This is a genomic window from Methylocaldum sp. 14B (genome assembly GCF_002005105.1).
In the GTDB taxonomy this organism is placed as follows: Bacteria; Pseudomonadota; Gammaproteobacteria; order Methylococcales; family Methylococcaceae; genus Methylocaldum.
In genome coordinates this window covers 226639-283450 of sequence record NZ_MSCV01000001.1, presented here as the reverse complement: position 1 = coordinate 283450, position 56812 = coordinate 226639, and the positions used below count along the sequence as shown (strand labels likewise).

Sequence of the window (56812 nt, the reverse complement as noted above, 5' to 3'; positions counted from 1 at the left end):
AAGTGCTCGATACCGCTGACTCGAGCGATCGCCATGACATGCTGTGGAAGATGCACATAACGCAGTTCTGTCCGGGCTTGCGCCGCCTGCCGCATCCACTCCACCATAAGAGCGACGCCGGCGCTGTCGACGCGGGAGACCCCCCCCAAATCGAACGAAAGCCTGGACGCATCCCGGAAGACGGCCAAAGTCTTCTTCAGCACATCCGCTACGGTCGAAAAGCTCAGCTCGCCCTCGAGCCTGTAGCGGCCTTGACCTTCATCGATAAATTCGAATGGGACGGGGGATTCAGCCATAACGAGCATCGCGTAATTCCGGTATTACTCGGAGGACGTGGCAGCCCCGCCACTCGCTCCGCCGCCTTCCGCTTTGTTGAACAGGAAACGGCTGATGACCTGCTCGAGCACGATCGCCGATTGAGTCAGTTCGATTTCGTCGCCGTCGGCCAGGTGCTCTTCCGCGCCGCCGGGCGACAGACCGATATATTGCTCGCCCAACAGACCGGCCGTAAGTATGCTGGCACTGGTGTCGATCGGAAGCGTGTCGTATTTCGGATCGATCCGCATCTCCACCACGGCTTCGTAGGTTTGATTGTCGAACGATATGGCGCTGACCCGTCCCACCGTGACACCGGCCACCGATACCGGAGCCCGAACTCGCAGACTGCCGATATTTTCGAAGCGCGCGACGATCCTGTAGCTGTCATCGTTGCTCCGCAGTTCGGCGAGATTGCTGACCTGCATAGCTAAGAAAAACAAAGCGATCAAACCAACGGCAACGAACAAACCAACCCAGATCTCGATTGCTTTCGATGACTGCATCAATCCCCCCCGAACATTAAAGCTGTCAGCACGAAATCCCACCCGAGCACGGCGAAGGCCGAATAAACGACCGAGCGCGTGGTCGCCCGGCTGACCCCTTCGGAAGTGGGCACGGCATCGTAACCTTCGAACACCGCAATCCAGGTGACGATGACCCCGAATACCGCGCTTTTGATGAGACCATTAACGATATCATCGTAAAAATCGATTCTGCTTCTCATCTGAGACCAGAACGCACCCTCGTCCACCCCGAGCAACCCGACGCCGACGAAATATCCCCCCATGACGCCGATCATGCTGAACAGCGAGGCCAACAGAGGCATCGACAAACAGCCGGCGAAAAAGCGTGGTGCGATAATGCGTTTTAACGGATCGACCGCCATCATTTCCATTCCGGAAAGTTGTTCGGTCGCCTTCATCAAGCCTATTTCCGCGGTCAAAGCGGAACCCGCTCGCCCCGCAAACAACAAGGCCGTGACCACCGGCCCCAGTTCCCGCACCAAAGAGGCCGCCACCATCACGCCCAAGGTCTGCTCCGCCCCGAAATCGGAAAGTACATTGTAGCCCTGAAGCCCCAATACCATGCCGACAAACAAGCCGGAAACGCTTACCAACAGAATGGTGAGCACCCCCACCGAATAAACCTGCGCCAGCAGCAGGCGAATGCGCCTCAGTATTTCAGGCAGCCCCGTTAGGACATGGCAGATGAACAAATTGGCCCGACCCAACTTTTGCATCGTGCCCAGGGTCGCGTGTCCAAGTTGCTGGAATGGGGCTAACATGGGATTTTCCGAATAAATGACGGTCTATTTCAGGCAGGCGGATTGAGTAAATCGGCCGCATAATCGGGCGCTGGATAATGAAACGGCACCGGACCATCCGCCAAACCTTCCATAAACTGTAGGACCCAAGGCGACTCCGAATGACGGATCGCGTCGGGCGTGCCTTGGCCGACTACCTTGCCCTCGGAAATAAGATAGATGTAATCGGCAATGGATGCGGTTTCTTCGACATCGTGGGATACGACGATGCTGGTGAGTCCCAGTTCCCGGTTCAGGTCGCGTATCAGCTTCACCAGCACGCCCATGGAAATCGGGTCCTGTCCGGTAAACGGCTCGTCATACATGATCATCATGGGATCGAGCGTAATAGCCCGCGCCAATGCCACCCGCCTGGCCATGCCTCCGGAAAGCTGCGCCGGCATCAGGTCGCGAGCGCCCCTTAAGCCTACCGCTTGGAGTTTCATCAAGACCAGAGTCCTGATCATGGACTCGGGCAGTTTGGTATGCTCCCGGAGCGGAAAAGCGACGTTTTCGAATACGTTGAGATCGGTCAGAAGAGCGCCGGTCTGAAAGAGCATCCCTATTTTTTTGCGAAGCTCGTACAAACGACCGAGCGATAGCTCGTGCACTATGCGCCCGTCCACGGTGATCGTGCCGCTGTCCGGCCGCAGTTGACCGCCGATCAGTTTCAGGAGAGTGGTCTTGCCGGTGCCGCTGGGCCCCATGATGGCGGTAATCTTGCCTCTGGGGATGTCCAGATTGACGCCATCGAAGATCTTGCGGCTGCCGCGGCTGAACGTGAGGTTTCTGATAGAAACTAGAACTTCGCCACCCGCATTCCCGCCAGCCATGTTTTGATGAAGCGCCACTTAAATCGGTCGGAAAAATGGCGTATTCTGGCCAGCTATGACGCGTGAGTCAACTTTGAAGCGGCTGCAATGGATCTGACAACCCATTCGAGCCCCTGCCGATTAGTCCGTCCGGGGCGCCGCATCAAAGGAATCTTAATAAAAATCCGCAAACGCGAAATGGCGCTGAGAAACATTCTTCGCAAGTTCATCCTGACGTTCGTCGCCCTCACCGTTATCCCCGTCGCCCTGCTTCGCTGGCTTCCTCCGCCGACCAGCGCGTTCATGCTGCGCGCGCAATTTCTGGCGCTTATCGAAGGAAAACTGGGATTCCGGCCGCGCTATAACTGGGTTTCCTGGGACCACATTTCGCCTTATGCGAAAGTCGCCGTGATCGCCGCCGAAGACCAGTTGTTCGACCGGCACTATGGTTTCGATCTGAACGCTATCGGCCAAGCCTGGAAGCATAACCAGCAGGGTAAGCACGTCCGGGGCGCCAGCACGATTTCCCAGCAAGTCGCCAAGAATCTGTTTCTTTATCCGGGGCAAAACTACTTCCGCAAGGCCTTGGAGGCTTATTTCACTGCGTTGATTGAATTGATGTGGCCGAAGCGGCGGATACTGGAGGTTTACCTGAATATCGCCCAATTCGGCGAAGGAATTTACGGCGTTTCGGCCGCCGGGAAAGCCTTTTTCGCCAAATCGGCATCGAAACTCAACCCGAACGAAGCCGCCCTGCTCGCCGCCGTTCTGCCCAACCCCGTGCGTTTACGTGCGGACAAACCTTCGGCTTATGTGATGCATCGCCGGTTATGGATACTAAGACAGATGAAGCAGTTGGGAGGGTCGGATTATTTGCGGAATGTCTGACGCTCGCCCTTGACCTGCATTTCTCACACCCCTTCAATCGCAGACGGTCGTCCTGGTGCTCCTAGGACGACCGTCTGCGATGGGGAAGAAGTAGGTCGGCAATCCTTTGCCGACAACTGCGTCGGGAAAGGATTCCCGACCTACTTACCGGACCGACGGTCTTGGACCTTCGCCGGACGGCCGTACGATAAACAAAGAGGATCAGATCCCCAGGTTGCTCAAGGCAACCATCAAGTCGTTGAGAATGCCGGTAATGCGGGGATGTTCGACTTCGAACTGCGAAATCGCTTCTTTCATGTCATCCACCAAATGCAGGTGATGCTCGTCTTCCGATGCCTCGAGCCGCCGCTCGAGATCGGCAAGCAGCGTTTCCAGCCGAGCCCTCACTTCCGGGTCGCTGGTATTCAGATGTTCAATCTCGGTGCGCAGGTTGAAAAGCGCTTCGCTTATTTCTTTCTCAGTCATGGGATCTTTTCCTCAAACCCGTCGTTTTCCGCAAATCGTAACACAGGCCGCCGTCCGCTCAAGCCATCGCCGCCCTGAAGAACTCCGGCGCGACGAAAGCTGCCTTATGGATCTCGGCGTTGTAATAGCTCGTTGCAAACGGTTTGTTTCGGGCATCGGCCTCGCGGAAATGGGTCAGACCCGATTTTCCCGCCAGGGTCCCGCTCCACCAGCCAGATGGATAGATGAACTGAGGAAAGAACAAGGTGCGCGTTTCGGGAAATCCCGCCTGGCGCATGGTCTTGTGCATGGCCTCGATCAGCGGCATGTGGAACAGCGGCGATTCGCTCTGCTGAGCCAGAATCCCGTCCTTGCGCAGACAGCGGAAACACTCGCGGTAGAACGCCTCGTTGAATAAGCCCTCGGCCGGCCCCACCGGATCGGTGCTGTCCACGATGATGAGATCGACGCTGTCGGCCGCCGCATCCTTTACCCACTGAATGCCGTCGATGAAGAGCAGCTCGGCGCGCAGGTCGTCGTTCGATTCGCACAACTCCGGAAAATACCGCTCGGCAAGCCGGGTCACCCGCTCGTCGATCTCGATTTGAACCGCCCGCTTGACCTCCGGGTGTTTGAGCACTTCCTTGAGGCTCCCGCAGTCGCCGCCGCCGATGATCCAGACGGTTTCCGGATTCGGATGGGTGTATAGCGCCGGATGGGTCATCATCTCGTGATAAAGAAAATTATCCCGATCGGACACCATCGTGCAGCCGTCGATGACCATGAGCGTGCCCAGCCATTCAGTCTCGTAGATCTCGATGCGCTGAAACGGCGTCTGCTCCTCGTGGAGCTTATCAGTCACCTTCAAAGAGAGCGCGCTCCCGTGTTTCGGATAAACCTCGGTAAACCAGTTTTCGTCGCTCAGCATGGTGTTCCTCGCAATGGAAAAATCGGAGGATTTTCCACATAATTCAACCTTTTTTAAAGAGCTTGGCCACCGAAATGAGTTGGAGTCTAGAGCAGGCGGTCGATACCTACGCCATCGAGCACTGGGGAGAAGGCTACTTCGGCATCAACGACGAAGGCCACGTGGTCGTCCGTCCGACCAAGAATCCGGTGCAAGGCACGGTGGATCTCTTCGAAATCGCCCAGGCGGTACGCCAGGAAGGCTTGTCGCTGCCGGTCCTGGTGCGCTTCACCGATATCCTCCGCGACCGCGTGGGCCTACTGCACAAGGCCTTCGAAAAGGCTCGCCACGAGCACGATTATCGAGGCAGCTATACACCGGTCTATCCGATCAAGGTCAATCAGCAGCGGAGCGTGGTCGAGGGCATTTTAAAAAATGGTCATACGTCAGTCGGCTTGGAAGCCGGCAGCAAATCGGAACTTCTGGCCATACTGGCCTTATCCGATGCCGGCACGGTAATCTGCAACGGCTACAAGGACCGATCCTACATCCGCCTGGCCTTGATCGGACTCAGCCTGGGACTGAACGTCTTCATCGTCATCGAAAAGCTGTCCGAACTGGAGCTGGTGCTTTCCGAATCGCGAGATCTGGGGATTGCGCCGCAATTGGGCGTCCGGATCAGACTGTCCAGCATCGGCGCCGGCAAATGGCAGAACAGCGGCGGCGAAAAATCGAAGTTCGGCCTGCATGCGAACGAACTCCTCAAGCTGATCGTCAAATTGCGAGAAGCCGGCGGACTCGAATGGCTCAAACTGATGCATTTCCACATGGGCTCGCAGGTCGCGAACATCAACGACGTCAAGACGGCGCTGCGGGAAGCCAGCCGCTATTACGCGGAATTGCGGGAACTCGGCGCCCATCTCGCCTGGGCCGACGTGGGCGGCGGACTCGGCGTCGATTACGAAGGCACCCATTCGGTCAGCGACTGCTCCATCAATTACAGCATCGACGAATACGCCCACAGCATCGTGCGCGCCTTTTCGGAGGCCTGCGCCGAATACGGTTTGCCGCATCCTAACCTGATCACCGAATCCGGACGTGCGATGAGCGCGCATCATGCGGTGCTGATCACGAATATCATCGATATCGAATCGGTGGCCGAAGACGGAAGCCCTCCGGCCGAAATCAAGGCAAAACCCTTGCAGGACCTGGCCGACCTGCTCCGCGCCCTGCCCCAGGAGTCGCCGCTGGGCGTGTATCACGACGCGCAATTCGATCTCGCCGAAGCCCGAGCGATGTACGTGCAGGGCAAATTGAGCCTGGCCGAACTCGCCGATGCGGAACGGCTCAACGCAGCCATTTGCCATGCCGTTCATAGGCGCCTCGACATCCGTCTCCGCGCCCATCGCGAGCTGATCGACGAACTCAACGAGCGGCTTGCCGACAAGGTGTTCTGCAATTTCTCGCTGTTCCAGTCCATGCCGGACGCCTGGGCGATCGCACAGGTGTTTCCGGTCATGCCGCTGCAGCGCCTGCACGAGGAACCCACGCGCCGCGCGGTGATCCAAGACCTGACCTGCGATTCCGACGGCCGGATCAATACCTACATCGATCGGCAGAGCCTCGAAGCCACCCTGCCGCTGCATACCCACAAGCCGGGCGAACCCTATCTCATCGGCATCTTCCTGGTCGGCGCCTACCAGGAAATTCTGGGGGACATGCACAATCTGTTCGGCGATACTCATTCGGTCAACGTCGAACTCGATGGAGCCGGCGGCTACCGTTTCATCCAGCCCATGCGGGGCGACGGCGCCCACGACCTACTGCGCTATGTGCATATCGACCCGGAAGAATTGGAACGCGCCTATCGCAAGAAGCTGGTCGAGGCGCGGATCCCCCCCGAACAGCGCAAGCGCTTCGAGAGCGAATTGATCGCCGGCTTGCGAAGCTACACCTATCTCGAGGAGTAAACGGCATTGAACACCGAAGGCAAAAAGGACATTAAGGCGGGCTTCATCGGTCTCGGCGCGATGGGCACTCACATGGCGCGAAACGTGGCCAAGGGCCGTTATTTGGCTTCCGTCTGGAACCGCACCGAAGCCAGCGCGATAACGCTTTCTCAAGAACTGGGCGTACAGTGCGCCGTCTCGCCCGCCCTGCTCGCCTCGCACGTCGACGTGACTCTAATTTGCGTCTCGGCCGATGCCGACGTGCTGGAGGTGATACACGGCATGTTACCGGCGCTGCGCCCGCACACAGTGGTGATCGACATGTCCACTGTGAGCAGCGATACCGCGCGAGAAGCCGCCAGGCTGGTTGAAAGCAAGGGCGCGGATTTTCTCGACGCTCCGGTGACCGGCGGCGTCGAAGGCGCGAAGAACGGGACCCTGGCAATCATGGCCGGCGGCAAGCTCGAGACCTTGGAGCGAGTTCTGCCGGTACTGGAAACCATGGGCAGCCGGATCGTTCACATGGGCGACGTGGGTGCCGGCCAGGCGGCCAAGGCGGTGAACCAGACCATGGCGGCCGGCATCAACGAGGCCGTGACCGAAGCCATGGCATTCGGAGCGGCGCTGGGACTCGACATGCGCAAGGTCATCGACGTCGTTTCCGGCGGCGCGGCCGGAAACTGGTTTCTGGAAAAGCGCGGACCGACCATGACTCAGGGCATCTTCAAACCCGGCTTCAAGCTCGCTCTGCACCAAAAGGATCTGAAAATCTGCAAGGGCATGGCGGACAAGCTGGGGCTCAAGCTCCCGGTCACCGAAATGGCCATGACCGATTACGCCAAGCTCATCGCGGACGGCCACGGCGACGAGGATATCTCGGCCCTCTATCGTCTCAAGCGGCCATCGCCGTGAATTTCGCACGAACTGCCTGGCTCAAGATCCATCTTTATCTCGCGCTGGGCGGCGGTTTTCTATTCGTCCTGCTGGGGCTCAGCGGAAGTCTCAGCGTCTATCGCGAGGAACTGGACGAACTTCTCAATCCTCGGCTGACGGTCGATGAGCCGAAAGGGGAATACCTCCCCTTGGACCGCATCATGGCGGCGGTGCGGGAGGCGCATCCTGATCGATATGGCGCGTGGGTACTGGAAATGCCGCGCTCCCGCAACGGCATGATCACCGTCTGGCACGAGAGACCCTTCGAGACTTTGGGCGAGTTCTATGCGCCGCTCATGGTCTCGGTGAACCCGTACACGGCCGAAGTCGTAGCCAGCCGATTCTGGGGCCGTACGGCGGCAACCTGGATTTATGATCTCCATACCCAACTGCACTTCGGACGGTTCGGGTGGAACGCCGTCGGCATCCTGGGGCTGTTGCTGATCGTTTCGGCGAGCACCGGTCTCTATCTCTGGTGGCCGGGATTCAGCCGGCTCCTTCAAAGCTTCGCAATCCGGCACGACGCCGGCCTGGCACGACTCGCTTTCGACCTGCACCGCACGCTCGGCCTCTCCAGTGCCGTTGTCCTGCTGTTGCTGGCTTTCACCGGATTTCATCTGGCTTATCCGAGCCTGCTGGAAACGATGCTGGGAGCCTCGGATATGGGCCACGGCGACGAGGGTCCGGAAATCGTGAGTACGGCCGCTCCCAATGGCCGTCCCGTCGGCCTGGCCGAAGCGGTTTTGGTCGCGCGGGGGCTGTTTCCGCACGCCGAGGTGAAGCGCGTCGCGACGCCGGCCGGGGAAAACGGCACCTACCGCATCAATTTGCGCCGCCCTGGAGACGCGAACATCAAGCACCCGGCCACCCTGGTCTGGGTCGACCGCTGGAGCGGGCAGATTCGCGAGGCGCGCAACCCCAGCACTTTCACCGGCGGGCAGACTTTCATCAGCCGAATATGGCCCTGGCACACCGGCGAGGCTTTCGGCGCGACGGGCCGCTTCGTCTGGTTCTGTGTCGGCCTGATGCCGCTCGTGCTTTATGTAACCGGCCTATTGCACTGGCTGCACCGGCGCGGTTCGATCGCGGATAGGGAGATCGATCTTTCGACACTTCGGCCTAAGCTGGAACGCGCCTGGAGCGCTTTTTTGCGCCAGTCGGCGGACCTTCTCCGCTTTGTCCGCATCTTGGCAGGGTGGGCTCTGGTGCGATTGATGCGCCTCGCCCAATGGGGCAAGCGGCGCTATCTGGATTGAGGTTCGACGAGGACTCCCTTGGCACGTCGCTTTGATGGGTTACGGCGCACTCGCAGCGCATTAATCGACGGCCAACTTATATCGGCGTGCGCCTAACCCATCCTACGAAATCCCGGTTGCCATGACGCATCAAAAGATTCGTAGATGATGGGTAGAGCATTTGTAGGTCGGCAATCCTTTGCCGACGACCCCATTGGCCCAACCGCACTCGCGAGTACCCGTACAGCAGGTATGAAAATGTTTTAGCGGCCGGCCCCATCGAGCGCAATCACCTTGAGCCCGTCCTTTTCCGTAGCCCAGGAAACATAAACCCGGTCGCCGTTGGCGTGCAGGAAGGGGTTGTCAGCCCCGCTTTCGGTTTCGGCCAGAACGCGCGGTTCGGTCCAATTCGCTCCGCCGTCGGTCGAGCGCATGGTCTTGAGCTGATTGTTCTTGCCGTCGAACTCCAGCCAAACCAAATCCACCCGCCGCCCCACGCTCAAGACGTGCGGATGGGCCGGCATGGCCGCCGGATTCCCGAACTTGATCGGTTGGGTAAAGTGCGAGCCGACATCGTCGGAATAGGCATAAAACAAACCCGTCGCGTCGGGCGCGGCGCTATACCAGGTCAAGTGATAGCGTCCATCCCTGGCGATCGACAGCCCTGGCCCGTGGTGGGGACAACCTTCTATGTGCCAGTTTTCATGCGTCACCCGAACCGGCCGGCCCGGCTTGTCCCAATCGGCGAATTTGAGCAGCGCATGGTCGCGGATATTCTCGGGATAGACGTTGCGCCAGACGATGAGCGGCAAGCCGTCGATGTCGATGGCGGCCTGCAGCCGGCAGCACTGACAGGTGTAATCGGCCGCCTTGACATTCGGCTTAAAGCTCTTGCCGCCGTCGTCGGACCAGGTGTAATAGAGAGAAGAACCGTTATACGGCTGGTTCTTGGCCTTCGCGGCTTCGACATCCCTCGCGTCCAGCCAGGCAATGAAGATCTTGCCGTCGCGGCTGATCGCCAGACTGTCGAAAGAATGGCCGATGATGTCCAGGTTGTCGTTAACCGTGACCGGCTTGGAGAACGTCTTGCCGCCATCCACGGAGCGGGCGAAGCGGATATAGCTGCTGAAACGTTTTTCCAAACCTTGCGTCCAGGTGAGATAAATCTCGCCTTTTGGGCCGATCGCGATCTTAGGTCGGCTCTCGCCGTGAGCCAAAACGTTTTCCGGCTCGCGATTGACCGCCACCGGCTTGCTCAAGGTCTTGCCGCCATCCTTCGAGGACTGAACATAGATTCGCCCTTGCTGGACCCATGAAAGCCATAACCGACCGTCGGCATCGAATACCACGCTGGGCGTCCGCGCGCATTTTGGTGTCGGAGCGGCCGCCGAATCCTTGCAATAAGCGGGTTGAGAGGAGGACGGGGCGCTCCCGTGCCCGGCCCAGACGAATTGGCTGACCAGGGCCAACGCCGGCAAGCCGACCAATCTGCAAAACACATTCATCAATCTTCACCTTTTCCGGGTTAACACAACCTCAAACGGAAAATAACCGAGAAATCCATGTCGGGCTAGGCGCCCTGGAGGGACCTCGGGTGGAAAAACGGCGGGCGAGAAGCAGGGCCTCCTCCGCCGCTGGTTGCCAAGCAATCAGTAATCTATCGAGATGCCCCCGAAGATCGTGCGGTCGAAACCGGGATTCAGGATAGCGGTCCCGCTCCGAGTTGCCCTATCAGCCACGCTCGTGCTGGCGACCCATTTTTCGTCCGTGAGGTTACGTCCTTCGACAAACACGTGATAGCCGAGTTTATTGAACGTATTCTTATAGCCGGCACGGGCGCCAAACAAGGTATAAGCAGGCGCCTTGAGGGTGTTGGCGTAGTCCACGTAATAATTGCTGGTCATGCGGATATTCGGGCCGATGTAGAAACCGGAGGGATGTTCGTACACGGCTTCCGCGCCGCCGAAATGATTGGGCGCCCCCGGAATGTAATTGTCGCCGTAGGCGGAATCGTTGTCGTACAGGAATCGCTGGTAGGTATAGGTCAATCGCACGCGCAGCAGATCATCCCCCATCAAATCCAAAGGAATGAGAGCGCCCGTACCGACTTCGACGCCCGTATGTGTGGTCTTGTCGGCATTATTGGTGCTCGTCTGAGTCTGACCGGGCAGCAGCGTGGAGAGAATCTCGTTGTTGATCCAAGAGTGGTAGACGGCGAGGTCCCAATTGAAGACGCCTGCCTCGCCGCGGGTCCCCACTTCGATCGTCGTCCCCTCCTGCGCATCAAGAGCAGATTCGCTGCTTGTCTGATTCAACCGCGGATCCCGGAACGCCAATTGGGTATTGGTCGGCGGCTCGTAACTGCGGCTGAAATTGGCGAAGAACTGTTGCTTCTCGGTCGCCTGCCAAAGCAGCCCGACCTTGGGACTGAAGGCGGTGTACCAGCGAGACGCATCCGTCTCGAAGGCGTTGCCGATCTGTGACGTGGGCACGAAGAAATCGGTCAGGCTGCGCCGCTTGGCATGAATGAATTGACCGCCCACCACGAGATCCAGGCTGGAGGTCAATGCGAAACGATCTTCCCCGAAGATTTCGATGTTGAAGGCCTCGCTCTTGGCGTTATTCAGCTTGGTGCCGATCTCCGCGCCCGGCAGGGTGTTGTCCACCGTGCCGTAGGACTTGCCCCAGCCGAAGAAGCCGCCCAGCACGAAGCTGTTACGCGAACCGAACAGCGATCCGTCGTGAGTGAAACGCCAACTGAGGCCGGCGTCCTGCTGCCGGTTGCGGTTGAACGAGCCCGCCAAATTGCCGTAGTCGATCAGAAGACCGCCGCACGCGGGATTATTGATCGTCACGATGCCCTCCGAATCCGGCGTTCCCCGGCAAGGCGAGTTTCGGTTGAAAGAATTAAAAGGCGATAAGGGGTGCCACAGCCGACGATTTTCGTACCAAGCCCCCACCGTCAGCACGTCATCTGGCGTGAACTTGATGGTATGCCGGACATCGCCGCGCAGCGTCTCGAGGTTACGTTGAACGTCGAGGGTTTCGAATTTATTGAAGAACGATCCCGGCGATAGACCATTCTGGGCTTGGTAAGGGTCATCATAATACTGCTCGAACGAAAGAGACCCCGGCAGCTGCAGCTGGTTCTTGCTGGCGAACAGATGCACGCGGGTTTCCTGATCCTCGTTCCAGCGGTAACCGAAATTGGCGTAGCCCCTGGAAATATCCTCTTCGCTATGGTCCCGGAAACTATTGTTGTAGGTCCCGGTATAAGAAACGAAATAATCCAGATCCTCGTTCAGCACGCCGCCGACCATCAGTTGGGGACGGTAGTAATCGTGCGAACCGGTGACGAAGGTCGTATGAATGCCCGGCGTATTGCGGCCGTTGCGCGAGACGAAGTTCACCGCACCGCCCAAGAAGGCCGAACCGTATTGCAGGGCGTTGGAGCCGCGATAAACCTCGGTGTAAAGCGCGTTCATCGGCTCCAGAAGCTCCGGATTGGTAAAGCCGTCGGTTCCGGTGAGCGGCAGGCCGTCGCGCAGATAGCGCAGCCCCGCCGAACCGAAAGTCAGCGAAGTTCCGGCGCCGCGCACCAGAATACGGGTTTCGGAATTGCCGTATCGGCTTTGAGAAAAAACACCCGGCGAATAACTCAGGACATCGGCCACGCCACCCGGCGTCGGGCGGCTGCGGTACTCTTCGGAATGGATGAAGGTGGTTGCGCCCGGAACCTGGGAAAGCTTGTACTTGGCCGTTTCCGCGCTGGGCGTTGTCAGCGATTCCCCGGTTTCTTCGGGGGCCGTCACTTCGATCGTCTGCAAACGATGTTCTTCGGTATGATCGGCGACAGCGAATCCGGAAAACAATAAATTCAGACTGAAAACCGCCATCCCAACACGAAATGGCGATATCAATACATCCTCCTGCATCTTCATATTTATTTTTTCTTTTATTAAGACCGAGCCTTTTAATAGGAAAATTCGTGCCACTCCTTTTCGTCAGCAACCATCCGGTCCACAGCGGCCATGCACGCTGCCAACAGGCAAGAACTGCGTGATATGCCACACCTCGATGTGTCAAATACCGATATCGCTTTCCGCCAAATCGCTCTTCCCCACCGGAAACGAACATGAGCAATTTTCATTTAGCATTTATTTTCAACGATCTATAAAATACGCCGCCACAACACGATGCTGTCCAGGAACGGAGTCTCCGTGAAACCCAAGATGGGATATCCGGATTGCGTCATATCACACAATCGGACATGCGCGATGAGCTCATTTGTACCGACAGCCTAGATTTGGCGAGCAGCGCTCCACTCAACTTGATATGGACCGATATTTGCTAAGAATAGATGGTCATAGCACCGGTATTTAGACGTTTGGGATTAAAATCCGTATGTAAAATGCTTACACAGTAAAAATTCTCGTTATTATTCTCAATTTGAGTTGTACCCTCCAATTTCTACCGAACCATCACTCGCACATCTGTATATGACTTCGATGTCCGCCGACACCAAGCAAGGATGTCGCTCGTGGCTGGAGACCGCTTTCTCGATCGCTGCCGCAGCGGCACTGCATGCCGCGGTTTGGGCCGCCTGGCTCGCCGCCCCGGTAGACCGGGAACCGGCGGAAACTCCACCGCAACTGCTGGAAGTCTCGCTTGTCGCGGCACAGCCCGAAGCCAGTCCCGAGCCGCCCCAACCGCAGGTACAACAGCCGCCGCCCAAACCCGAGCCCAAACCGGAAAAACCCGCACCGAAAAAACCGGACAAACCTAAACCCAAGCCCAAGCCTAAACCGGTGGCTCGGCCGACACCGGCACCCGAGCCCTCTGAAACTCCGACGCCCAGCGCGCCGGCCACTGTCCCGACCGCGTCGACCCAGGGCAAGCCGGCCGCACCAGCCCCTGCGCCATTCGTCGAAGCCTCTTACAAGGCGCCGGGCCTGAACAATCCGCCGACGCGTTACCCACGTGTCGCGTTGGAAAGACGCTGGGAAGGCAAGGTCACCTTGCGCGTTCAAGTCATGCCGAACGGCTCGGCGGGCGAGATCAAAATCGAAGGCAGCAGCGGCCACGAGATTCTGGACGACGCGACCGTGGATCAGGTCAAGAACTGGCGCTTTATCCCCGCGCGCAGGGGCGACCGGGCCGTGGTCAGTTGGGTTATCGTCCCGATTGAATACAAACTAAAACGATGAAAAAGGCTATCGCATGATTCAGATCTCTTCTACCGATATCGTTCAGATCACCTTAGGGGTGCTGATCGGATTTTCCGTCATTACTTGGAGCATCATCTTTTTCAAGAGCTGGACGCTCTGGAATATCGGCCAGCGAAATCGCGGCTACAGCAAAGACTTCTGGGCGGCGCCGGATCTCGCCACTGCCTCGGGTCTGGAACATTCGGCGAGTGCCTTGGGCCGCATCGCAGGAGCAGGATTCGGCGTTCTCAAGGACATGCGCAGCAAAACCTCGCGCATGCTCGAGTGGAGCGGCGACATCGAGTCGATTCTGGAACGGTCCCTGCGCCAACAGATCAGCCGAGAACGCAAGGATCTGGAACAAGGGCTGTCCATGTTGGCCAGCATCGGCAGCACGTCGCCCTTCGTCGGGCTGTTCGGCACGGTATGGGGCATCATGCACGCTTTGCAGGACATCGGCGAGGCCAAATCGGCCAGCCTGGATGTGGTCGCCGGCCCGATCGGCGAAGCACTGGTCGCCACGGCGATCGGCATCGCAGCGGCCATTCCGGCGGTATTGGCTTACAATTTCTTTTTGAGACGCATCAAGCTATGCGAAGCGGACCTCGAATATTTTGCCACCGATTTCCTTAATCTCGCCGTGAAGACAGGCCTTAAAGCCGACGGGAGCGAGTAACCATGGGATTCAAAACCGATTCGTCTTCCGATCGGGAGGCCATGAGCGAAATCAACGTGACGCCGCTGGTCGACGTCATGCTGGTATTGCTGGTCGTGTTCATCGTCACCGCACCGCTGCTGACCCAGGCGGTGAAAGTCGATTTGCCGAAGACCGAAAAAACCGACCCCGCCCCCGACAAGCACCTCGCCACCATCGCCATCGACGCCCAGGGTCAGATCACCTTGAACGATCAGCCGCAACCGCTGGAAGCCATGGAGCAGCTTCTGCGCGATCTGCAACAGGCCGATCCGGAACTGATCGTGCAGTTCCAGGCCGACACCGCCGTTCCCTACGGTCGGGTCGCGGAAGCCATGGCCGTCGCTCACAAGGCAGGCATTACCAAGCTCGCGTTTGTCACCCGGGAGTGACCGCTTTTGCGGCACCAAATGCCTCCATTCCCATCGCGAATATCCAGGCTCTTGGAAAACCCGAAATCGGTATGCAATATTCATGGCATAATTGCTTCATTTTGAGCAGTTCACACGCATGACGTCGAGCTTACAGCGCACCACACTCGCCACGACCTACGATGAAGACAGCCTGTGCCGGGCCGGACTCAAGGTCGTACGGACCGAGGCCGAGGCGGTAGCCGCCTTGATGGGGCGCATCGACGGTCATTTCGCGGCGGCCTGCAAACTCATACTGGCCTGCAAGGGCCGGATCGCGGTGACCGGAATGGGAAAATCCGGCCACATCGGCGGCAAGATCGCCGCCACTTTGGCGAGTACCGGTACGCCTGCCTTCTTCGTGCACCCCGGAGAAGCCAGCCATGGCGATTTCGGCATGATCACGGCGCACGATGTCGTTCTGGCCTTGTCGAATTCGGGGGAAACCCCCGAGATTTTGGCCATCTTGCACCTGATCAAACGACTCGACGTTCCTTTGATCGGCATGACGGGCAACCCCAAATCCACGCTGGCCAGGCAATCGCTGGTGCATATCGACACATCCGTAAAGGAAGAAGCCTGCCCGCTCGGTCTGGCCCCCACATCGAGCACGACCGCGACGCTGGCGATGGGAGATGCTTTGGCCGTCGCATTGTTGGAAGCGCGAGGATTCACCCGGGAGGATTTTGCATTCGCGCATCCGGGAGGGAGTCTCGGACGGCGACTGTTAACCCGGGTGCAGGACGTCATGCACACCGGCCCGGAAATTCCGGCGGTGCCGGAAACGGCCCTGGTACGCGACGCGGTTCTGGAAATGACGGCGAAAAAGCTCGGAATGACCGCTATCGTCGATAGCGACTATCGAGTGCTCGGAATTTTTACCGACGGCGACCTCCGGCGATTGTTCGAAAAGGCCGGCGATATTCACACCACGCCGATCAATGAAGCCATGACACAATATTGCACCAAAGTTTCGGCCGAACTGTTAGCCGCGGAATCGGTACGCATCATGGAGGAAAAGCGGATCAGCGCTCTCTTGGTCGTCGACGAGGAGAACAGGCTGATCGGCGCACTCAATATGCACGATTTGCTGAGAGCCGGGGTGGTTTGATGCCCGAGCATGCGCCTCAAGACGTGCTGGCTCGCGCGGCCGGCATCCGCCTGGTCATTTTCGATGTGGACGGCGTTCTGACCGACGGCCGGCTTTTTTTCGACCAGCAAGGCCAGGAATACAAAAGCTTTCATGCCCGCGACGGTCATGGCATCAAGTTGCTTCAGGGGACGGGCGTAGCGACGGCAGTGATTTCCGGTCGGCGTTCGCAGTCGGTGGCGCTGCGCATGGAGAGCCTCGGCATTCGTCATGTCTATCAGGGGTACCAAGACAAACTGGACGCGTTCGAGCATCTTCGCAATGAGCTGGCGCTGGCTCCCGATGAAATCGCCCATGTCGGCGACGATCTCCTGGATCTGCCGATCATGCGCCGAGTCGGACTGGCGGTGGCGGTAGCGGACGCCCACTTCAGCATTCGACAGCATGCCCACTGGGTTACGCCCAGTCCCGGCGGAGCGGGCGCCGCACGGGAAGTCTGCGATCTCGTTATGAAAGCCCAAGGCACCTTGCAAGGCGTTATCGAGAGTCATTTCTGATGAGCATTTTTGCTCTGAGATCGCTGGTAACCTATCTGGGATTGGCCACCCTGGCATTGTTTACCTGGTGGCTTGCCGGCGTTTTTATGCCGGCCGAAGAATCTGCCGGACCGAGAACCCACGGAACGATCGATTATTATTCAAAAAACCTGAGTCGTACGCTGATGGACGAAAACGGCAAACCGAAGCAACTGCTGTTTGCCGTAAACCTTACCCATTATGTGGATCAAGACCGTACCGAATTGGTACAGCCGGTTCTGACGCTCTACGGAAAAGACGGACCGCCGTGGGTCATTCATTCCGATAACGCCCTCATGCCGGGCGAAAGCGATACCATATTTTTGAACGGAAACGTCCTTATTCTGCGCGAGCGGGACGAAAACGGCCGTACGCTGAAAATCGTCACCCAGAACGCCAGAGTCCAACCGGACAACAACTACGCCGAAACCGACGAGTTCATACAGGTACTGAGTCCGCCGGACGAACTGACCGGCAATGGCGCACGAGTTCACTTCGGCGATGATTTAAAAGTCACGATTCTTTCCAATGTACGAAGAAAGCATGAATTCCCCTAAGAGCCGCGGCTGCAACTCGGTAGATCCGAGCGACAGCCCCGGATGCGAGACCTACCGTTTTTATCCAATCGCAAACGGCGTCTTCGGGAAGGGGCTGGCCGGCGCTCCCGGCCAGGCCGTTTGCGATTGGAGCACCGGAATGACCCTTCCAATACGTATTCAGCAAGCGTTCCCTGAAAGGATCGTCGGTTTTATTTCAACCCTGCTGATCGCCTTATGGTTTTTATTCGCCGCTGAGAACACGTTCGCATTGGACAGCGACTCGAAGCAGCCGATTTATATCGAAGCCAACACGGCGACTTACGATGAAAAGACCGGCCAAACCGTATACACCGGTGATGTGAAAGCCACTCAAGGCAGCCTCGATGTTCAAGGCGACCAAATGACCGTTTATCAGAAAGGCGGCCAGACCGAGAAAATTATCGTTACCGGAAATCCCACCCGGCTGAAACAAACCCCGGAAGGCGGCAAGGAAGACATTCACGGGACCTCGCAACGTGCCGATTATTTTCCGGATACCGGAATACTGATCCTCTACGACAAGGCATTGGTCTGGCAGGGACAGAATTCGACCGCCAGCGACATCATCGAGTACGACACCAAAAACGGTTTATTCAAGGCCGGCAGCCCCACCACCGGCAGCAAACGCGTACATGTAAAAATGCAGCCGAAAGAGAAATCCGAATAAGCGATGGCGATTCTAGTTGCTACCGATCTACTCAAACGCTACAACAAGCGCAATGTCGTCAACGGTGTCTCGCTGCAAATCCACAGCGGAGAAGTCGTAGGCTTGCTGGGGCCCAACGGGGCCGGAAAAACCACCAGTTTTTACATGATCGTGGGGGTAATACGTCCGGATAGCGGTACAATCTACCTCGACGAACACAACATCACGAATCTCCCCATGCATGCCAGGGCGCAACTCGGCGTAGGCTATCTGCCGCAGGAGCCTTCGATCTTCCGGAAGTTGACCGTAGCCGACAATTTGCGGGCGGTATTGGAATTGCGCAAAGGATTGACCAACGGACAGCGAGAACTGGTGATCGAGGAGCTTCTCGAGGAATTCAGTATCGGCCATCTGCGCAACCAGCCCGCCCTGGGACTCTCGGGCGGAGAGCGCCGAAGAGTGGAAATCGCGCGGGCCCTGGCCTGCGAGCCGCAGTTCATGCTGTTGGACGAACCGTTCGCGGGGGTCGATCCGATCTCGATCATCGACATCCAAAAGATCATCGAGCACCTGAGAGACCGCGGCATCGGTATTCTCATTACCGAACATAACGTGCGCGAGACGCTCGGAATATGCAACCGCGCCTATATCCTCAGCGGAGGCGTCGTGATCGCAGAAGGCACGGCGCAAGACATAGTACAAAACAAGGAAGTACGCCAAGTTTATCTGGGCGAACATTTTTCCCTTTAGACAGTCCCTTTCATGGTTAGTACCTGTGCACTAGAATGGTTCTGATTTTTCACTCTCACACTGCCAACGCGCATTTCTGGACGTAAAGCTTCATGAAGCAAACTCTGCAACTCCGGTTGGGTCAGCAGCTGACCATGACCCCCCAATTGCAACAGGCTATCAAGCTGCTGCAGTTGTCAAGCCTGGATTTACAGCAGGAAATACAACAGGCGCTGGACTCAAACATGATGCTCGAAGTGGCGGAAGACGAAGGCAGCCACGGGGAGTTTCATGACTCGGTAGAAACCCCTGCCCCGTCCAGCGAGCCGGAATTCAAGGAGTTGTCGAATCTCGACGCCCAAACCGATATCCCCCAGGAATTACCGGTCGATACCTCATGGGACGAGGTGTACGACAGTTTTCAGAGCTACTCCGTCGCGGCCTCAGATTCGGACAGCGACGATTTCATTTTTCAGCGGGCGCCGGCCCAGTCCTTGCAGGATTACCTGCACTGGCAGATGGAGCTGACGACGTTCAGCGAACAGGATTACGCCATCGCCACGGCGATTATCGACGCTATCGATGACGACGGCTATCTGACGGTCAGCGTGGAAGACATCCATCAGGGCCTCGTCAATCAAATCAACGGCTTGGAGATCGAGGAAGTGACGGCCGTTCTGCATCGGGTTCAGAATTTCGATCCGCCCGGAGTGGCCGCGCCGGACCTCGCGAATTGCCTGGCGATCCAATTGAATCAGCTGCCCGATGACACTCCGTGGAAAAAGGAGGCGTTCACGCTGGTGACCCGGCATCTGGAGCTCCTGGCCAAGAAAGATCTGGCCAAGCTCAGACGCACGCTGGAGCTGTCCGAAGAGGATCTGAACCACGTGGTGGCTTTGATCCGTACTTTGGAACCCAAACCCGGCCGCAAGATCTCTGCCTCGGAATCTCAGTACGTGATTCCCGATGTGTTCGTGGTCAAGCAGGGAAACGATTGGATCGTCGCTCTCAACCCCGAAATTTCGCCCAAGCTGCGCGTCAATCCGTTTTATTCGGGCATGATCAAGCGCGCCGACAACAGCGCGGACAACGTCACCATGAAGAACCATCTGCAGGAAGCGCGCTGGTTCATCAAAAGTCTGCAAAGCCGGAACGACACCCTGCTGAAAGTGGCTCGCTGCATCGTCGAACGCCAGAAAGACTTTTTGGAATACGGCGAGACGGCCATGAAACCGCTCGTTTTGCGAGACATCGCCGAAGAAGTGGGAATGCACGAATCCACCATTTCCAGGGTTACAACGCAGAAATATATCCACACGCCGAATGGCGTCTTCGAATTCAAGTACTTCTTCTCCAGTCATGTCTCGACGAATGCCGGCGGAGAATGTTCGGCAACCGCCATCAAAGCATATTTGAAAGAAATCATCGAAGGCGAAGATCCGCTGAAGCCTCTGAGCGACCACACGATCGCAGCCATGCTGAAGGGACGGGGCATCAACGTGGCGCGCCGCACCATCGCCAAATATAGGGAAGCCATGGCTATTCCGCCGTCCAACGAAAGAAAACGTGTTTTTTGATAACAATCATCCAAAACTAGGGAGATCATCATGCAAATCAGCATCACCGGCCATCACATCGACGTAACCGAAGCCCTGAGAAATTACGTCATGGAAAAAATGCAGCGGATCGAACGTCATTTCGACAAGATCGTAAATGTGCACGTGGTGCTCGAAGTGCAAAAACTGGCTCAAAAAGCGGAAGCGACGGTGCAAGTCAACGGCGCCAGCTTGTTCGCTCAGGAGGAAAGCGAGGATCTGTATGCCGCCATCGACGGCATGGTCGACAAGCTCGATCGACAAGTCGTCAAACATAAAGAAAAAGTTCAAGAGCACTGATCACTCGCCCCACAGCACATTCGTTTTTTCGGCTGATATAGGCGTGAGCAAAACGTCGCCATGAAACTCGTCATCGTCAGCGGTTTATCCGGGTCGGGCAAGAGTATCGCGCTGGAAACTCTAGAGGATTCCGGTTACTACTGCATCGATAACCTGCCGGTCTCGCTGTTCGAATCTTTTATACGGCAAGCCGTGATCAGCAACCCGGGAGCGTTCCGGAAAACCGCGATCAGCATCGATGCCCGAAATCAGAGCGCGAGTCTGGACCAGTTTCCCCTGACTTTGGAACTGGCCGACAGGTTCGGGATAGAGTGTCAGATTCTCTTTCTACAGGCGGAGACCGACACTCTACTCAAGCGTTTCAGCGAGACCCGCCGCAAGCATCCGTTAACCGATTCGGCTCGTCCGCTCAGCGAAGCGATCGAACTGGAGCGTAAGCTGCTGGAACCGGTCGCGAGTCGCGCCCATCTCCTTGTAGACACCACTTACACCAACATACATCAGTTGCGTGAACTGATAAGAGGCCGTCTCGGAGCGAAGCAGGAGCATTCGATGTCCTTGTATTTCCTGTCTTTCGGCTACAAGAACGGCATTCCGCTCGACGCGGACTTCGTGTTCGATGCGCGCTGTCTACCCAACCCGCATTGGGAACCCAGCCTGCGCAGCAAGACCGGTAAAGACGCGGAAGTGATCGAGTTTCTCGCAAACATTACCGAGGTTCAAAGCTACCTGGACGACGTCGTCGCCCTATTGCAACGCTGGATACCCCGGTTCGCGGACGAAGACCGCAGCTATCTGACCGCTGCCATCGGATGCACCGGCGGACAGCATCGTTCGGTCTATCTGGTGGAAGCGCTGGCAGAGCGCTTCCGTTCGGATACGTACGATATTCTTGTTCGGCATAGGGACTTGAATTAGCCCCGACGCCGGACCGCACGGACATCGGGTCTGGCGTTTTTCCGGGCCACAGCCGGTTTCGTTATAATTCCCACGGTCGAACGGTGCGGAATCATGCTTTCAATTTCAAAAACACTACCGCTTATTTTTCTCAGCTTCCTTCTGGCGGCCTTCACGCCGGCCTACGGAGCCAAGAAAACGGCGCCGGCGCCGAAATCCCAACCCAAGGCAAGCGCCGAAGCGAAGCTCGATCAACTGCCCATCGCTTATCTCGCGCAGGACCCTCAAAGCCCGCCGGTCCTGCCTTTTTTCGAGCAGGCGGTCACCGACCGAGGGGTACAGGGCGCACGTCTCGGCATTCAGGACAACAATACCACCGGCCGCTTCACCCGCCAGAATTTCAGCTTGCGTGAAAGCATCGTGCCGCCGGACGGCGATGTTGCCGCGGCATTCAAAGCCCTGCTGGCAGACGGCCATAGACACATCCTCCTCAACCTGGAGTCCACAAAGATCCGCGAACTGGCGGCTTTGCCCGAATCGAAAAATGTTTTGCTATACGATATCGCCACCCGGGACGATGAATTCCGCGGCGAAGCCTGCCGCCCCAACGTACTCCACCTTTTGCCCAGCCGAGCGATGCGCGCCGATGCCTTGGGGCAATACCTGACGAAGAAGCGCTGGAACAAGTGGTTCCTGGCTGCCGGACCCAACGACGGCGACAAGCTTTACGCCGAAGCGGTTAAACGCGCTGCCAAGCGTTTCGGAGCGAAAATCGTTGCGGAAAGGACCTGGCAACACAGCTTCGACGAACGCCGCACGCCGGAATCCGAGGTACCGGTTTTCACCCAGGGCGTCGAATATGACATTCTCATCGTCGCCGACGAATCGGGTTTATTCGGTGATTTTCTTCCTTATCGCACCTGGCAGCCTCGCCCCGTCGCCGGCACTCAAGGGCTGGTGGCGACCGCTTGGCACCGGACGCACGAGGCATGGGGCGCGCTGCAATTGCAGAACCGTTTCCGCGATCAAGCCGGCCGCTGGATGACCGAGGAAGATTACGGTGCCTGGCTGGCGGTTCGGGCCATCGGTGAATCGGCCACGCGCACCAAATCGGTCGATTTCGACAAGGTGAAAACCTTTATGCTCGGAGAAGAATTCGCCCTGGCCGGATTCAAGGGCGTGCCCTTGTCGTTCCGACGCTGGAACGGCCAATTGCGGCAACCGGTGCTGATCGCTTCCGAACGGTCGATGGTAGCCGTCGCTCCGGTGGAAGGCTTTCTCCATCCCAAGAACGAATTGGATACCCTGGGTTACGATGAACCCGAGTCGAAGTGCCGCTTCTAAGCCGCGCAATAAATCCCAGTCTTACCAGAGGAAACAATCGATGAAAAAACTGATGATGTCGGCCCTTTTGCTGGGAGGAATGGCCTCGAGCTCCGCTTTCGGCGAAACGGTCTTCGTCACCTTGGAAAAAGACAATGCTCTGGCCGTGGTCGATGCCGCGCAAGGGAAACTCATAAAAACCGTCAAGATCGGGAAACGCCCCCGGGGCATCGTGCTGAGCAAGGATCAACGCCAGCTCTACGTCGCGGCCAGCGACGATAACACCATTCAGGTCATCGATACGGAAAGCTTGAAAGTGGTCGGCAAACTGCCTTCGGGGGAAGATCCGGAAACTTTCGCGAGGGACCCCGAAGGCCGGTTCCTGTACGTCTCCAACGAAGACGACAATCAGGTGACCGTGATCGAGATCGCCTCCAAGAAGGCCGTCAAAACCGTTCCGGTCGGGGTTGAACCGGAAGGCATCGCGGTCAGCCCGGACGGGAAATGGGTGGTCAGCACCAGCGAAACCACCAATATGGCCCACTGGATCGACCGCAGTAGTCTCGACATCGTGGACAACACGCTGGTCGATCCGCGTCCACGCGCCTGCGCATTCACCGACGACAGCCGGCAGCTCTGGGTCACTTCGGAAATTGCCGGCACCTTGACCGTATTCGATGTCGACACCAAACAGCCGGTCAAAAAGATCGGCTTCAAGATTCCCGGCGTCACTCAGGAGAAAATCCAGCCGGTCGGCATTCGTATCGATAAGGATCGACGTTACGGGTACGTGGCCTTGGGGCCGGCGAACCGGGTCGCCGTCATCGACGCGCAAAAGCTGGAAGTCGTCGACTATCTCCTGGTCGGTCAGCGGGTTTGGAACCTCGAATTTTCGCCGGATCAATCCCGGCTCTATACCACCAACGGCGTGAGCAACGACATTTCGATCATTGATCTCAAACAGCACAAGGTTCTGAAGTCCGTCGCCGTGGGCCATTACCCATGGGGGCTCGTCGTTAAACCTTGAACCATGACTCTTAATGCCACACCTGCCCTGACCGTGGCGGGACTTTCCTATGCCTACGGCAAAAAGAAGGCGCTTGACCGCGTGAGCTTTGCCGTTGCGCCCGGTGAATGCACCATTTTGCTGGGCCCCAACGGCGCCGGCAAGACCACGCTGTTTTCCCTGATCACAAGGCTGTACGACAGTCGCGAAGGACGAATCCTTATTGCGGGACACGATGTCAGGAAAGAATTCAGCCGAGCCCTGGCGCAACTGGGCGTCGTTTTTCAGCAAACGACCCTGGATCTCGATCTGACCGTGCTGCAAAACCTTCACTATCACGCTTCGCTGCACGGTCTGAGCCGCCGCCGCGCCGACGCGCGCATCCGGGAAGAACTGGAGCGTCAAGGTATGTTCGAGCGGCGGAAAGAGAAGGTTAGGCAGCTCAACGGCGGCCACCGGCGCAGGGTCGAAATCGCGCGGGCCTTGTTGCATGAGCCCCGGCTACTGCTTTTGGACGAACCCACGGTCGGCCTGGATGTTCCGAGCCGTAAGGCCATCGTCGACTACGTGCATCGGCTGTGTTCCGATAGCGGCATCGCCGTGCTCTGGGCCACTCATCTGATCGACGAGATCTACGAAAACGATCGTCTGGTCGTATTGCACAAGGGAGCCGTTAGGGCCGACGGTTCTATCCCGGAGGTATTGAAAACCACCGGCGCTGAAACCGTGGGCGACGCGTTCCACAGGCTGACGCGGGAGGCCGCATGAGGCTCATGCACTACCTCCGCGCCTTGCGCGGCATCATGGCGCGGGAACTGCTGCGCTTCGTGCACCAGCGCGAACGCTTCGTCTCGGCCCTGGTGCGCCCCCTGGTCTGGCTGTTCATCTTCGCTGCCGGTTTCCGCTCGACTTTGGGCGTCGCGATCATTCCGCCCTATGAAACGTATATTCTGTACGAGGTCTACATCACGCCGGGACTGCTCGGGATGATTCTGCTGTTCAACGGCATGCAGAGTTCTCTCTCCATGGTTTACGACCGCGAGATGGGCAGCATGAAAACCCTCTTGGTGTGTCCCTTGCCCCGCTGGTATTTGCTGATAGACAAGCTCCTGGCCGGCGTTCTGGTCGCGGTATTGCAGGCGTACACCTTTCTCCTCATCGCCTGGTTTTACGACATCCAAGCTCCCTTGGAAGGCTATCTGAGCGTGTTGCCGGCGCTGGTCCTCTCCGGTTTGATGCTGGGCGCGCTCGGCCTGCTGCTGTCTTCTTTCGTCAAGCAGCTTGAGAATTTCGCCGGCGTCATGAACTTCGTGATTTTTCCGATGTTCTTCCTGTCCACCGCGCTCTATCCGCTGTGGAAAATCCAGGAATCCAGCGAACTCCTCTACACTCTCGCCTCGTACAACCCATTCTCCCAAGCCGTGGAACTCATCCGTTTCGCGCTCTACGGTCAGTTCAATCTTTACGCTTGTATCTACACATCCGTGGCGCTGATTGTTTTTCTGATCATCGCCATCATCGGATACAATCCCTCACGAGGAATGATGCAACGTAAGGGTGGACCAGCCGCATGACACAATCGAAAACAATATTGGTAACCGGAGGTGCCGGATTCATCGGGGGAAATTTCGTGCTTCGCCAAATGCGCCGGGCGAATCTTCAAGTCGTCAACCTGGATGCCCTGACCTATGCGGGCAATCTGGATACGCTGGAAAGCATCAAGGACAACCCTGCCCACGTCTTTGTCTTGGGCTCCATCGGCGACCGCAGCCTGGTGGATTATCTACTGGAACGCTATCAGCCGGACGCCATCGTCAATTTCGCCGCGGAAAGCCACGTGGACCGCTCGATCGACTCGCCGGAACCTTTTATTCAGACCAATATTCTCGGCACATTCCAATTGCTGGAAGCGGCGCGCCGTTATTGGCGGTCGCTTTCTCCCAAGGCGCACAAAGCGTTTCGCTTCCTCCACGTCTCCACCGACGAGGTCTACGGAACGCTGGGATCCGAGGGGTTCTTCACCGAGGAAAACCCTTACCGACCAAACTCGCCCTACTCGGCTTCGAAGGCCTCGTCGGACCATCTGGTCAGAGCCTACTTCCACACTTATGGAATGCCGACTCTAACCACCAACTGCTCCAACAACTACGGACCATACCAATTCCCGGAAAAGCTGATTCCGCTGATGATCCACAATGCCATGAACGGCAAGCCGCTGCCGGTCTACGGGACCGGTGCCAACGTGCGCGACTGGCTTTACGTCGAGGACCATTGCCGGGCCGTCGAACGAGTCCTTGAGGATGGCAAAGCGGGCGAGGTCTACAATATCGGCGGCAACAACGAAAAAACCAACCTGGAAGTCGTCGAGACCATCTGCAGCTTGCTCGATGAATTGTTGCCTAATTCCAAATACCGTCCGCACCGCGAACTGATCACTTTCGTTACGGACCGCCCCGGCCACGATCTCCGCTACGCGATCGATGCCGGCAAGATACGCCGGGATCTGGGATGGGAACCGGCCGAAACCTTCGAGACCGGACTCCGCAAGACCGTGGAGTGGTATCTGGAAAACCAGAACTGGTGCCAGCGGGTCATGGACGGCAGTTACCGGGGAGAACGCCTGGGAATCGAAAAGTCCTGAGTGCAGCGGTCTGCCGGCGACAACAAACAGCATGCAAGGGGGGAATATCTTTGAAGTCCGATAACTTGAAGGGGATTATTCTGGCCGGGGGCTCGGGCACTCGCCTGCATCCGTTGACCTATGTCGTCAGCAAACAGCTACTGCCGGTTTACGACAAACCGATGATCTATTATCCCCTGTCGGTGCAAATGCTGGCGGGCATACGGGACATACTGATCATCACTACTCCCCAGGACGCGCCTTTATTCCAAAGTCTATTGGGCGACGGCGAGCAATGGGGCATGTCTATCCGTTATGCCGTGCAGCCGAAACCCGAAGGACTCGCCCAAGCCTTCATCATCGGACGGGAGTTTGTCGGCAAGGATCGTTCCTGCCTGATCCTGGGCGACAACATTTTCTACGGCCATGGCCTCCAGACTTATCTGGAAAAAGCGGTTGCCCGCGAAACCGGTGCTACGGTTTTCGGTTATTGGGTCAAGGACCCCGAACGCTACGGCGTCGCAGAGTTCGATGAGAGTGGCCGCGTGGTGAATCTCGTGGAAAAACCCAAGCGCCCCAAATCCAATTACGCCATCACCGGTCTTTACTTTTACGACAACCAGGTGGTCGACATGGCGGCCGACCTGAAACCCTCGGCCCGCGGCGAGCTCGAAATCACCGACATCAACAACCTGTATCTGGAGCAAGGACGGCTTCAGGTCGAAAAACTCGGCCGCGGCGTGGCGTGGCTCGACACCGGAACGCACGACTCGCTGCTGCAAGCTTCCAATTTCATTCAAACCATAGAAGAACGCCAAGGCCTGAAAATCTGCTGCCCGGAGGAAATTGCCTGGAGCCAGGGCTGGATCAGCGGCGGCGATCTGGAAAAGCACGCCATGAAGCTGAACAAGAGCGGCTATGGAGAATACCTGATCAGACTTCTAGAACTGGGCCGCCCCGCATGAATATAGAATCCACTCCATTGCCGGGCGTGTTGCTGATCAAGCCCGACGTCTTCGGCGATGCCCGCGGCTTCTTTCTGGAAACCTGGAATCGGCGGCGCTATCGGGACGCCGGTTTGGACCGGGAGTTCGTTCAAGACAACGTATCGCTGTCGCGCAAAGGCATTCTGCGCGGTCTGCACTTCCAGAATCCCACCCCGCAGGGCAAGCTCGTGCAGGCCTTGCAAGGCGAGGTATTCGACGTGGCGGTCGACATCCGCACCGGCTCGCCGACTTTCGGCCAGTGGTTCGGTGCGCTCCTTTCGGAAGAAAACCACCATCAGCTTTATGTGCCGGAAGGTTTCGCCCATGGGTTCTGCGTGCTGAGCGAGACTGCGCTTTTTTCCTACAAGTGCACCGATTTTTATAATCCGAGCGCGGAATACAGCCTCCGCTGGGACGATCCGGATCTGGGCATCACTTGGCCGATCGACAATCCCGTTTTGTCGGCGAAGGACCAATCCGCCCGGAATTTGAAGGATTTTCCCCGCGAGCTGCTCCCCGTCTGGCAAGCATGAAGATTCTCCTGATCGGACGTGAAGGACAGGTGGCGTGGGAGCTACGCCGGAGTCTCGCCTGCCTGGGAGAAACGATAGCGCTGGATCGCCGGTCGACTCCGGCTTTGGACTTGACCGATCCCGATTCCATCCGCGCGTCGGTGCGGCAAATCCGGCCCGGCTTGATCGTCAATGCGGGTGCCTACACCGCCGTGGACAAAGCGGAACAGGAAAACGATCTCGCCTTCCGGGTCAATGCCTTGGCGCCGGGCATCCTGGCGGAGGAAGCGCTGAACGTCGGCGCCGGCCTGATCCATTATTCCACCGACTATGTTTTCCCGGGCGACGGCGACGACGATGCGCCCTATCGCGAGGACGATCCGGTGGGCCCGCAAAATGCCTACGGCCGAAGCAAACTGGCCGGCGAAGAGGCCATCCGCCAGGTCGGCGTGCCTCACTTCATCCTGCGCACTGCCTGGGTTTACGGACGGCGCGGCCAGAACTTTCTGCTCACGATGCTGAGACTGATGCGGGAACGCGAACTCGTCCGCGTCGTGGACGATCAGTACGGCGCTCCTACCTGGAGCCGTCTCATCGCCGAGGCCACCGCCTTGATGCTTGCCAAGTCCACCGCGAACGGACGGTTCGAGCCGGGCGATCGGCAAGGAATTTATCATCTGAGCTGCGACGGACAGACGAGTTGGCACGGCTTCGCCTGCAATATACGCGACTACTCCCTCGAAAAGGGATTGTTGCCGGAATCCGCCGCCAGGCTCGAACCAATCCCGAGCTCCGAATACCCCACTCCCGCACGGCGTCCGAAATATTCCGTGCTTTCCAATAAAAGGCTCTTCGAGGAATTCGGTCTGGGCTTACCCGATTGGGACCAGGCTCTCCGTTTTTGCCTGGATGAATTTGCATACCGAACAAAGGATTGAATTACCTATCCTCGGCGTTGGCAAACATGCCTGAACCGTTTCTCACGCCTGAATTACTGCGGTTCCGCAAAGTTCGAATCCGGTCCAGTGGCCGCGAAGCCAAATCGAGCCGACTTTGACGCCGATGTTTACCATACGATGGAAGATCGTCTGATGAACGAATGGTCGACACACGTGCGAATAAAATGACAACGCAGCAGTTCGGATGCGCCTGATTGGCGAGAACACGTTCGAGCCTAGAACGTACATTCTCACGAAAACTAGGAGAATGCCGATCACGCACCGCAACAAGTGACGGAAAACGATCTTTTAGACAAACCTGCAAGCTACCCGAACTTCATGACCGAAGCGCTCGATCCCCGTTTCATTCACCTGCGCGTCCACACGGAATACTCACTGGTCGACGGACTGGTCGACGTGAAAGCCCTGGTCAAGCGCACGGCGGCGCTGGGCATGCCGGCGGTGGCCGTGACCGACCAGTCCAATCTGTTCGCCCTGGTCAAGTTCTATAAAGCGGCCTTGGCCGAAGGGGTTAAGCCCATTGCCGGAGCCGATGTGCAGCTATACAACGAAGCCGACCCGGCCTCTCCGCATGCTTTGACGCTGTACGTGCAGAATACCGCGGGATACCGCACCCTCACCGAATTGATTTCCCGCAGCTATCGGGAAAATCAGCATCAAGGCGTGCCCTTGCTGATGCCCGAGTGGCTGGAAGAAAAAAACGAGGGACTCTTGGCGCTCTCCGGCGCCCGCCGAGGCGATATCGGACAGGCTTTGCTGATGGGCAACGTAAGCGAAGCGAAACGCCTGCTCGAACGCTGGCTCGGAATTTTCGACCGGCGCTTTTATCTGGAGCTGCAACGCACCGGACGTCCGGACGAGGAGGAATACATCGAGGGTGCCGTGAGCCTCGCGATCGAGCTCGACGTCCCGGTGGTCGCCACCAACGACGTACGTTTCATCAGCCCGTCGGAATTCGAGGCTCACGAAGCCCGGGTCTGCATCCATCAGGGCCGGGTATTGGACGATCCGCGCCGCCCGCGCGATTACACCGAGCAGCAATATCTCCGCAGTCCCGAGGAAATGGCGCAGTTGTTCGCCGATATCCCCGAAGCCCTGGAAAATACGGTCGAGATCGCCAAGCGCTGCAATCTCGAACTCACTCTGGGCAAGAACTTTCTGCCGCAATTCCCTGTACCCGAGGGCATGAGCACGGCGGAGTTCTTCGCCGAGGAATCGCGCAAAGGATTGAAGGAGCGTCTGGCGGTTCGTCCGCCCACCGGAAAAGGGACTTTGGAAGAACGGCGAACGCGCTACGAGGAGCGGCTGGAGCTGGAAATCTCGGTGATCAACCAGATGGATTTCCCGGGCTACTTCCTGATCGTGGCCGATTTCATCCAGTGGGCCAAGAAAAACGGCATTCCGGTGGGGCCCGGACGCGGTTCCGGCGCGGGCTCGCTGGTGGCCTACGCCCTCAAGATCACCGACCTCGACCCCATCGAATTCGAACTGCTGTTCGAGCGCTTTCTTAACCCCGAGCGCGTGTCCATGCCCGACTTCGACGTGGATTTCTGCATGGAGCGCCGCGACGAGGTGATCGATTACGTAGCCCGGAAATACGGGCGCGACCGGGTGTCCCAGATCATCACCTACGGCAGCATGGCGGCCAAGGCCGTGGTACGCGACGTGGGCCGGGTGCTGGGCCATTCCTACGGTTTCGTGGACAAGATCGCCAAGCTGATTCCGTTCGAACTGGGCATCACCCTGGACAAGGCCCTCACCGACAGCGAAGACCTCAGAAAGCTGTACGAGAGCGACGAGGAAGTCCGAACGCTGATCGACCTCGCCAAGTCGCTCGAAGGCATTACCCGCAACGCCGGCAAGCACGCGGGCGGCGTCGTCATCGCACCGTCCCAGCTGATCGATTTTTCCCCGCTGTACTGCGAACCGGGCGGCGAAAACCTGGTGACCCAGTTCGACAAGGACGACGTGGAAGCGGTGGGTCTGGTCAAGTTCGACTTTCTGGGACTCCGCACTCTCACCATCATCGACTGGGCGCTGGAAACCATCAACAAACAGCGGGCCGAGAAAGACGCGCCGCCGGTGGACATCGCCCAAATTCCCCTGGACGACCCCGACACCTACAAGCTGCTGAAAAGCTGTTCGACAACCGCCGTCTTCCAGCTCGAATCACGCGGCATGAAGGACCTGATCCGGCGCCTGCAACCGGACTGCTTCGAGGACATCATCGCCCTGGTGGCGCTGTTCCGTCCGGGCCCGCTGCAGTCAGGCATGGTCGACGACTACATCAACGTCAAGCACGGCCGCACCAAGGCGGAATTCCCGCATCCAGTCCTAGAGCCGATTCTCAGGCCCACCAACGGCGTCATCGTATACCAGGAACAGGTGATGCAAATCGCCCGCGACATGGCCGGTTACACTCTGGGCGGCGCCGATCTCCTGCGCCGCGCGATGGGTAAGAAAAAACCCGAGGAAATGGCCAAGCAGCGGGAAATTTTCGTCACCGGCTCGGTCGGGCTAGGGGTCGACGAGAATATCGCCGGCTACATCTTCGATCTCATGGAGAAGTTCGCCGGCTACGGCTTCAACAAGTCGCACTCGGCGGCCTACGCGCTGGTGTCCTACCAGACCGCCTGGCTCAAGGCCCATTTTCCGGCTGCCTTCATGGCTGCGGTGCTGTCCTCGGACATGGACAACACCGACAAGGTCGTGGTCCTGATCGAAGAGTGCCGGGAAATGAAATTGGCCGTCCAGCCGCCGGACATCAACCGCTCAGAATACCGCTTCGCGGTGCTCAACGACCGCACCATCCTGTATGGCCTAGGCGCGATCAAAGGAGTTGGCGAAACGGCGATCCGAGATATTCTCGAGGAGCGCAAACGCGGCGGCCCGTTCGAGGATCTGTACGATTTCTGCCGCCGGGTCGATCTGCGCAAGGTCAACCGGCGCGTGATCGAAGCGCTGATCCGCTCCGGCACCCTGGATTCCATCGATTCGAATCGCGCACGCCATATGGCGGAGCTGTCGGACGCGATCAAAGCGGCCGAACAACACGGTACCATGGCCGAAACCGGACAGGACGACTTGTTCGGGCTCGGGGGCCCGGCAGAGGCCGAGGATACGCCGCGCGTCGCAACAGCCGTCGAACCTTGGCCGGAAGACGAGCGCCTGGCTTACGAGAAAATGACGCTAGGGCTCTATCTCACCGGCCATCCGATCGGCCCTTACGAGGCCGAAATCCAGCACTTCGTTACCGGCCGTCTCGGAAAATTGTCGCTCGACAACGAGCGGGGGCCCGGAGGACGCCGGGAAGTGCGCGCCGTAGTCGCGGGGCTCGTCGTGGAGCTTCGCGCCCGGCAGAACAAGAACGGCAAGCGCATGGCCTTCGCCACTCTGGATGACCGAACCGGAAGGCTGGAAGTAGCGGTGTTTTCGGAGGTTTTGGAAAAATACCGGGAGCATTTGGTGAAGGACGCGCTGCTAGTCGTCGAAGGCAATCTGGGTTTCGACGACTATGCCGGCCAACTCCGCCTGACCGCGGAACACCTGTTCACCATGGCGCAGGCGCGCGCGCACTTCGCCAAACATCTCTTCATTCAATGGCCGCCGTCGGGCCCGAACACCGCCCCTTCGGAAGCCCAGTGGGTCAACGAACTCGTCGATCTGCTCGCACCGTTCCGAGGCGGCAGCTGTCCGATTTATATCGAATACCGAGGGAAAGCGGCACAGACGACGATTCAGCTCGGGGAAGCATGGCGCGTACATCCCGGCGATGAACTGCTCGCGCGTCTTAAAAAGCGTGTCGGAACCGATAAGGTGAAGCTGCATTACCAATGAAAAAAGGCATCTTGCTCGCTCTATTGTTGCTCGTGACGGCAGGCGCGAAGGCGCAGGATCTCTTGCAAATCCTCGAACTCGCGTTGCAACGCGATCCAAGGCTGCGCGAAGTGGAAGCGACCCGCAACGCCGTCCTGGAAGCCAAGCCGCAAAGTGTCGCCCGTCTATTGCCGACTTTGTCGCTGACCGGCGAGCTCAACCGCAACTCCGTGCTGTCGAAGTTCGAGGAGTTTCAGCTCGCCTTCATCGCCGGTGCCCGGAATGTCGGCTTCTGGAACAGTGCGGCCAGCATCAACCTGACTCAGCCGATTTATCATCACGACTATTGGGTCCAGCTGAGCCAGGCGGACAATCAAATCGCCGAGGCGGAAGCCAATTACGCGGCGGAGCAACAAAACCTGATGCTGCGTACCGCGCGTGCCTATTTCGATGTTTTGTTCGCCCAGGACAGCCGCGAATTCGCGCTGGCCGAGCAGCGCGCCATCGAGCGCCAGCTCGAACAAGCCAAGGCACGGTTCGAGGTGGGACTGATCGCCATTACCGACGTGCACGAAGCCCAAGCGGGTTACGACCAGGCCCGGGCTAATGTCATACAGGCCGAAAACCAGGTGGACAACGCGCGGGAAGCGCTCCAGGAAATCATCGGCGAATACGACCTTGCCCTGGCCGAACTCGCCGAAAAGATTCCGTTGAAGGGCCCGGATCCCGAAAACATCGAGAACTGGAGCGACCTGGCCCAGGAAAGCAATCTCAGTATCGTTGCAGCCGAGAACCGCAGCCTGGTGGCGAAAAAAGATATCGATCTTCAGTTCGCCGGCCATCTTCCGTCGATGGATCTGGTCGGCTCGGCGGGATTCACCGATACCAACCGGCCGCGCGGCATACCTACCGAATATCAAGTCATCGGAATGCAAGTCAACGTACCGATGTTCGCGGGCGGCGGCGTCAACTCGCGGGTTCGCCAGGCCCGCCATGAATACGAAGCGGCCCAGGAAAATCTGGACGGCGTACGGCGGTCGGTCAAGCGTCAAGTGAAAGATGCTTACCGTGGTATTCTGTCCGCCATCAGTCAGGTGGAGGCCCTCCAGGCGGCGGTAGTGTCGTCGCAAAGTGCCGTAGAGGCGACCGAAGCCGGGTTGGAAGTCGGCACCCGAACGATGGTCGACGTCCTCGCCGAACAGCGCAATCTGTTTCGGACCAAGCGCGATTATGCGCGGGCGCGCTACGATTACATCATCAACAGTCTGGCGCTCAAACAGGCCGCCGGGACCTTGAACCCAGCGGATCTCGCGATCGTCAATCAGTGGCTGGGTCCGAATTCTCGAGCGGATTCTACGGCACCCGACGAATCCGAGTTCTGACCACGTCAAAAAGAGTCTTTTTTGAGTCAACGCCGCCGGCGGAACCAATCGCACCCCATCGGGTTCGAAACTGTATCCGTCGGCTGTCCCGCGGTTCCATTGGGAGATTCATATGAATAAGAATTCACGAGATTCCTTGTTGGATTCCCTCGGTAAAGGTGTTCAGGAGTTCTGGAAAAAACTGACCGACAACTTGCGAAACGCAGACCTCGACGGGAAACCCGATACGGAAATCAATCCGCGCGCCGGCGATGAGAGCGATTATCAGAGCATGCGGCGACGGCGCATCAATCTCTGGCTTTATCTCCTTCTGATCTTAGCCACCTTGTATTTCTGGCAGGGCTATCAGGAAGTGCGCCAGGACGAAATCCCATATAGCGATTTTCTGAAATACGTGCAGGAACAGCAGGTAGAGGACGTCGTCGTGATGGATCAAGTGATCACCGGGTACCTGAAGCCCGAGGCTCCCGGCGAAGAACGACGCCGTTTCATCACCGTGCCGTTATGGAATCAGGATTTGGCGCAGGCCCTGGAAGAAAAAGGCGTCAAATACACCGTTCGCTACGGCAACAACTGGTTGGGCAACTTCATCTTCAATTGGTTGTTGCCTATCGGCATTCTGTTCGCGCTCTGGACCTGGATGGCGCGCCGCATGACCGGCGGGCGCGGCCTTTTGAACTTCGGCCGCAGCCGGGTTCGCATTCATGCGGAATCGTCGGTCAAGGTCACGTTTCAGGACGTCGCGGGCGCCGAGGAAGCCAAGCAAGAGCTCAAGGAAACCATCGAATTCTTACGCAATCCGGCCCGTATCCAACGACTGGGCGGCCGCATGCCGAAGGGCGTCCTTCTGGTCGGCGCGCCCGGCACGGGCAAGACCTTGCTGGCGCGCGCAGTGGCCGGCGAGGCCGGGGTGCCGTTCTTCAATATCAGCGGTTCCGAGTTCATCGAGATGTTCGTCGGAGTGGGCGCGGCGCGGGTTCGCGACCTCTTCGAACAAGCCCGGCAAAAAGCGCCCTGCATGATCTTCATCGACGAACTCGACGCCATCGGGCGGGCGCGCGGCGGCCCGGTGGTCATGGGCGGTCATGACGAGCGCGAACAGACCTTGAACCAACTGCTCACGGAAATGGACGGCTTCGATCCATCGATCGGGGTGGTGGTCATGGCGGCCACCAACCGCCCGGAAATCCTCGATAGAGCCCTGCTGCGCGCGGGCCGCTTCGACCGGCAGATCGTGGTCGACAAGCCGGGCCTGGACGACCGGGTTGCCATACTCCAGCTGCATACCCGCAATATCAAGTTGGGGCCGGACGTGAATCTCCGGGTCGTAGCCCAACGGACGCCTGGTCTGGTTGGCGCGGATCTCGCCAATATCTGCAACGAAGCCGCCATCATCGCCGTGCGCGAAAACCAGGAAGCGGTCGGCATGAGGCACTTCGAGGCGGCCATTGACCGAATCATCGCCGGCCCCGAGAAAAAGAGCCGTACGCTCAGCGAACCGGAGAAGCGCCGAGTTGCATATCACGAGTCCGGCCACGCACTGGTGGCCGAGGTCGTTCCCACCGGCGAACCGGTACACAAGGTCTCCATCATTCCACGCGGCGCGGCCGCCTTGGGCTTTACCCTACAATTGCCGATCGAGGAAAAATTCCTCGCCACCGAGGACGAACTCCGCGACAAGATCGCCATCCTGCTTGCAGGACGCGCGGCCGAAGAGTTGGTATTCGGCAATATATCCAGCGGCACTCACAACGATCTCGAGAAAGCCAGCGAAATCGCGAGGGCCATGGTTTGCCAATTGGGCATGAGCAAGAAACTCGGCCCGCTCACCTACGGAAAAAGGCAGCAGCTCGCATATCTCAATATCGAAGGAACCGAGGAGCGGAATTTTAGCGAAGAGACCGCGCAGCTAATCGACTCGGAAGTCAGGGAACTGGTCGAGGAGGGGCAGCGCCGGTCGCGGGAAATTCTCACGCAGCGACGCACAACTTTGGATGAAATCGCCAAGATATTGCAGGAACGGGAAGTCGTCAGCGGCGAGGAAATCAAAGAGGTGATCCACAGGATGGAGCGGCGCTCGGCCTGACACTTTCTCACATCCAACGAAGCCACGGGCGGAGATCTATTCTCCGCCTCCTTCGCTTTTCCTGCCATCATGGCCGATAAGCCGATTATCGGCCGCTGTTCCATCTTATCTCGACAAATCGATTCATATCCCGCCAGCGCGCCGCACCGATTTTCCGGCGGCGAGCAAGCGCCTCGATTCGCGTGAATAGTTCACTTCCGGCGGAGATCAAGCCCTCTAGAATCCGAATCGAAGGGAGGTCGCTTGGGAGGCGTCGCATAAGGAATTGGACAAAGCCAGCCTTCAATTTCCCATAGATTTCATTACATCGAAGGACTACAGGAATGACTAACTCATCGCGCTCGAAATTCATCATTTTTCCATTAATAGCCACCGTATGCGGATTCATGCTCGCTTTTGCCGCACCGCAAGCCGTTCGCGCCGATGCCGTCGACGACGAGATCAAAGGGTTGATAATGCAGTTCCATAATGCATCCACGACCGGCGATATCGACTTCATGGAATTCATCACCTCGCGTTCGCCGGATGCCTTGGCCTTGGGCACCGATACCCCCGAGGTCTTCGTCGGCCACGACGCGATCGTAGCCTGGTGGCAAGGCATTTTCGATTTTCTGGCGTCTATCGGTTACGAGAATGGCGGATTGCCGGTGGTTTCGCCGGTCAATCTCCAAGTCGGGCACCGGGGCGCGGTTGCCTGGGCCGCCGAGCAGGCGGTTTGGCACTTCGCGAACGGTGATGTACCGTTCCGCTTGAGCCTGGTGTTCAGGAAAGAACACGGCAACTGGAAAATCATTCAGCAACATTTTTCCATAGGCGTGCCGAATTCCGAGTTACCGATTTGATCGGTCCAAGCAAAAAGCGGGCTGTACAGCCCGCTTCTTTCGCGCCTCGCGAAACTCGTTCAGAAATCGCTGTTGAAGATCTCCGTCGCCCGTCGGCAAATCTCTCGGCCGTAATCCGTCCACAGACCTTGCCCCCAGTACCGGTAGCAACTGGTTTGAGCCGTCATCAAATGGAACAGTGCATTCCGATAACGCGGATCGTCGGTCGGCGCACCTTTTTTCAGGACCTTCTCGTAAAACAGTGCGCTGGCTTCTTCCATGGGGCCCAATACGTTCTCATAGCCTTTCACCCAGGAAATATCGCTGGTCCAGCTGCCGCCCTCCATGTGAAACCGGTGATCTTCTTTCTTGATCTCCTCGATGATTTTTTCCAGCTTTTCGGCACCGTCGCCGGGTTTGAAACGGTCCCAAATCATTTTTTGAAACAAGGGTTGTACCGTCGGGAAATCGCTTTCTGCTATCCCCGTGTCGGCTAAAAATTCCAGGTATTCGGTCACGTTCATGAGCGGCGTTTCCGACCCGCTGGCCTCGCGGACCACCTCCATGAACTTCGGCGGAAATTCGTTCATCATCACGCCGCCGTTCTCGCCATCGGCGATTTGCGTCACCAGCGGCGGGACCGATTTTCCGGCCAGATCCCAGCGGGACAGGCTTCTGGCCTCGTAGTAAGGCTGCATCTGCGCCACCAGCTTGGTATCGCTGCCCTGGGTCTTGATGATCGCGATGATGCTGACGCTTTCGCCTTCCGAATTGGTGCAAACCAGCCGATGCGGCAAATGCTTGTGCTCCGGTCCCCAGCCGTTTTCGGGACGCTCGACGGTATGCTCCTGCACCAGAACCCACGTATAGCCGCAATCCCGGAGCGTCTTCACGAATTCGTAGGCGACATCCGGATGATTCGGCAGCGCCATCTCGGAAGGCGAGAAACCCCGCACCCGCGTCAAAGCCTCAACGCCGAAAATGGCGGCGAAATGATGCTGCCAGGCTTTGACGTGCAGACGGTAATCCTGAACCGGTGTTGACGGCGCTACGGCATGGCCCCAGGGCGCGCCCAGCCATTCGACGGCACGGCGGTAATCCGGATTTACGGTGATCGTCTTGAGATTGTCGAACACGTCGTGCAAGCCCATCTCGCGCAGGCCGTAGAACAGGGTTCCCGAGTATTCCAGCATGACCCTCGGTTCCTTGCCCTCATGTATCAGTTGCGGCACGAACTCGCCCATACGCTTGTAGCACCAGTGGAAAACCGGGGCGTTATGGTTATCGCCGATATGCTGATTCTCCATCATGTGCTTGAGGTTGCTGATGATCTTGGCGGTGGACGGATCCCCGCCACCGGCCGGAATCAAAGGCTGATGCATGTGCAGCGCGATCGCGGCGGCGCTCTTGATGCGGCCGAACTCGATTGGACTGGAATTCTGGAAGACCGTGTCCGGCCGGTTTCGAATCGCCTGTTCGATCAAAGATTCCGACCCCGAGATATTGGGAAGACCATCGATGGTTTCAGAGAGTGTTTCCATGGGTGACGCTCCGGTACACTGAAGAGGATTGTTCGGCTTCGTAGCGCATTGGCTCCGGCCAGTTTACACCAATCGAAATCGCCGGACCGCTGAACGCTTCATACCTTTTGGCCTTTTTCGAGGAAACAATTTGTGTTCAAAAACCCGCCTCTGTAAGCAAATTTTGATTATCTCGATTTCGGCGTGTCTGGCGAGTAGCGAGACCTTGGCAACGGATGTGCATCGGGAGCGTCAAATCGCCGACGATATCGGGACTCGTACACACCCGGACGAAGCGATTCGGCTGGAAGCGTCCGATCTGGGATTTCAGGGACTATACCGAGAGGCAGTATCGAAAGACGTACGCGGCGGCGTCATCCTGCTGCATGGGAGACATTCGAATCAGGATGCGGCCGATCTTATTCGTCCGCTCCGACTAGGCTTGCCGGTACACGGCTGGAGCAGTTTGTCTTTGGCGATGCCCATATCGGACGCCGACGATCTGCAAGGCCATGCGAATCTTCTTGCAGAAACGATCGCAAGGCTGCAATCCAGCGTGGAGTTTCTCAAGCAGAAAAAAATCGGGAATATCGCCTTGCTGGCCCACGATATCGGAGCATGGACGGCATTGAGCTATCTCGCCGATTCGCCCGACGGAGCCGTGAAGGCCGCGGTGCTGATCGACCCGGCCCCCGTGCGGAAGCTCGATCCACCGCCGATCTCCCCCGATAGCCTGAGCGCCATCCGCTTGCCTATACTTGAAATTCTAAGCAGCCGAATATCGGTGCCGATGGACGACGAAGCGTCCCGCAAGCGGGCCGCCATGAAAACCAATCCGTCCTATCGGTTGCTGGTTCTGAATGAGCCCGATCACGGATGGCAAGACATCGGAGAATTTCTGGTCAACCGTGTTCACGGTTGGCTAACCAATTTGCAGATTAGTGCCGCTTTGGATGCTGCTCCTCCTTCTGCGCCGGAGAAGCAAAGCGGCCTGAATCCAAAATAGCTGCGCCGCCCCTTGGATGACGTGTGCCCACCGGATCGTTCCGCTTCCCATGGGCAAATATCTTGCTTACTTAGGCGCCGCCAATTCCATGATGATGACCTCGGCCTCGCCTTGCCCGACATTTTCCGCCGTCATCCATTGACCGGATTCCCAAAACACTTCTCCGGGCCCGTATTCGCGAACCTGGCCGCCTTCCTCGATTTTCACCTTGCCCTTCACGACGTAACGAGGCCCCGGCCCTTCATGCGTATGCAAAGGTGTCTTGTAACCCTCCGGGAAAATGACCCGAATGACCCGCGAATTGACCTTATTGGTTGGCAGCTCGAGGGCTTTCTCCAAAAGCACTTGGCGAGGCGGCATCTTCGGTTCCTCAGCCCGGCCCACTCCGGCCCAGACTACGGAAAAAACGACAACTGCATGTAGGACGGGATTCGGTCTCATATTATTTTCCTTTGTTCTTATGCGAATTAAATCTAAAAACTTACGCCATCTCGCCCGGGAGATAAAGACCTTTAACCGCCCACTTCCTTCACTTCAGGAAAGCGTGCGCGCCGTTGCAGCCACATCACCCCGCACAGGTCGACAATGCCGACCCATAGCCGGTGCCAGGTGCCATATTTGGACACACCGCGCACACGGGGCCGATGATCGACTTCCACCGACACGACTTTTCCTCCGGCCCGCTGAACAAGCGCGGGAAGGAAACGGTGCATATGGTCGAAATACGGCAGGGAAAGAAACAACTCGCGCGAGAACACCTTGAGCCCGCATCCCGTATCCGGCGTATTATCGTGAAGCAGCGAACTGCGCACGGCATTAGCAACTTTGGAGGAAAACCGCCGCCAGCCGGTATCCTTGCGGCGCTTGCGAAGTCCCGCCACCATGGCCTTCATTCCGTCCTGGTCCATAGACTTCAGGGCCGAGATCAATTTCGGTATATCGGCAGGATTATTTTGCCCGTCGCCGTCCAGGGTCGCGATGATTCGTCCGCGGGCTGCGCGAACGCCGGTCAGCAAGGCGGTGCTTTGCCCGCAGCAGCGTCGGTGACACAGAACGCGCAGCCGCGGGTACTGCGCTCGCAAACCGTCAAGGCGGGTCAGGGTATTGTCGGTGCTGCCGTCATCCACGAAAATCACTTCGTAATTTCCCGCATCGATCAAGGCTCGATCGATTTCGGCGATCAGCGGTTCAACGTTGTCTTCCTCGTTGTGAACCGGCACAACGACACTAAGTTCCATAAATCTTCCTGAACAGTAGCATTGCGTACTAGGGCTGGACGTACCTGACCCGAGGACCGCCATCAGCCGATGCGATCTCGCCGATGGTATACACGGTCTCGCCGGCAGCGGTGAGCAGCGCACGGGCGTTCTCTTCGTCTTCCGGCGCGACGCAGACGATCATGCCGATGCCGCAATTGAAGGTGCGCAGCATCTCGCCGTCCTCTACCCCGCCTTTTTCCTGCAGCCAGCGGAACACGGCCGGTCTCGGCCACGCGAACGGGTCGACCACCGCCTCCGAGCGATCCGGCAAAACCCGCGGCAGGTTTTCCGTGATTCCGCCGCCGGTGATATGGGCCAGGGCATGAACCCTGATTTGACGCATGAGTTGCAGCAATGGCTTTACGTAGATCCGGGTCGGCTCGAGCAACCATTCGCCCAAGGGCTTTCCGTCCAATGATTCATCCAGGCGGCGGCCTTCGCGGTCCACGATCTTGCGGATCAAGGAATAGCCGTTCGAGTGCGGTCCGGAAGACGCCAGGCCGAGCAGTTTGTCGCCCGGACGGACCCGGCTTCCGTCGAGAATCTCATCCTTCTCCACTATGCCCACGCAAAAGCCGGCCAAATCGTAATCGCCTGTGCCGTACATCCCCGGCATCTCCGCGGTTTCGCCCCCCACCAGGGCGCACCCGGCCAATTCGCAGCCCTTGCCGACGCCTTGGATCACTGAGGCGGCGACATCCACCTCGAGTTTGCCGGTGGCGTAATAATCGAGAAAAAACAAAGGCTCGGCGCCCTGAACGACGATATCGTTAACACACATCGCAACCAAGTCGATGCCGACGCCGCCATGCTGTCCGCTATCGATGGCCAATCGCAGTTTCGTGCCCACCCCGTCGGTGCCGGCGACCAAAACCGGCTGCCTGTAACGGCCTACCGGAAGCTCGAACAGCGAGCCGAATCCCCCGAGTCCGGCCAGCACGCCGGGAACGCGAGTTCTTGCGGCAAACGGTTTAATCCGCTCTACGAGTGCATTACCGGCCTCGATGTCGACACCGGCGCTTTTGTAATCGAGGGATTCGGTTTTGGAATCGGTCAAGCTGAATCTCCGGGATATCAATTCGGAAAAAAGAACTCTAAAAAGCCAAAAACCAGTGTCCATTCAAGTGAAATCCAGACTGGTCGAACGGACATAGAGTGTTTTAGCTGCTCTAAGGGATTGTGATATTGTACAACGCTCTTCGCCAACCTGCGGGAGGATCTTCGTGCGCCTCGTCGCCCTAGTCAGTTTGTGGCTCATAATGGTTTGTCCCAACCTTATGGCCGCGGAAATAAAAGGATTGTATCGAATGGACGTCGCCGTACAGAGCAAAGATGAATCGACACGTAACGAAGACATCCGCAAAGCTCTTGAGCAAGTCCTCAAGCGATTGGTCAGGACCGATGCCATGCAGTCCAAGGCCGTACGCTCCATGCTGGAAAAACCCGACCATTTCGTTCTGCAATACGAGTACATAACCAAGTCGGACACCGATGCGCCGCTCGACTATTTGCGCGTGGAGTTCGATTCGCCGCGCATTAACGACACCTTGCGTAAATCGAACATCAGTCCTTGGGGAGAACAGCGACCCGAAGTGCTGGTATGGCTTTCGATTGAGGATAATGCGGAAAAATCGATTTTCGTGGCCGATCAAATGCCGGAGATCGACCGCGCGCTACGTGCCGCAGCGGAGGAAAGCGGATTGCCCGTGACGGTTCCTTTGTGGGATTTGACCGACCAACAGAGTCTCAGCATCGACGACCTGGAAACCGGTAACGGAGAGCGAGTCAAGCAAGCGTCCGCTCGATACGAGACCGATGCCGTGCTCGCCGGACGCTTGTCGCATAGACCGGAGGGCACCTGGGATGCCGCTTGGCGAATTTACCTTCAAAATCTCGACGAGACTTGGCAGGGAAACTTTCCCGATCTCCAGGAAGCACTCCGGTCGGGTACATCCGGAGTCTACTCCCGCCTGGCCGAACGGTTCATTCCGCGTACCACGCAGGAAACGACTCTGGAATTGAAAATCGTCGGCCTGTCGTCTCTCGATGCGACCGATCGCGCAACCGCCTATCTGAGCCGGCTGTCTCAGGTCAAAAGGCTGGAGTGGATGGGAGTGGACGCCGATCATGCCTTGTTTAAGCTATACGTACTCGGCGACAGGGCGTCGTTGGAGGAGGCCCTCGCTTTAGGGCGGGTGTTGAGACCCGTCGCTAACGAGGACCGGCAGTTTTCCGGGTTAACCTACCGATTAGCCGAATGAAAGCACGTCATATACCCAATATCATTTCGGTTTGCCGAATCCTGCTCGTCTATCCTGTCATCAGTTCGATGCTGGAAAAGCGCTTCGATTGGGCTCTGACGCTGTTCGTGATTGCGGGTGTATCGGATGCTCTGGACGGTTTTCTAGCCAAGCATTTTCACTGGCAATCCCGTCTCGGCTCCTATATCGACCCTTTGGCCGACAAGCTGCTTCTGGTTTCGTCTTATATCGTGCTGAGCTTTATGGGATTGCTCCCGTTTTGGCTCATGGCCACCGTGGTCTTGCGCGACCTGGTGATATTCACCGGTGCAGTGCTGTATTACTTCCTGCTGCGGCCCTTCGAAGGGCAACCGCTCCTGATCAGCAAAGTGAATACATTGCTTCAGCTCTTTCTGGTATTCATCATACTCCTGCACCATGGCTTCGTGTCGTTGCCCGCCAGCCTCATCACCGGCCTGACCGCGATCGTATTTTTGACGACGCTGGTTAGCGGCGCGATGTACGTATATGTCTGGGGAAGCAGCTATTACCGCGAAACCCGAGTCTTGGGCATGCGCAATGACTAACGGCCATTTTTCCACGCTTCGATGGACGCGGTTATCCCGAGTTCGCCGCCATATACCGGCATTCTTGTTGAGCCTTCTTCCTCTCCCGGCGGTCGCCCAAGAACATTTCCGGGGACCCGGTGGAGCGCAAGGCGAAACCCTTTTTATCGAACCCAATAGTCCTCGCGCCAACGAAGATATCCTGATTTATTACCCGCGGCGCGGTTGCAACGACGACCGTGTCGATGCCCGGATGAAAGGAAACGAAATCGAGATCGTCGTCAACCACTACGGGCAGTGCCTTTATACCTTTCAACCGGAGGAAAGCGCCCTCCCCGGCTCCGGGCTTTACCGAACCTATCGAATTGGTCGACTGCCGGTCGGAAACTATCGCATTCGGTTGTATTATCAGGATTTATCCGAAAGTTCTCGTAGCCGCAGTTTCAGCATTTCGGAATCCTTTTCGGTCATGCCCGCTCGCTAGAGCATCTTCCGATGTGGTGTAGCGCCCCAGGCTGTCGTAGGTCGGGAATCCCTTCCCGACATCGTCGTCGGCAAAGGATTGCCGACCTACAAGCTTGTTTGCGCATGTATTCTGAGTGTGCGTGCCGAGTTCCCGATTCACGCCACTATACTGCGGCGAAAAACGCTCCGAACGCCGATACCGGCTCGCCGTCCGGCATCGTACAAACATAACATCCCAATCTTGTCGAAATATCAGTCATGAACGATACGGTCTCTTCCGACTTCAATCCCCAGAACGCTTTTCATTCAAACGCGACCGACTCGGCGATTTCCAAACGGTTCCGCCGCATCGGCCTGATTACGATCGCCGCCGTTTATTTCCTGATCCTGGTCGGCGGTATCGTACGGGCATCCGGTGCCGGCATGGGCTGCCCCGACTGGCCCACCTGTTTCGGCCGCTGGGTCCCGCCTACCGACGAATCCCAGCTGCCGCCGAATTACCATGAGATTTACGCCGAGCGCGGCTATGCGGATACCGAGTTCAATCCGCTCAAGACCTGGACCGAATATGTCAATCGGTTGATCGGTGTGAGTATCGGAGTGCTTATTCTGCTGACCTTGCTCTATGCGATTCCATATCTGAGACGAGACCGGGCGGTCTTCTTCCTCGCCTTATCCGTATTCTTATTGGTCGGGTTTCAGGGTTGGCTGGGATCTGCGGTCGTCGCCAGCAATCTGCGGCCGGTCATGATTACCGCCCACATGGTGACCGCTTTCGTGATCGTGTGTCTCCTGATCTACGCGATCGCGAGATCGCAGCAGGACACGATACGGAGGCTCGATACTGGCGCGCTATCGCCAAGATTCAAAACGGTCTTGGCGGTAGCGATGGGAATGACGCTGCTGCAAATCACCATGGGAACCCAGATCCGGGAGTCGGTGGACGTCATCGCCACGACCTTCGATCAAGCCGAGCGCCACCTTTGGCGGGAGGAATTTCCGATCATTTTCTACATTCACCGCTCGTTCTCCTCCGTCATTCTCTTCACAAACCTGTGGCTCGTCTGGAATCTGGCACGACGCCTCGAACGCGGACACCTGCTTCGAAACTTCGGCATCGCCTTGGGGGCTTTGGTGGTAGCCGCCATCGGCACCGGGGTAACGCTGGATCGTCTCGGATTTCCGGCTTTCGTACAGCCGATTCACCTCGTCCTGGCCAATCTGATCTTCGGAACCCAGTTTTTCCTGTTTATCGCATTGCGGTATTCGGAAAATCCAAGGCTCACGGCCGCAGCGCGCGTCGATTAGCCTGTAGAAACTATGCAGCGCCTAGCCTGCCAAGCTTGGCCTAGGTCGGGTTGAAGCGTTGCGGAAACCCGGCACAGCCGACGCTTGATCGAGGTCTAGTTTCGTACCTCACCCCGGGGTTTGTAGGGCGGGTTAGGCGCGCACAACGGAACCCCTGCTGGGCACGCTTGGATCCGATGCGTCGTAACCCGCCGTTTACCGAGTAGCCCCTTAGAGTGTTTTCATCTCGCTCGTACGGCAAAACAGGCCTGCAGGAGTCGTTGGCGCCTTCGGCCAGGGTAGATCGACTCAAGCTTTCGTAGGTCGGCAATCCTTTGCCGACGAAGACGCTCGGCCGGGACGTGGCGTCGGGAAGGGCGGCTTCGGCGCTCCCGAAGACGCCGTTTGCGATTGGGAGGGATTCCCGACCTACTCGCGAGTGCCCGTACAGTAGGTATGAAAATGCTCTAGCTTTCGCGTAATGCGCCGAATGAAATACTCCCATGCGGCGGAATACGCGAGTACGCTATTCCGCCCTACGCGGGCTGACCCCACCTTTTGCTTGCGGCGCAACTCGAACGGCGGGTTACGCGAATACGCTAACCCGCCCTACGGCCCTATTGCAAGACCTGACCCCACCTTTCCTGCGTTTCCGTAGCCGCCGACGTGTTCAATCTCGACATTTCCATTTCCCCCGCCCGCTGTGGCAGAGACGGGAAACAAAAGCGAAAATAATATTGCTTTGTAGAATTTGTTAAGCGCTTTCATGGTCGGTGTCTTCTTTTTACGTATAGCGAAGCCGTAGAAAAATCTGTGACAGAGTCAGGCTTTTGTTGCTGCACTTCGCCGTCTTCGGTTTTAGAGCGTTTTCATCTCGCTCGTACGGCAAAACAGGCTTGGCGGAAGTCGTTGGCGCCTTCGGCTCGGGTAAATGGATTCAAGCATTCGTAGGTCGGCAATCCTTTGCCGACGAACCCGCTGGCCCAACTGCACTTCTTTGCGAGCAAAACAAATCTGACTCATCGCGGTACCTTGATTGCCGTATTTAAGATATTTGTAGCTTCCGGCATCTCAGTAATCCCAAGCTTTGGACCGAATATGCTCTTAGCCCGCGTAGGGCGATCAGCAAGGCGCATGTCGGTCGCTTCGCGCCTACAATCGTCAATTAGCGCCTCTGGATCAATTCCAGTTTTTGAAATTTTGTGCCCATATCTATGGCTAACTACAACCTTGTAGACACCGTTAGACACTTCATCAATATCAAACGACCAGTCCGGCAACTCCGGGAATGAGCGAATCATGGTTTGACCTCCTTAAGAAATCCACCTCTAATCAAGTCTCCCAACTGCATTGAAGATCGAAATTGAGTTCCAAGACCCAGTTGTCCGAATGCGGGGGCAACGGTACCGGCCTGAACATCAAATGACTTCACGACCTCGAACGTGCGTAACGGTTGCTCCGCTACTCCTGGAGGGAGCGCTCTAGCCGCTGCCGGAGTTCCGCGTGGATTCGATGCAAAATGGATAGATCAATTTGGCAGTAATTCGTACCAGCGCGGATTTACCTGACGCCACTGACGAGTCACTCCATCTGCAGCAAAAGGCTCAGGCTTCTTTTCAGGCGCGTAGGCTAGAACAAAAGAATGTTCTTCGTCATGCGGACTAAAAAGCACCCAGCCTGGATAGGCCGAAATCTGCACATCAATCAATTCATCCGGCACCATTACTGTTGTATTTCGATTTAGCAATAAATCCGCGTGAATTTCGGCAATCCGCTTGTTAAATAGTAGCCAATGCTGGGCGTCACTAAGCGACACCCAATAGCCCCAACCTAACACTGTTGCTATTCCAAGGCTCCCCACAAGAACAAGCATTTTTTTCATACATCTATAAACCTCCAACACCAAAAATCTAAGGCTTGGCTGGCTGCTGCCGGATATGCAAAAAGACGCCGCCATTGTCGTAATTTCTGTTGAACATCTGATTCAACTGGTTGTACTCAGGCTCAGTACAAACAAGGCAGCCGAGAGAGCTTCCACTTGCTGTGCCTTGGCGACCCGGATGAATTTGAATCCCCTCGTGTATAGACCCGTCAGGAAAGCGCACCTGATTCCAGTTATCTGTATTGGATATGGTAGGTCGTCCAGCATTTTTGTTCCGATCTACCATGAAGAAATCGCGGACTTTTCCAATTGGCCCTGGCTCAGGAACTCGGGGACGCGGAGTAACCCGATAATCACCTTCGGGGAGCTGATTGATGTTCAGAGATGTGCCAGTATTGAAAGTGCCTTGTAGCGGCTTGCTCCCTTGGTCGTCAGTTGCCCGATAATTAAAACCTTTACCCTGACGTGGCCATACTTCTACATCGGCTCGGGCTACCTGCACCGCCCCATTGCTGAAATCATAACCATCTTCGACTGGCTCAATATCTCGGATTGTCTGCGGTATCGATCCACCGCTTGGATGGGTGGGTCTGACGCCCGCAAAGACTGATATGTTCTGACTCCTCACTGGATTTAACCGCGACAGCCCCAACGGATCGGTAAAACTCACCGGATTGTTCCCGACATACGCATACGGGTTCAGCCCGCGTAGGGCGCATTAGCTTGAGCGTAATGCGCCGAATGGAACGTTCCCCACGCGGCGGAATACGCGAGTACGCTATTCCACCCTACGCGGGCTACTCGGGCTATTCAGATACATTAAATAAGTCATGCAACCCAATGTCGTTAGGATTATTCAAAAGAATTTGGTTTTTCTCGTCTACATAGCTCAGTTCAAAATGGCCTTTGCTCTCGCCGTCTTCAATTGCTCTTACACCATCCAAAACCGCAAGCAGACCAAATAGAGCCTCATGGACTGCGTCAGCGACAATGCTGCCAATATAATCTCTTTCTAACTCTGAAAGACTGTTATACCAATCTGAACGCATCTTTTCCTTTTGAGAAACCCTCCGCCCGGGAGGATTCTTCAGATTTGCGATCATATCTTCAACAGCCGCTTCCCCCACATATTGCTTAATTGCTTCAACAAACGCCTCATTATTCATATGTGCTCCTATTTAGAAAAAGCGCCTGGATACTTGTCTTTGTTCAGTTTAATCAACTCTTCCAGTGAACCATTCGGCGCATTGGTATAATTTCGAAGGTTTCGAATGTCTTTTGCGAGCAAATCGCGGGCGGAACCACTGTATTCGCCTTTTATTGTCGGAATTCGACTGTGTTCGCCACGAGGAATTGCTATTGAAGGGCCAGTCGCAGGATCGTACTCAGGAATCACCTGACCAACTGGGTGCTTTTGCGCAGCATGGTGAATATCTAGCCCATCGCCCGTGGATGAGCGGTTTGCAAGATCGCTAAACGTTCCGACTTCGTACTTTGCAACCTCGTTCGCAGTATAAATCGAATCCCTTGCATTGGACGTAAAGGGCAAAAACCCCGCGTCACCCGGCTTCCAATTGGCATTTGGATCGCCCAAGCTACTCGGAAAGAAAGTGCCGACCAGTGCCGCTCCGGGACCCGTGGCAAGGGCTCTCGCACCGCCTTGCAGGATCGGCGTTGCATATCGGGTAATTGCATTTTCGACGATCGGTAGAGACGTCGTTAATCTCGGCAACTGAGCCGCGATGGTCGTCCCAACCAGTGCCGCATTTCCACCCCCGTTCCCCGGATACCCCGAGACATTCGAGCTCGCGATCGGGGCCAACTTCGCCAACCCCAACGGATCGGTCAAACTCACCGGATTGTTCCCGACGTACGCATACGGGTTCACCCCATCCACAAAGCCCGCGGGGTCGCGTTGGGTGAAGCGGCCGATCTGGGGATCGTAGTAGCGCGCCCGGTAATACATGAGCCCGGTGGCGTCGGGTTCGCGGCCGGCGTAGCCGTAGCGCGGGAGAGCCCCGCCGGCGAGGGGCTGGCCGAAGGCGTCGTAGCGGGCGCTGGCGGTGATCGATCCGGCGGCATTGGTCACGGCCACCACCGAACCGAGGGCGTCGGCATGGTAATACGCGGTGCCGCCGGCACCGGTCCGGATCACCGGACGGTCGAGCCCGGCATAGGTGTACAGCGCCTGCGCCTGGGTCCAGGTGTTGCCGTAGTCACTCCAAACTTCCGCCCTGGCATAGACGGAGCGCCGGGGCGTCCCGTCCACCGAGGTTTCGATACGGCGACCCTGATGATCGTAGGCGTAGGTTTCCGGCGCAATCCCGGTGCCGCTCGCGGCCACCAGCCGCTCCAGGGCATCGTAGCTTAAGGCGAGGGTCGCCCCGCCGCCGCTCCGCTGAATCAGATTGCCGGCCAGATCGTAGGTGTAGCCCGCGTAGGGCGCATTAGCGTTAGCGTAATGCGCCGAATGAAATACTCCCATGCGGTGGAATACGCGAGTACGCTATTCCGCCCTACGCGGGCTGGAAAGCCCGTAGGCTGGGTTGAAGCTTTGCGGAAACCCGGCACAGCCAAGTCTTGAACCGCTGGGTTTCGTACCTCAACCCAGCCTACGCGGGCTTGATCCGGATAACAGTATCTACGCGGGCTACAATTTCAGAGTTGCAGGAGCTCTTCTATCGCAGCATCAAGTAATGAATACAGGGTGGAAACATCGGTGAATGTTGAATCGCGAACTATCACCGTTTCACCAGACTCCCCATTAACAACAATCCATTCCGTCGTACCTGATCCCCAAACAGTAAAGCTCGCCAAAAATGATCCACACTCCAGAACTACTGCAGCTTTGTTTCCGTCGCTTTCGGATTCGGGCAACCGTAGTTCAATCCGATCAAAAGTATTCGCCAGATTTCTTGATAGATACCATGATTTAACTTCTTTGGGAGCAAAACAAATCTGACTCATCGCGGTACCTTGATTGCCGTATTTAAGATATTTGTAGCTTCCGGCATCTCAGTAATCCCAAGCTTTGGACCGAATATGCTATTAGGACCAAAAATCTTCCCTGTAACTCCATCAGGAGTTATGCTCGAAAGTTGTGGATAAGGGGCTGAGGTAGGCGGCGTATTCTTGATGGTCTTCGAGGTCATCAATTCCTGTTGAGAGGAGCGAATACGCCATGCATGAAGATAAAGTCATTCCGCTGAAGAATCCAGGGACACCCGCCCCGGTTGCCGATGCCCTGACGGAACTGGCGCGGGAAGGCGCCCAGCGAATGCTGGCGGCGGCGATCGAAGCGGAGGTGGCCGCCTTTCTGGAACGGTTCAAGGACGAGAAGACGGCGGACGGCCGCCAGCGGGTGGTGCGGAACGGTCATCTGCCGACGCGGTCCATCCAAACCGGCGTCGGCGCCGTCGAGGTCACGGTGCCGCGGGTGCGGGACCGGGCGAAGACGATCCGGTTTACCTCGGCGATTCTGCCGCCCTACCTTCGGCGGACCAAGAGCCTTGAGGACCTGTTGCCCTGGTTGTACCTGAAAGGGGTCTCGACCGGGGATTTTCAAGAAGCGTTGACGGCATTGCTGGGCCAGGAGGCGCCGGGGCTATCGGCGAGCACCATCAGCCGCTTGAAAGAGACGTGGAAGGACGAGCATCAACGCTGGTCGCGGCGGGATTTGTCGAACCGGCGCTATGTGTATCTTTGGGTGGATGGCCTCCATTTCGGGGTGAGGCTGGAGGATGCGGCCCAATGCATTCTGGTGGTGATTGGGGCTACGGCGGACGGCCGAAAGGAGTTGCTGGCATTGGCCGATGGCTATCGGGAGAGCGAGGCGTCCTGGCGCGAGGTGCTGTTGGATCTCAAGGCCCGTGGCCTCACGGTCAATCCGCACCTGGCCACCGGGGATGGCGCCCTCGGCTTTTGGAAAGCCTTACCACAAGTGTACGGGACCACCCGTGGCCAACGCTGTTGGGTCCACAAGACGGCCAATGTGCTGAATAAGCTGCCCAAGAGTCAGCAACCCAAAGCCGCGCTGCACGAAATCTGGATGGCCGCGACCCGGCCGGAGGCGGAGAAAGCGTTTGATCATTTCCTGACGGGGTATCGGCCCAAGTATCCCAAGGCGGTGGCGTGTTTGGAAAAGGATCGGGAGGCGCTGTTGGCGTTCTACGCTTTTCCGGCGGAGCACTGGATTCACCTAAGGACCACCAATCCGATCGAATCCACCTTTGCCACGGTCCGGTTACGAACCGCCAAAACGCGCGGCTGCGTGTCACGGGGAAGTATCCTCGCGATGGTGTTCATGCTGGTGAAAAGCGCCGAGCGGCACTGGCGGAAACTGAATGGAATCCCCCGTTTAGCCCAAGTCATCGAGGGAGTCGTGTTCAAGGATGGAGTTCAGGAAGACGTCGAGAAAGTCGCCGCCTGAGCCCACCCCCGTACACAACATTTGACCATTACTCAATGAAGTCTGACGAGTTGGCCTGTACTAGCGGCCAGCGAAAGCTGGGAGATCATGACTTTCTGTGCTTCGCTGGGCGTATTAGTCGTCGGGTAGACGATCCAAAATACCGCCGCGGACTGCTCCACATATCCAGTAGGCCCGAGATGGTATGGACAGTTGTTGACATTATTACAGGCTTGGGGATCTACCCAGACATAAAAGCCCGATCCACTTGCCTGGGTTGCGTACACTTTGCACCAGTCTTGAGTCCATCCCGGACCAACCGCCCACCCGGATACCGGGATCGACAGCACACCGAGCAGCAAGCTGTATAAACCTGATTGAAACATGGATTTTTTTACGCATCGAACGATCTTTGGTCGCATTGCTTGCTCCTGGTTTTTAGAAATTGAAGTCGCCCCCTGCCCCGTTTTCGCAACCATAGAAAATCCGGGAAACGAAGGCTATTCCACTTCGCTCTGCATCGAGCGCTCATGTGTAGATCGTGTCAGCCTAAATCCAGCAAACGTCCCGAAGCCCAGAACATGGGCTATCAAATCTCGAACATCCGCCCGCCTACAGCGCGCACATCAGTTGGCGAAAAACGAACGACCTTAGCCAAGGGCTTAACCGGCGAATAGGAGGGGGCGACGCGGTGTCATCATGGCCATTCCGGACGATGCCTATGGCGCACCCGAACAGTCTGCCTCAGAGTCGGGTTTTTGTTTTCGTCTGAAATCCGAATAAAGGCTCGATCAAGCCCCCCGCGGCTCTCGTACTTGCGCGCAAGTTTGACGGCTGTAACTCAAGCGTGACAAGTCAGCCAAAGCTGAAAAATATGTAAGCCTTAGCGGACGGATGTTGAGGTGTGAATAATTGAAGTGCTCACGCCATTACGGGTTTAGAGCGTTTTCCATCCCGGTGTACGGATTCGTGCCAGGAGGGGAGAACGTAGGTCGGCAATCCCTTGCCGACAAAGCCCTTCGCCGAGCCGATACGTCGGCAAGGGATTGCCGACCTACATATCCGAATCCCTTACACCGATTCGGAAAACGGGCTAGCCAGAGAGGGGGGACACGAGGGCGTAAGAAAGGGCATGCGCAACGGCTTTCAGATCCACACCGCTAAACTGTGGTGAAAAATGCTCAAGGCACTCGTTGATGTGGTCGGCGAATCCGCTTACGAGATCGCTGCCTTATGTAAGCTGTCGAGAAACGAGCCACATCTCAGGCGTCGGCAAAGGATTGCCGACCTACGCCTTTCCAGAAATGAAACACATCCGTCGGGGAAGGATTATCGACCTTCGGCACTGCCTCCAGCGGATTTATCGAGGATAGCGGCCGGTCAATCACAGGGAATGAGTGCCGGGGATAACCCCGCTGCGCCCTTCGCATCCGTAGACTTCAGAATTTCGTCCAAGTCCGATGCTGGACGAGCCCATGGAATCCGAACCCAATAAGCCTCGTTTCGCACCTGGCGGGGCACTACCTCGGTAATGATGCCCTGTTCCGTGAATGTTTTCTGAGCCTGCTCGGCTCGGTTTCGGGTTTTGAAAAGACCGAGGGATATCGCCCCTTGCAAAGCGCCCTTGTCGAACAGCCAAAGGTCGGTTACTCCTTTCTCGAGCAGCATCTTCCGGTTCGCCTTGGCGGTATCCAGATCGTGAGCCTTGGGAAACAGCACCCACCAACCGTCGGTCAGATCCGAAGGTTTTTTGATAAGGCTAGCCTGATCGGACTCAGGCTTAACCAGATTCAAGACTTCGCGCGCCCGCGTCTCGTCCGTAATCGGGCCCCACTGAAAACAGCCCGATTCCACGGCCCGTGTCGACAATGTGGACGGCGTGTCGGTAGGTACTTCCGATTTTTGGGCCGGCTCCGATTCGACAATCGATGTCGTTCCCTTGATCTGTTCCGGCTTAGCCTCGGTCGTGGACACCTCGGCCAAAACCAGGTCAGGGGCCTTTTCGGGCGACCCAGTGCGCTCGCTGAGCAAAGCTATTTGTTCCACGACATGGGGGAGCCGCAATTCCTGATAGGACGACGCACTACTGACTCCCCGCCCGAGTATGCTGCTTTCCCACAGGAAAAATACGACGTTCGCCAGAATCAGACTATAAAAAGCATACTTCATGAAACGCTTCTCGCGATGCGGAGCAATCCCCGCAATATCAGATCCGGAACAACCTTACACGGGCCGTCGAGTTTGTCGGCAATCCTATCCGCATCGCCGCCGGTAATGACCAAATCGGGTACATGCCCCAATTCTTTCTCCGCTTTTCCGACCGATCTCTCGATCAGTCCCGCGCAAGCGGCTAATACTCCGCCTTCTACGGCTGCGGCTGTGCTCCGTCCTAAAACCTCGGGATCGCCGCAGTCGATCTCTCCGATGCCCTTCGTTTCCAGCACCAACGCCCGTTTCATCATCGCCAAGCCGGGCGCGATGAGGCCGCCGAGATGCCGGCCTTGCGCATCAAGTACGTCGAAGGTCAACGCGGTACCACAGTCGGCGACACAGACCGGCCCATTGCTGAACTCCCGCGCGGCAATCAGACTCACCCAACGGTCGACCCCTAGCTTTTCCGGCTTTTCGTAACCGTTCACCACACCGTAGCCTCGATCGGCCGGTTTGACGAAGTTTGGCGAAACTCCCCAGCGTCTTTGCGTCCAGGCCGTTGCGATGTGTTCCGCCTCGCCGCCGACAACGTTACAGATATATATGCGGCGCTGTATGGGCAGAGTCAGCCAGTGGCGGTCGAATGACTCTTCTAGCGATTCGCCAGCCGAAGGGAAAGATTCGCCCGAAACAATCCGATTGTCTTGGGCGATTCCCCATTTCACTCGGCTGTTGCCGATGTCGACCAGAAGCCGCATGACAGTCTCCGGCTCAGCCGGCGATCCGGAGCCGCACATCACCGGATGCGAACTCGCGGCGTTTCCCGTCCTTGCACACCACGACCAGCAACCCTTCTCCGGTAACATCCGCAACTGTGCCGGCGGTTTCCGTATCGCCCTGACGGACGACCACCTCGCGCCCGGTCAGATGATGATAGCGACGCCATTCAGCAAGATAGGGCCCAAGTCCGGTGTGCCGATAATCGTTCAGCAAAGGCAAAAGCTCGCTCAGAATCGAGGCGGCCAGGCGGTTTCTCGAGGGAGCCGATGCGCCGGCCACCGTGGCAAGATCGACCCACGCCTGATCTATCCCGCGCCCCACGACGGGGGGAATGTAGCGGTTCAGCCCCAAGCCCACGATCACGGCGCATCCGCCATGGGCTTCCCCGGCGACCTCCAGCAAGATCCCCCCCAATTTGCGATCTTCCCACAAGATGTCGTTCGGCCACTTGAGTCCGACCTCGATAATCCCCGTCCGGTCCAGTGCCCGAATCACGGCTACTCCGACAGCCAGGCTAAGTCCTGCCACACGGGAGTGATCGTCGAAACGCCACAAGACCGAGAGATAAATATTTGCTCCCAGGGGCGAAAGCCAGGAACGACCTATTCGTCCCTTGCCGGCCGTCTGCGTTTCCGCGAGGCATACCGCCCCCGAGGGAGCACCTTTCGCAGCGAGGCGCATCAAATGCGTATTTGTCGAATCGATCTCGTCGCAGATGTCGAGACCGCCGAGCAGCCGGCCGGCGCTCGGACTCAACGAGGATTGGATGACTGTTTCGCTGAGCAATTCAACGGGCTGGGTCACCCGGTAGCCTTTGCCCGGCAAGGCAGCGATTTCAATCCCACGGTATTGCAGAGCACGAACGGCTTTCCAGACTGCCGTTCTGCTGATACCGAGGCGACTCGCCAGTTCCGTTCCGGAGTGAAAGCCATTATCGGACAGCAAATGAAGCAGGGTCTTAGTCAGCGCATCGTACTGCATGAATAAAGCGGGGCGCGGAAGCGCTTATTCCGATGGCTGTTTCTTGTTTCTAAGCTGCTGCAGCTGCCGTCTGACGACGTGGCGAATCAGTAGCTCCCGATCGCTGTCGCGCAAGCCGACGAAATCCACGGAAATTTGGTAAGGCAGCTCGGAATCGGGCCCGTTCTTTTTGCAATAAACGATACGACCGTACGCAATTAACCCGATCAGATCAGGCGGCAAGACCATCTTGATTTCCAGCACTTTACCTGGAGCATAGGGCTTTTCCACATCGAAGGATAAACCGGAAGCGCTGAGGCTAACACCTTGAGTGGTCTGCTCCGGCAAGTTGGCCTCGTAGCTCAGGAAAGCCCGGGCGATGAGATCGATTTTGCGCTCCAGAACCTTCAAAAAATCGCCGATTTCCGGACTGTCTTTTTCGATTCGCCGCAGCAGCTTTCGGGACTCCTGAGTCAGTAAATCCAGGCTGGCTGAAAGGGCGAAAGAATCCAAGGGAAAGTCCCGCGGACTTCGATTATCAGGAATCTCATCGGGCGCTATTTCCCTGAAAAAAAGAATAATCTCGTCTTCTATCCGAAAATATCGCCTGCGCTCCTTTTCCGCGTCCCTGCCACTCATCGGTTCCGTCCCCTCGTCATGATCCGCTTGGTGGTCGACCATAAAACTCATCCGATAGTAACTAAGTCTTATCCAGAGCCGCCTTATCTAAAACCTTCAGCCGTTCCAATTTTTCCGCGATCTTGATTTCCAGCCCTCTCGAAACCGGCTTGTAGTATGCACGGGGCGGAAACCCTTCGGGGAAATAATTTTCACCCGCCGCATACGCTTCGGGTTCATCATGAGCGTAACGGTAATGCTTTCCGTAATCGAGTTCCTTCATCAAGCGCGTGGGGGCGTTGCGAAGATGAGTCGGCACTTCCAAACTGCCGGTTTTGGCAGCATCGGCACGAGCCGTATTATAGGCGACGTATACCGCATTGCTCTTGGGGGCACAAGCGAGATACAGAACCGCTTGAGCCAGGGCCAGTTCGCCTTCCGGGCTGCCGAGACGCTCCTGAGCATCCCAGGCGTTCAGGGACAGCTCCAGCGCGCGCGGGTCCGCATTGCCGATATCCTCGCTGGCGATACGGACGATGCGGCGTGCGAGATAAAGCGGATCGCAGCCGCCGTCCAGCATGCGGCACAGCCAGTACAAGGCCGCGTCCGGAGCGCTGCCCCGCACCGATTTGTGCAGCGCGGAAATCTG

The 56812-nt window shown here is 57.4% G+C and carries 57 protein-coding genes (2 of these 57 running past the window's edge); 33 read left to right on the top strand and 24 right to left on the bottom strand.

Translation table 11 applies throughout. From position 1 onward, the window contains the following. The 4 genes in view from B2A78_RS01405 to B2A78_RS01390 are tightly spaced (at most 29 nt apart) and all read right to left on the bottom strand, a layout consistent with a single transcriptional unit that may run on beyond the window. On the bottom strand, positions 1 to 296 hold the 5' portion of the coding sequence (locus B2A78_RS01405; protein WP_166642485.1) for an STAS domain-containing protein. It extends 49 nt beyond the left edge of the window; only the first 296 of its 345 coding nucleotides appear in the window; its start codon is at positions 294 to 296; its stop codon lies beyond the left edge, outside the window. 24 nt (positions 297 to 320) lie between these two features. Continuing rightward, a complete protein-coding gene (mlaD, locus tag B2A78_RS01400; RefSeq protein ID WP_077728095.1) occupies positions 321 to 821 on the bottom strand; it encodes an outer membrane lipid asymmetry maintenance protein MlaD in 501 nt (166 codons plus the stop codon). Next, a complete protein-coding gene (mlaE, locus tag B2A78_RS01395; protein WP_077728094.1) occupies positions 821 to 1603 on the bottom strand; it encodes a lipid asymmetry maintenance ABC transporter permease subunit MlaE in 783 nt (260 codons plus the stop codon). Before mlaE ends, mlaD begins: the two co-directional genes overlap by 1 nt. Before the next feature lie 29 nt (positions 1604 to 1632). Then, positions 1633 to 2454 carry an ATP-binding cassette domain-containing protein gene (locus B2A78_RS01390; RefSeq protein ID WP_077728093.1) on the bottom strand — a complete coding sequence of 274 codons (822 nt, stop codon included), beginning with the start codon at positions 2452 to 2454 and terminating at the stop codon, positions 1633 to 1635. Positions 2455 to 2631: 177 nt separating this feature from the next. On the opposite strand from B2A78_RS01390, the gene mtgA reads away from it, so the two are divergent. After that, on the top strand, positions 2632 to 3321 hold the full coding sequence (gene mtgA, locus B2A78_RS01385) for a monofunctional biosynthetic peptidoglycan transglycosylase (protein WP_077728092.1): 690 nt from the start codon (positions 2632 to 2634) through the stop codon (positions 3319 to 3321). 201 nt (positions 3322 to 3522) lie between these two features. Here mtgA and B2A78_RS01380 read toward each other — a convergent pair whose 3' ends face one another. Next, a complete protein-coding gene (locus tag B2A78_RS01380; RefSeq protein ID WP_077728091.1) occupies positions 3523 to 3786 on the bottom strand; it encodes a DUF4404 family protein in 264 nt (87 codons plus the stop codon). 58 nt (positions 3787 to 3844) lie between these two features. Next, positions 3845 to 4693 carry a polyamine aminopropyltransferase gene (gene speE / locus B2A78_RS01375; RefSeq protein WP_077728090.1) on the bottom strand — a complete coding sequence of 283 codons (849 nt, stop codon included), beginning with the start codon at positions 4691 to 4693 and terminating at the stop codon, positions 3845 to 3847. 74 nt (positions 4694 to 4767) lie between these two features. On the opposite strand from speE, the gene speA reads away from it, so the two are divergent. Genes speA through B2A78_RS01360 form a run of 3 tightly spaced genes read left to right on the top strand, consistent with a single transcriptional unit; the run spans position 4768 to position 8810 of the window. Next, entirely contained in the window at positions 4768 to 6642 is a 1875-nt protein-coding gene (speA, locus tag B2A78_RS01370) for a biosynthetic arginine decarboxylase (protein WP_077728134.1), read from the top strand. A gap of 30 nt (positions 6643 to 6672) precedes the next feature. Further along, the gene (locus B2A78_RS01365) at positions 6673 to 7533 is read left to right on the top strand and encodes an NAD(P)-dependent oxidoreductase (protein ID WP_077728133.1); all 861 of its coding nucleotides are present in this window, start codon (positions 6673 to 6675) and stop codon (positions 7531 to 7533) included. Further along, complete coding sequence (locus tag B2A78_RS01360) at positions 7530 to 8810, top strand: PepSY-associated TM helix domain-containing protein (RefSeq protein WP_240502363.1); 1281 nt, start codon at positions 7530 to 7532, stop codon at positions 8808 to 8810. Before B2A78_RS01365 ends, B2A78_RS01360 begins: the two co-directional genes overlap by 4 nt. A gap of 242 nt (positions 8811 to 9052) precedes the next feature. Here B2A78_RS01360 and B2A78_RS01355 read toward each other — a convergent pair whose 3' ends face one another. Beyond that, entirely contained in the window at positions 9053 to 10294 is a 1242-nt protein-coding gene (locus B2A78_RS01355) for a sialidase family protein (protein ID WP_077728088.1), read from the bottom strand. Between the two features lie 144 nt (positions 10295 to 10438). Further along, complete coding sequence (locus tag B2A78_RS01350; RefSeq protein WP_077728087.1) at positions 10439 to 12730, bottom strand: TonB-dependent receptor; 2292 nt, start codon at positions 12728 to 12730, stop codon at positions 10439 to 10441. A gap of 558 nt (positions 12731 to 13288) precedes the next feature. Between B2A78_RS01350 and B2A78_RS01345 the strand changes: the two genes are divergently transcribed. The 23 genes from B2A78_RS01345 to B2A78_RS01235 all read left to right on the top strand — a co-directional run bounded on the left by B2A78_RS01345 (position 13289) and on the right by B2A78_RS01235 (position 37042). Continuing rightward, positions 13289 to 13996, top strand: a complete 708-nt coding sequence (locus B2A78_RS01345) for an energy transducer TonB (protein WP_077728086.1) — start codon at positions 13289 to 13291, stop codon at positions 13994 to 13996. Between the two features lie 13 nt (positions 13997 to 14009). Continuing rightward, positions 14010 to 14672, top strand: coding sequence for a MotA/TolQ/ExbB proton channel family protein (locus tag B2A78_RS01340; RefSeq protein WP_077728085.1), 663 nt, complete (start codon positions 14010 to 14012; stop codon positions 14670 to 14672). A gap of 2 nt (positions 14673 to 14674) precedes the next feature. Further along, on the top strand, positions 14675 to 15082 hold the full coding sequence (locus B2A78_RS01335) for a biopolymer transporter ExbD (RefSeq protein WP_077728084.1): 408 nt from the start codon (positions 14675 to 14677) through the stop codon (positions 15080 to 15082). Between the two features lie 118 nt (positions 15083 to 15200). Further along, entirely contained in the window at positions 15201 to 16211 is a 1011-nt protein-coding gene (locus B2A78_RS01330; protein ID WP_077728132.1) for a KpsF/GutQ family sugar-phosphate isomerase, read from the top strand. Further along, positions 16211 to 16747, top strand: coding sequence for a 3-deoxy-manno-octulosonate-8-phosphatase KdsC (gene kdsC, locus B2A78_RS01325; RefSeq protein WP_077728083.1), 537 nt, complete (start codon positions 16211 to 16213; stop codon positions 16745 to 16747). Before B2A78_RS01330 ends, kdsC begins: the two co-directional genes overlap by 1 nt. Next, on the top strand, positions 16747 to 17322 hold the full coding sequence (lptC, locus tag B2A78_RS01320; RefSeq protein ID WP_077728082.1) for an LPS export ABC transporter periplasmic protein LptC: 576 nt from the start codon (positions 16747 to 16749) through the stop codon (positions 17320 to 17322). Before kdsC ends, lptC begins: the two co-directional genes overlap by 1 nt. Beyond that, a complete protein-coding gene (gene lptA, locus B2A78_RS01315; RefSeq protein ID WP_240502362.1) occupies positions 17309 to 18010 on the top strand; it encodes a lipopolysaccharide transport periplasmic protein LptA in 702 nt (233 codons plus the stop codon). The genes lptC and lptA overlap by 14 nt, the downstream gene beginning before the upstream one ends. Positions 18011 to 18013: 3 nt before the next feature. After that, complete coding sequence (lptB, locus tag B2A78_RS01310; protein ID WP_077728081.1) at positions 18014 to 18739, top strand: LPS export ABC transporter ATP-binding protein; 726 nt, start codon at positions 18014 to 18016, stop codon at positions 18737 to 18739. Positions 18740 to 18831: 92 nt separating this feature from the next. After that, positions 18832 to 20295, top strand: a complete 1464-nt coding sequence (locus B2A78_RS01305; protein WP_077728080.1) for an RNA polymerase factor sigma-54 — start codon at positions 18832 to 18834, stop codon at positions 20293 to 20295. Between the two features lie 30 nt (positions 20296 to 20325). After that, positions 20326 to 20613, top strand: coding sequence for a ribosome-associated translation inhibitor RaiA (raiA, locus tag B2A78_RS01300; protein ID WP_077728079.1), 288 nt, complete (start codon positions 20326 to 20328; stop codon positions 20611 to 20613). Positions 20614 to 20673: 60 nt separating this feature from the next. After that, positions 20674 to 21531, top strand: a complete 858-nt coding sequence (rapZ, locus tag B2A78_RS01295; protein ID WP_077728078.1) for an RNase adapter RapZ — start codon at positions 20674 to 20676, stop codon at positions 21529 to 21531. Positions 21532 to 21624: 93 nt separating this feature from the next. Further along, the gene (locus B2A78_RS01290; protein WP_077728077.1) at positions 21625 to 22854 is read left to right on the top strand and encodes an ABC transporter substrate-binding protein; all 1230 of its coding nucleotides are present in this window, start codon (positions 21625 to 21627) and stop codon (positions 22852 to 22854) included. A gap of 40 nt (positions 22855 to 22894) precedes the next feature. Then, entirely contained in the window at positions 22895 to 23860 is a 966-nt protein-coding gene (locus tag B2A78_RS01285) for a PQQ-dependent catabolism-associated beta-propeller protein (RefSeq protein ID WP_077728076.1), read from the top strand. Between the two features lie 3 nt (positions 23861 to 23863). Beyond that, complete coding sequence (locus tag B2A78_RS01280; RefSeq protein ID WP_077728075.1) at positions 23864 to 24607, top strand: ABC transporter ATP-binding protein; 744 nt, start codon at positions 23864 to 23866, stop codon at positions 24605 to 24607. Further along, positions 24604 to 25413 carry an ABC transporter permease gene (locus B2A78_RS01275; protein WP_077728074.1) on the top strand — a complete coding sequence of 270 codons (810 nt, stop codon included), beginning with the start codon at positions 24604 to 24606 and terminating at the stop codon, positions 25411 to 25413. Before B2A78_RS01280 ends, B2A78_RS01275 begins: the two co-directional genes overlap by 4 nt. Next, positions 25410 to 26480, top strand: coding sequence for a dTDP-glucose 4,6-dehydratase (gene rfbB / locus B2A78_RS01270; protein WP_077728073.1), 1071 nt, complete (start codon positions 25410 to 25412; stop codon positions 26478 to 26480). The genes B2A78_RS01275 and rfbB overlap by 4 nt, the downstream gene beginning before the upstream one ends. Before the next feature lie 50 nt (positions 26481 to 26530). After that, a complete protein-coding gene (gene rfbA, locus B2A78_RS01265; RefSeq protein ID WP_240502361.1) occupies positions 26531 to 27424 on the top strand; it encodes a glucose-1-phosphate thymidylyltransferase RfbA in 894 nt (297 codons plus the stop codon). Continuing rightward, a complete protein-coding gene (gene rfbC / locus B2A78_RS01260) occupies positions 27421 to 27978 on the top strand; it encodes a dTDP-4-dehydrorhamnose 3,5-epimerase (protein WP_077728072.1) in 558 nt (185 codons plus the stop codon). Before rfbA ends, rfbC begins: the two co-directional genes overlap by 4 nt. Next, entirely contained in the window at positions 27975 to 28895 is a 921-nt protein-coding gene (gene rfbD / locus B2A78_RS01255) for a dTDP-4-dehydrorhamnose reductase (protein WP_077728071.1), read from the top strand. The genes rfbC and rfbD overlap by 4 nt, the downstream gene beginning before the upstream one ends. A gap of 339 nt (positions 28896 to 29234) precedes the next feature. Further along, a complete protein-coding gene (gene dnaE / locus B2A78_RS01250; protein ID WP_077728129.1) occupies positions 29235 to 32753 on the top strand; it encodes a DNA polymerase III subunit alpha in 3519 nt (1172 codons plus the stop codon). After that, positions 32750 to 34114, top strand: a complete 1365-nt coding sequence (locus B2A78_RS01245) for a TolC family outer membrane protein (protein WP_077728070.1) — start codon at positions 32750 to 32752, stop codon at positions 34112 to 34114. Before dnaE ends, B2A78_RS01245 begins: the two co-directional genes overlap by 4 nt. A gap of 112 nt (positions 34115 to 34226) precedes the next feature. Continuing rightward, positions 34227 to 36200, top strand: a complete 1974-nt coding sequence (gene ftsH / locus B2A78_RS01240; RefSeq protein WP_077728069.1) for an ATP-dependent zinc metalloprotease FtsH — start codon at positions 34227 to 34229, stop codon at positions 36198 to 36200. Positions 36201 to 36523: 323 nt separating this feature from the next. After that, positions 36524 to 37042: a nuclear transport factor 2 family protein gene (locus tag B2A78_RS01235; RefSeq protein WP_077728068.1), complete on the top strand. Its 519-nt coding sequence runs from the start codon at positions 36524 to 36526 to the stop codon at positions 37040 to 37042. A 59-nt stretch (positions 37043 to 37101) separates the two neighbouring features. On the opposite strand, the gene B2A78_RS01230 is transcribed toward B2A78_RS01235, so the two are convergent. Then, complete coding sequence (locus B2A78_RS01230) at positions 37102 to 38562, bottom strand: glycosyl hydrolase family 57 (protein ID WP_077728067.1); 1461 nt, start codon at positions 38560 to 38562, stop codon at positions 37102 to 37104. Positions 38563 to 38725: 163 nt separating this feature from the next. On the opposite strand from B2A78_RS01230, the gene B2A78_RS01225 reads away from it, so the two are divergent. Then, positions 38726 to 39547 (top strand): DUF3530 family protein, encoded by an 822-nt coding sequence (locus B2A78_RS01225; RefSeq protein WP_168175315.1) that lies wholly within the window; start codon positions 38726 to 38728, stop codon positions 39545 to 39547. Positions 39548 to 39613: 66 nt separating this feature from the next. Here B2A78_RS01225 and B2A78_RS01220 read toward each other — a convergent pair whose 3' ends face one another. The 3 genes from B2A78_RS01220 to purM form a co-directional block, all read right to left on the bottom strand. Beyond that, complete coding sequence (locus B2A78_RS01220; RefSeq protein ID WP_077728065.1) at positions 39614 to 39988, bottom strand: cupin domain-containing protein; 375 nt, start codon at positions 39986 to 39988, stop codon at positions 39614 to 39616. 71 nt (positions 39989 to 40059) lie between these two features. Then, the gene (locus tag B2A78_RS01215) at positions 40060 to 40785 is read right to left on the bottom strand and encodes a glycosyltransferase family 2 protein (RefSeq protein ID WP_077728064.1); all 726 of its coding nucleotides are present in this window, start codon (positions 40783 to 40785) and stop codon (positions 40060 to 40062) included. 28 nt (positions 40786 to 40813) lie between these two features. Then, complete coding sequence (purM, locus tag B2A78_RS01210) at positions 40814 to 41863, bottom strand: phosphoribosylformylglycinamidine cyclo-ligase (RefSeq protein ID WP_240502360.1); 1050 nt, start codon at positions 41861 to 41863, stop codon at positions 40814 to 40816. Positions 41864 to 42065: 202 nt separating this feature from the next. Here purM and B2A78_RS01205 point away from each other — a divergent pair, with 202 nt between their 5' ends. From B2A78_RS01205 to B2A78_RS01190, 4 genes are all read left to right on the top strand, one after another. Beyond that, positions 42066 to 43067 carry a DUF2066 domain-containing protein gene (locus tag B2A78_RS01205; protein WP_346425830.1) on the top strand — a complete coding sequence of 334 codons (1002 nt, stop codon included), beginning with the start codon at positions 42066 to 42068 and terminating at the stop codon, positions 43065 to 43067. Further along, positions 43064 to 43633, top strand: coding sequence for a CDP-alcohol phosphatidyltransferase family protein (locus B2A78_RS01200; protein WP_077728061.1), 570 nt, complete (start codon positions 43064 to 43066; stop codon positions 43631 to 43633). The genes B2A78_RS01205 and B2A78_RS01200 overlap by 4 nt, the downstream gene beginning before the upstream one ends. Before the next feature lie 67 nt (positions 43634 to 43700). Next, positions 43701 to 44096: a hypothetical protein gene (locus B2A78_RS01195; RefSeq protein WP_139841147.1), complete on the top strand. Its 396-nt coding sequence runs from the start codon at positions 43701 to 43703 to the stop codon at positions 44094 to 44096. A gap of 239 nt (positions 44097 to 44335) precedes the next feature. After that, entirely contained in the window at positions 44336 to 45385 is a 1050-nt protein-coding gene (locus tag B2A78_RS01190; protein ID WP_077728059.1) for a COX15/CtaA family protein, read from the top strand. 998 nt (positions 45386 to 46383) lie between these two features. On the opposite strand, the gene B2A78_RS01185 is transcribed toward B2A78_RS01190, so the two are convergent. From B2A78_RS01185 to B2A78_RS25475, 6 genes are all read right to left on the bottom strand, one after another. Continuing rightward, positions 46384 to 46665 carry a hypothetical protein gene (locus B2A78_RS01185; RefSeq protein ID WP_077728058.1) on the bottom strand — a complete coding sequence of 94 codons (282 nt, stop codon included), beginning with the start codon at positions 46663 to 46665 and terminating at the stop codon, positions 46384 to 46386. Between the two features lie 227 nt (positions 46666 to 46892). After that, positions 46893 to 47246, bottom strand: coding sequence for a hypothetical protein (locus tag B2A78_RS25485; RefSeq protein ID WP_143735035.1), 354 nt, complete (start codon positions 47244 to 47246; stop codon positions 46893 to 46895). Positions 47247 to 47274: 28 nt separating this feature from the next. Continuing rightward, positions 47275 to 47916: a hypothetical protein gene (locus tag B2A78_RS25480; RefSeq protein ID WP_143735034.1), complete on the bottom strand. Its 642-nt coding sequence runs from the start codon at positions 47914 to 47916 to the stop codon at positions 47275 to 47277. A 136-nt stretch (positions 47917 to 48052) separates the two neighbouring features. Next, on the bottom strand, positions 48053 to 48412 hold the full coding sequence (locus tag B2A78_RS01175; RefSeq protein ID WP_077728056.1) for a hypothetical protein: 360 nt from the start codon (positions 48410 to 48412) through the stop codon (positions 48053 to 48055). Between the two features lie 8 nt (positions 48413 to 48420). Continuing rightward, positions 48421 to 49731: an RHS repeat-associated core domain-containing protein gene (locus B2A78_RS01170; RefSeq protein ID WP_077728055.1), complete on the bottom strand. Its 1311-nt coding sequence runs from the start codon at positions 49729 to 49731 to the stop codon at positions 48421 to 48423. A gap of 173 nt (positions 49732 to 49904) precedes the next feature. Next, complete coding sequence (locus tag B2A78_RS25475) at positions 49905 to 50213, bottom strand: hypothetical protein (RefSeq protein ID WP_139841146.1); 309 nt, start codon at positions 50211 to 50213, stop codon at positions 49905 to 49907. Between the two features lie 214 nt (positions 50214 to 50427). Between B2A78_RS25475 and B2A78_RS01165 the strand changes: the two genes are divergently transcribed. Then, positions 50428 to 51675 (top strand): IS256 family transposase, encoded by a 1248-nt coding sequence (locus B2A78_RS01165; RefSeq protein ID WP_077728054.1) that lies wholly within the window; start codon positions 50428 to 50430, stop codon positions 51673 to 51675. A 32-nt stretch (positions 51676 to 51707) separates the two neighbouring features. Here B2A78_RS01165 and B2A78_RS25470 read toward each other — a convergent pair whose 3' ends face one another. From B2A78_RS25470 to B2A78_RS01140, 6 genes are all read right to left on the bottom strand, one after another. Beyond that, positions 51708 to 52133: a hypothetical protein gene (locus B2A78_RS25470; protein ID WP_143735033.1), complete on the bottom strand. Its 426-nt coding sequence runs from the start codon at positions 52131 to 52133 to the stop codon at positions 51708 to 51710. Between the two features lie 901 nt (positions 52134 to 53034). Further along, entirely contained in the window at positions 53035 to 53823 is a 789-nt protein-coding gene (locus B2A78_RS01160) for a hypothetical protein (RefSeq protein ID WP_077728053.1), read from the bottom strand. Further along, on the bottom strand, positions 53820 to 54563 hold the full coding sequence (locus tag B2A78_RS01155; protein WP_168175313.1) for a type III pantothenate kinase: 744 nt from the start codon (positions 54561 to 54563) through the stop codon (positions 53820 to 53822). Before B2A78_RS01155 ends, B2A78_RS01160 begins: the two co-directional genes overlap by 4 nt. A 13-nt stretch (positions 54564 to 54576) precedes the next feature. Next, complete coding sequence (locus B2A78_RS01150) at positions 54577 to 55566, bottom strand: biotin--[acetyl-CoA-carboxylase] ligase (protein ID WP_077728052.1); 990 nt, start codon at positions 55564 to 55566, stop codon at positions 54577 to 54579. A 24-nt stretch (positions 55567 to 55590) separates the two neighbouring features. Then, positions 55591 to 56226, bottom strand: coding sequence for a PilZ domain-containing protein (locus B2A78_RS01145; protein WP_168175312.1), 636 nt, complete (start codon positions 56224 to 56226; stop codon positions 55591 to 55593). Between the two features lie 19 nt (positions 56227 to 56245). After that, positions 56246 to 56812: the 3' end of a replication-associated recombination protein A gene (locus tag B2A78_RS01140; RefSeq protein WP_077728050.1), read on the bottom strand. Its footprint extends 747 nt past the window's final position; the window shows 567 of its 1314 coding nt (coding positions 748-1314); its start codon lies off the right edge, out of view; it ends in the stop codon at positions 56246 to 56248.

Coding starts and splice junctions, on each gene's coding strand:
- rfbB (WP_077728073.1), top strand. CDS start 25,410: ATGACACAATCGAAAACAATATTGGTAACCGGAGGTGCCGGATTCATC.
- mtgA (WP_077728092.1), top strand. CDS start 2,632: ATGGCGCTGAGAAACATTCTTCGCAAGTTCATCCTGACGTTCGTCGCC.
- rapZ (WP_077728078.1), top strand. CDS start 20,674: ATGAAACTCGTCATCGTCAGCGGTTTATCCGGGTCGGGCAAGAGTATC.
- kdsC (WP_077728083.1), top strand. CDS start 16,211: ATGCCCGAGCATGCGCCTCAAGACGTGCTGGCTCGCGCGGCCGGCATC.
- dnaE (WP_077728129.1), top strand. CDS start 29,235: ATGACCGAAGCGCTCGATCCCCGTTTCATTCACCTGCGCGTCCACACG.
- raiA (WP_077728079.1), top strand. CDS start 20,326: ATGCAAATCAGCATCACCGGCCATCACATCGACGTAACCGAAGCCCTG.
- B2A78_RS01175 (WP_077728056.1), bottom strand. CDS start 48,412: ATGAATAATGAGGCGTTTGTTGAAGCAATTAAGCAATATGTGGGGGAA.
- B2A78_RS01355 (WP_077728088.1), bottom strand. CDS start 10,294: ATGAATGTGTTTTGCAGATTGGTCGGCTTGCCGGCGTTGGCCCTGGTC.
- B2A78_RS01380 (WP_077728091.1), bottom strand. CDS start 3,786: ATGACTGAGAAAGAAATAAGCGAAGCGCTTTTCAACCTGCGCACCGAG.
- lptA (WP_240502362.1), top strand. CDS start 17,309: ATGAATTCCCCTAAGAGCCGCGGCTGCAACTCGGTAGATCCGAGCGAC.
- rfbD (WP_077728071.1), top strand. CDS start 27,975: ATGAAGATTCTCCTGATCGGACGTGAAGGACAGGTGGCGTGGGAGCTA.
- B2A78_RS01275 (WP_077728074.1), top strand. CDS start 24,604: ATGAGGCTCATGCACTACCTCCGCGCCTTGCGCGGCATCATGGCGCGG.
- B2A78_RS01305 (WP_077728080.1), top strand. CDS start 18,832: ATGAAGCAAACTCTGCAACTCCGGTTGGGTCAGCAGCTGACCATGACC.
- lptC (WP_077728082.1), top strand. CDS start 16,747: ATGAGCATTTTTGCTCTGAGATCGCTGGTAACCTATCTGGGATTGGCC.
- speE (WP_077728090.1), bottom strand. CDS start 4,693: ATGCTGAGCGACGAAAACTGGTTTACCGAGGTTTATCCGAAACACGGG.
- B2A78_RS01230 (WP_077728067.1), bottom strand. CDS start 38,562: ATGGAAACACTCTCTGAAACCATCGATGGTCTTCCCAATATCTCGGGG.
- B2A78_RS01390 (WP_077728093.1), bottom strand. CDS start 2,454: ATGGCTGGCGGGAATGCGGGTGGCGAAGTTCTAGTTTCTATCAGAAAC.
- B2A78_RS25475 (WP_139841146.1), bottom strand. CDS start 50,213: ATGAGTCAGATTTGTTTTGCTCCCAAAGAAGTTAAATCATGGTATCTA.
- B2A78_RS01200 (WP_077728061.1), top strand. CDS start 43,064: ATGAAAGCACGTCATATACCCAATATCATTTCGGTTTGCCGAATCCTG.
- rfbC (WP_077728072.1), top strand. CDS start 27,421: ATGAATATAGAATCCACTCCATTGCCGGGCGTGTTGCTGATCAAGCCC.
- ftsH (WP_077728069.1), top strand. CDS start 34,227: ATGAATAAGAATTCACGAGATTCCTTGTTGGATTCCCTCGGTAAAGGT.
- B2A78_RS01285 (WP_077728076.1), top strand. CDS start 22,895: ATGAAAAAACTGATGATGTCGGCCCTTTTGCTGGGAGGAATGGCCTCG.
- B2A78_RS01185 (WP_077728058.1), bottom strand. CDS start 46,665: ATGATTCGCTCATTCCCGGAGTTGCCGGACTGGTCGTTTGATATTGAT.
- B2A78_RS25485 (WP_143735035.1), bottom strand. CDS start 47,246: ATGAAAAAAATGCTTGTTCTTGTGGGGAGCCTTGGAATAGCAACAGTG.
- B2A78_RS01345 (WP_077728086.1), top strand. CDS start 13,289: ATGACTTCGATGTCCGCCGACACCAAGCAAGGATGTCGCTCGTGGCTG.
- mlaD (WP_077728095.1), bottom strand. CDS start 821: ATGCAGTCATCGAAAGCAATCGAGATCTGGGTTGGTTTGTTCGTTGCC.
- B2A78_RS01280 (WP_077728075.1), top strand. CDS start 23,864: ATGACTCTTAATGCCACACCTGCCCTGACCGTGGCGGGACTTTCCTAT.
- B2A78_RS01205 (WP_346425830.1), top strand. CDS start 42,066: ATGGTTTGTCCCAACCTTATGGCCGCGGAAATAAAAGGATTGTATCGA.
- speA (WP_077728134.1), top strand. CDS start 4,768: ATGAGTTGGAGTCTAGAGCAGGCGGTCGATACCTACGCCATCGAGCAC.
- B2A78_RS01215 (WP_077728064.1), bottom strand. CDS start 40,785: ATGGAACTTAGTGTCGTTGTGCCGGTTCACAACGAGGAAGACAACGTT.
- B2A78_RS25470 (WP_143735033.1), bottom strand. CDS start 52,133: ATGGTTGCGAAAACGGGGCAGGGGGCGACTTCAATTTCTAAAAACCAG.
- B2A78_RS01245 (WP_077728070.1), top strand. CDS start 32,750: ATGAAAAAAGGCATCTTGCTCGCTCTATTGTTGCTCGTGACGGCAGGC.
- B2A78_RS01350 (WP_077728087.1), bottom strand. CDS start 12,730: ATGAAGATGCAGGAGGATGTATTGATATCGCCATTTCGTGTTGGGATG.
- B2A78_RS01340 (WP_077728085.1), top strand. CDS start 14,010: ATGATTCAGATCTCTTCTACCGATATCGTTCAGATCACCTTAGGGGTG.
- B2A78_RS01155 (WP_168175313.1), bottom strand. CDS start 54,563: ATGCGGCTTCTGGTCGACATCGGCAACAGCCGAGTGAAATGGGGAATC.
- B2A78_RS01190 (WP_077728059.1), top strand. CDS start 44,336: ATGAACGATACGGTCTCTTCCGACTTCAATCCCCAGAACGCTTTTCAT.
- B2A78_RS01235 (WP_077728068.1), top strand. CDS start 36,524: ATGACTAACTCATCGCGCTCGAAATTCATCATTTTTCCATTAATAGCC.
- B2A78_RS01290 (WP_077728077.1), top strand. CDS start 21,625: ATGCTTTCAATTTCAAAAACACTACCGCTTATTTTTCTCAGCTTCCTT.
- B2A78_RS01220 (WP_077728065.1), bottom strand. CDS start 39,988: ATGAGACCGAATCCCGTCCTACATGCAGTTGTCGTTTTTTCCGTAGTC.
- B2A78_RS01335 (WP_077728084.1), top strand. CDS start 14,675: ATGGGATTCAAAACCGATTCGTCTTCCGATCGGGAGGCCATGAGCGAA.
- B2A78_RS01150 (WP_077728052.1), bottom strand. CDS start 55,566: ATGCAGTACGATGCGCTGACTAAGACCCTGCTTCATTTGCTGTCCGAT.
- B2A78_RS01165 (WP_077728054.1), top strand. CDS start 50,428: ATGCATGAAGATAAAGTCATTCCGCTGAAGAATCCAGGGACACCCGCC.
- B2A78_RS01330 (WP_077728132.1), top strand. CDS start 15,201: ATGACGTCGAGCTTACAGCGCACCACACTCGCCACGACCTACGATGAA.
- lptB (WP_077728081.1), top strand. CDS start 18,014: ATGGCGATTCTAGTTGCTACCGATCTACTCAAACGCTACAACAAGCGC.
- B2A78_RS01145 (WP_168175312.1), bottom strand. CDS start 56,226: ATGGTCGACCACCAAGCGGATCATGACGAGGGGACGGAACCGATGAGT.
- mlaE (WP_077728094.1), bottom strand. CDS start 1,603: ATGTTAGCCCCATTCCAGCAACTTGGACACGCGACCCTGGGCACGATG.
- B2A78_RS01170 (WP_077728055.1), bottom strand. CDS start 49,731: ATGGGAGTATTTCATTCGGCGCATTACGCTAACGCTAATGCGCCCTAC.
- B2A78_RS01160 (WP_077728053.1), bottom strand. CDS start 53,823: ATGAAGTATGCTTTTTATAGTCTGATTCTGGCGAACGTCGTATTTTTC.